Annotated in this window: 50 protein-coding genes (2 of these 50 cut by a window edge); 36 read left to right on the top strand and 14 right to left on the bottom strand. The window is 63.6% G+C overall.

Going from position 1 to position 57671, the window contains the following annotated elements:
• The 8 genes from LNV07_RS20020 to murU all read left to right on the top strand — a co-directional run.
• Positions 1-2174, top strand: the 3' portion of a protein-coding gene (locus LNV07_RS20020) for a CehA/McbA family metallohydrolase domain-containing protein (RefSeq protein ID WP_263572948.1). The gene continues 28 nt to the left of window position 1, outside the view; only the last 2174 of its 2202 coding nucleotides appear in the window; its start codon lies off the left edge, out of view; it ends in the stop codon at positions 2172-2174.
• A gap of 186 nt (positions 2175-2360) precedes the next feature.
• Positions 2361-3224: a peptidylprolyl isomerase gene (locus LNV07_RS20015; RefSeq protein ID WP_263572947.1), complete on the top strand. Its 864-nt coding sequence runs from the start codon at positions 2361-2363 to the stop codon at positions 3222-3224.
• Positions 3221-4171 carry a HupE/UreJ family protein gene (locus tag LNV07_RS20010; protein WP_263572946.1) on the top strand — a complete coding sequence of 317 codons (951 nt, stop codon included), beginning with the start codon at positions 3221-3223 and terminating at the stop codon, positions 4169-4171. Before LNV07_RS20015 ends, LNV07_RS20010 begins: the two co-directional genes overlap by 4 nt.
• A 4-nt stretch (positions 4172-4175) precedes the next feature.
• On the top strand, positions 4176-4805 hold the full coding sequence (locus LNV07_RS20005; RefSeq protein ID WP_263572945.1) for a 2OG-Fe(II) oxygenase family protein: 630 nt from the start codon (positions 4176-4178) through the stop codon (positions 4803-4805).
• The gene (locus tag LNV07_RS20000) at positions 4805-7384 is read left to right on the top strand and encodes a fused MFS/spermidine synthase (RefSeq protein WP_263572944.1); all 2580 of its coding nucleotides are present in this window, start codon (positions 4805-4807) and stop codon (positions 7382-7384) included. The genes LNV07_RS20005 and LNV07_RS20000 overlap by 1 nt, the downstream gene beginning before the upstream one ends.
• Before the next feature lie 109 nt (positions 7385-7493).
• Complete coding sequence (locus LNV07_RS19995; RefSeq protein ID WP_263572943.1) at positions 7494-8657, top strand: porin; 1164 nt, start codon at positions 7494-7496, stop codon at positions 8655-8657.
• A 14-nt stretch (positions 8658-8671) separates the two neighbouring features.
• A complete protein-coding gene (locus LNV07_RS19990) occupies positions 8672-9088 on the top strand; it encodes a type 2 periplasmic-binding domain-containing protein (RefSeq protein WP_263572942.1) in 417 nt (138 codons plus the stop codon).
• Positions 9089-9147: 59 nt separating this feature from the next.
• Complete coding sequence (gene murU / locus LNV07_RS19985; protein ID WP_263572941.1) at positions 9148-9840, top strand: N-acetylmuramate alpha-1-phosphate uridylyltransferase MurU; 693 nt, start codon at positions 9148-9150, stop codon at positions 9838-9840.
• Between the two features lie 36 nt (positions 9841-9876).
• Here murU and LNV07_RS19980 read toward each other — a convergent pair whose 3' ends face one another.
• From LNV07_RS19980 to LNV07_RS19970, 3 genes are all read right to left on the bottom strand, one after another.
• Entirely contained in the window at positions 9877-13137 is a 3261-nt protein-coding gene (locus tag LNV07_RS19980; RefSeq protein ID WP_263572940.1) for a ligand-binding sensor domain-containing diguanylate cyclase, read from the bottom strand.
• Between the two features lie 45 nt (positions 13138-13182).
• Positions 13183-16317, bottom strand: a complete 3135-nt coding sequence (locus LNV07_RS19975) for a ligand-binding sensor domain-containing protein (RefSeq protein WP_263572939.1) — start codon at positions 16315-16317, stop codon at positions 13183-13185.
• Positions 16318-16384: 67 nt separating this feature from the next.
• Entirely contained in the window at positions 16385-17365 is a 981-nt protein-coding gene (locus LNV07_RS19970; protein ID WP_263572938.1) for a potassium channel beta subunit family protein, read from the bottom strand.
• Between the two features lie 112 nt (positions 17366-17477).
• Here LNV07_RS19970 and LNV07_RS19965 point away from each other — a divergent pair, with 112 nt between their 5' ends.
• Positions 17478-18716 carry an FAD-dependent monooxygenase gene (locus LNV07_RS19965; RefSeq protein ID WP_263572937.1) on the top strand — a complete coding sequence of 413 codons (1239 nt, stop codon included), beginning with the start codon at positions 17478-17480 and terminating at the stop codon, positions 18714-18716.
• Here the strand turns inward: LNV07_RS19965 and LNV07_RS19960 are convergent, their stop codons facing one another.
• From LNV07_RS19960 to LNV07_RS19950, 3 genes are read right to left on the bottom strand one after another with little or no spacing between them, the layout of a single operon-like run.
• Positions 18717-19265, bottom strand: coding sequence for a hypothetical protein (locus tag LNV07_RS19960; RefSeq protein WP_263572936.1), 549 nt, complete (start codon positions 19263-19265; stop codon positions 18717-18719).
• A gap of 32 nt (positions 19266-19297) precedes the next feature.
• Positions 19298-20098: a carbon-nitrogen hydrolase family protein gene (locus LNV07_RS19955; RefSeq protein WP_263572935.1), complete on the bottom strand. Its 801-nt coding sequence runs from the start codon at positions 20096-20098 to the stop codon at positions 19298-19300.
• A 12-nt stretch (positions 20099-20110) separates the two neighbouring features.
• Positions 20111-24163, bottom strand: a complete 4053-nt coding sequence (locus tag LNV07_RS19950) for a YhdP family protein (protein WP_263572934.1) — start codon at positions 24161-24163, stop codon at positions 20111-20113.
• A gap of 152 nt (positions 24164-24315) precedes the next feature.
• Between LNV07_RS19950 and glnE the strand changes: the two genes are divergently transcribed.
• From glnE to LNV07_RS19910, 8 genes are all read left to right on the top strand, one after another.
• Complete coding sequence (glnE, locus tag LNV07_RS19945; protein ID WP_263572933.1) at positions 24316-27090, top strand: bifunctional [glutamate--ammonia ligase]-adenylyl-L-tyrosine phosphorylase/[glutamate--ammonia-ligase] adenylyltransferase; 2775 nt, start codon at positions 24316-24318, stop codon at positions 27088-27090.
• A complete protein-coding gene (gene rrtA, locus LNV07_RS19940) occupies positions 27069-27662 on the top strand; it encodes a rhombosortase (protein ID WP_263572932.1) in 594 nt (197 codons plus the stop codon). Before glnE ends, rrtA begins: the two co-directional genes overlap by 22 nt.
• A 7-nt stretch (positions 27663-27669) precedes the next feature.
• Positions 27670-28584 carry a DMT family transporter gene (locus LNV07_RS19935; RefSeq protein WP_263572931.1) on the top strand — a complete coding sequence of 305 codons (915 nt, stop codon included), beginning with the start codon at positions 27670-27672 and terminating at the stop codon, positions 28582-28584.
• 10 nt (positions 28585-28594) lie between these two features.
• Positions 28595-29491 (top strand): hypothetical protein, encoded by an 897-nt coding sequence (locus LNV07_RS19930; RefSeq protein ID WP_263572930.1) that lies wholly within the window; start codon positions 28595-28597, stop codon positions 29489-29491.
• Between the two features lie 96 nt (positions 29492-29587).
• Positions 29588-30253: a glutathione S-transferase family protein gene (locus LNV07_RS19925; RefSeq protein ID WP_263572929.1), complete on the top strand. Its 666-nt coding sequence runs from the start codon at positions 29588-29590 to the stop codon at positions 30251-30253.
• A gap of 131 nt (positions 30254-30384) precedes the next feature.
• Positions 30385-30735 (top strand): GntR family transcriptional regulator, encoded by a 351-nt coding sequence (locus LNV07_RS19920; RefSeq protein WP_263572928.1) that lies wholly within the window; start codon positions 30385-30387, stop codon positions 30733-30735.
• Positions 30732-31619, top strand: a complete 888-nt coding sequence (locus tag LNV07_RS19915) for an ABC transporter ATP-binding protein (protein WP_263572927.1) — start codon at positions 30732-30734, stop codon at positions 31617-31619. Before LNV07_RS19920 ends, LNV07_RS19915 begins: the two co-directional genes overlap by 4 nt.
• Positions 31620-31637: 18 nt before the next feature.
• Entirely contained in the window at positions 31638-32531 is an 894-nt protein-coding gene (locus LNV07_RS19910) for a hypothetical protein (protein ID WP_263572926.1), read from the top strand.
• Positions 32532-32585: 54 nt separating this feature from the next.
• Here LNV07_RS19910 and LNV07_RS19905 read toward each other — a convergent pair whose 3' ends face one another.
• Positions 32586-33572 (bottom strand): MerR family transcriptional regulator, encoded by a 987-nt coding sequence (locus LNV07_RS19905; protein ID WP_263572925.1) that lies wholly within the window; start codon positions 33570-33572, stop codon positions 32586-32588.
• 181 nt (positions 33573-33753) lie between these two features.
• Here LNV07_RS19905 and LNV07_RS19900 point away from each other — a divergent pair, with 181 nt between their 5' ends.
• The 9 genes from LNV07_RS19900 to LNV07_RS19860 all read left to right on the top strand — a co-directional run bounded on the left by LNV07_RS19900 (position 33754) and on the right by LNV07_RS19860 (position 41776).
• Entirely contained in the window at positions 33754-34347 is a 594-nt protein-coding gene (locus LNV07_RS19900) for a glutathione peroxidase (RefSeq protein WP_263572924.1), read from the top strand.
• 420 nt (positions 34348-34767) lie between these two features.
• On the top strand, positions 34768-36099 hold the full coding sequence (locus LNV07_RS19895) for an NAD(P)/FAD-dependent oxidoreductase (protein ID WP_263573123.1): 1332 nt from the start codon (positions 34768-34770) through the stop codon (positions 36097-36099).
• Complete coding sequence (locus LNV07_RS19890) at positions 36096-36908, top strand: DUF1365 domain-containing protein (RefSeq protein WP_263572923.1); 813 nt, start codon at positions 36096-36098, stop codon at positions 36906-36908. The genes LNV07_RS19895 and LNV07_RS19890 overlap by 4 nt, the downstream gene beginning before the upstream one ends.
• A 15-nt stretch (positions 36909-36923) precedes the next feature.
• Complete coding sequence (locus LNV07_RS19885) at positions 36924-38144, top strand: SAM-dependent methyltransferase (protein WP_263572922.1); 1221 nt, start codon at positions 36924-36926, stop codon at positions 38142-38144.
• Between the two features lie 3 nt (positions 38145-38147).
• Positions 38148-38702: a chalcone isomerase family protein gene (locus LNV07_RS19880; RefSeq protein WP_263572921.1), complete on the top strand. Its 555-nt coding sequence runs from the start codon at positions 38148-38150 to the stop codon at positions 38700-38702.
• A complete protein-coding gene (locus tag LNV07_RS19875; RefSeq protein ID WP_263572920.1) occupies positions 38689-39981 on the top strand; it encodes an MFS transporter in 1293 nt (430 codons plus the stop codon). Before LNV07_RS19880 ends, LNV07_RS19875 begins: the two co-directional genes overlap by 14 nt.
• Positions 39978-40523 (top strand): DUF3833 domain-containing protein, encoded by a 546-nt coding sequence (locus LNV07_RS19870; RefSeq protein ID WP_263572919.1) that lies wholly within the window; start codon positions 39978-39980, stop codon positions 40521-40523. The genes LNV07_RS19875 and LNV07_RS19870 overlap by 4 nt, the downstream gene beginning before the upstream one ends.
• 6 nt (positions 40524-40529) lie before the next feature.
• Positions 40530-41315 carry an SDR family NAD(P)-dependent oxidoreductase gene (locus tag LNV07_RS19865; protein WP_263572918.1) on the top strand — a complete coding sequence of 262 codons (786 nt, stop codon included), beginning with the start codon at positions 40530-40532 and terminating at the stop codon, positions 41313-41315.
• A complete protein-coding gene (locus tag LNV07_RS19860) occupies positions 41312-41776 on the top strand; it encodes a nuclear transport factor 2 family protein (RefSeq protein WP_263572917.1) in 465 nt (154 codons plus the stop codon). The genes LNV07_RS19865 and LNV07_RS19860 overlap by 4 nt, the downstream gene beginning before the upstream one ends.
• Here LNV07_RS19860 and corA read toward each other — a convergent pair.
• Positions 41746-42720: a magnesium/cobalt transporter CorA gene (gene corA / locus LNV07_RS19855; protein ID WP_263572916.1), complete on the bottom strand. Its 975-nt coding sequence runs from the start codon at positions 42718-42720 to the stop codon at positions 41746-41748. The two genes, LNV07_RS19860 and corA, sit on opposite strands and share 31 nt — an antisense overlap.
• A 464-nt stretch (positions 42721-43184) precedes the next feature.
• Between corA and hpf the strand changes: the two genes are divergently transcribed.
• From hpf to hprK, 3 genes are all read left to right on the top strand, one after another.
• A complete protein-coding gene (hpf, locus tag LNV07_RS19850; RefSeq protein WP_263572915.1) occupies positions 43185-43538 on the top strand; it encodes a ribosome hibernation-promoting factor, HPF/YfiA family in 354 nt (117 codons plus the stop codon).
• A 262-nt stretch (positions 43539-43800) separates the two neighbouring features.
• On the top strand, positions 43801-44271 hold the full coding sequence (locus tag LNV07_RS19845; RefSeq protein ID WP_263572914.1) for a PTS sugar transporter subunit IIA: 471 nt from the start codon (positions 43801-43803) through the stop codon (positions 44269-44271).
• 27 nt (positions 44272-44298) lie between these two features.
• Complete coding sequence (hprK, locus tag LNV07_RS19840; protein WP_263572913.1) at positions 44299-45261, top strand: HPr(Ser) kinase/phosphatase; 963 nt, start codon at positions 44299-44301, stop codon at positions 45259-45261.
• Between the two features lie 99 nt (positions 45262-45360).
• On the opposite strand, the gene fur is transcribed toward hprK, so the two are convergent.
• Positions 45361-45789 (bottom strand): ferric iron uptake transcriptional regulator, encoded by a 429-nt coding sequence (gene fur / locus LNV07_RS19835; RefSeq protein ID WP_263572912.1) that lies wholly within the window; start codon positions 45787-45789, stop codon positions 45361-45363.
• A gap of 106 nt (positions 45790-45895) precedes the next feature.
• On the opposite strand from fur, the gene LNV07_RS19830 reads away from it, so the two are divergent.
• From LNV07_RS19830 to holA, 7 genes are read left to right on the top strand one after another with little or no spacing between them, the layout of a single operon-like run.
• Positions 45896-46459 carry an outer membrane protein assembly factor BamE gene (locus LNV07_RS19830; protein ID WP_263572911.1) on the top strand — a complete coding sequence of 188 codons (564 nt, stop codon included), beginning with the start codon at positions 45896-45898 and terminating at the stop codon, positions 46457-46459.
• Positions 46456-47262 carry a 4-hydroxy-tetrahydrodipicolinate reductase gene (dapB, locus tag LNV07_RS19825; RefSeq protein ID WP_263572910.1) on the top strand — a complete coding sequence of 269 codons (807 nt, stop codon included), beginning with the start codon at positions 46456-46458 and terminating at the stop codon, positions 47260-47262. Before LNV07_RS19830 ends, dapB begins: the two co-directional genes overlap by 4 nt.
• Positions 47259-47915, top strand: a complete 657-nt coding sequence (locus LNV07_RS19820; RefSeq protein ID WP_263572909.1) for a MotA/TolQ/ExbB proton channel family protein — start codon at positions 47259-47261, stop codon at positions 47913-47915. The genes dapB and LNV07_RS19820 overlap by 4 nt, the downstream gene beginning before the upstream one ends.
• 5 nt (positions 47916-47920) lie before the next feature.
• Positions 47921-48340: an ExbD/TolR family protein gene (locus LNV07_RS19815; RefSeq protein WP_263572908.1), complete on the top strand. Its 420-nt coding sequence runs from the start codon at positions 47921-47923 to the stop codon at positions 48338-48340.
• A gap of 41 nt (positions 48341-48381) precedes the next feature.
• On the top strand, positions 48382-51039 hold the full coding sequence (gene leuS, locus LNV07_RS19810) for a leucine--tRNA ligase (RefSeq protein WP_263572907.1): 2658 nt from the start codon (positions 48382-48384) through the stop codon (positions 51037-51039).
• 8 nt (positions 51040-51047) lie between these two features.
• Entirely contained in the window at positions 51048-51536 is a 489-nt protein-coding gene (locus tag LNV07_RS19805) for an LPS-assembly lipoprotein LptE (protein WP_263572906.1), read from the top strand.
• A gap of 13 nt (positions 51537-51549) precedes the next feature.
• A complete protein-coding gene (gene holA, locus LNV07_RS19800) occupies positions 51550-52620 on the top strand; it encodes a DNA polymerase III subunit delta (protein WP_263572905.1) in 1071 nt (356 codons plus the stop codon).
• Positions 52621-52635: 15 nt separating this feature from the next.
• On the opposite strand, the gene LNV07_RS19795 is transcribed toward holA, so the two are convergent.
• The 5 genes in view from LNV07_RS19795 to thiL are tightly spaced (at most 22 nt apart) and all read right to left on the bottom strand, a layout consistent with a single transcriptional unit that may run on beyond the window.
• Positions 52636-55437, bottom strand: a complete 2802-nt coding sequence (locus tag LNV07_RS19795; RefSeq protein ID WP_263572904.1) for a sensor histidine kinase — start codon at positions 55435-55437, stop codon at positions 52636-52638.
• 22 nt (positions 55438-55459) lie between these two features.
• On the bottom strand, positions 55460-56401 hold the full coding sequence (locus LNV07_RS19790) for a 2-hydroxyacid dehydrogenase (RefSeq protein WP_318013766.1): 942 nt from the start codon (positions 56399-56401) through the stop codon (positions 55460-55462).
• On the bottom strand, positions 56398-56904 hold the full coding sequence (locus LNV07_RS19785) for a CinA family protein (RefSeq protein ID WP_397545588.1): 507 nt from the start codon (positions 56902-56904) through the stop codon (positions 56398-56400). The genes LNV07_RS19790 and LNV07_RS19785 overlap by 4 nt, the downstream gene beginning before the upstream one ends.
• Positions 56904-57449, bottom strand: coding sequence for a phosphatidylglycerophosphatase A family protein (locus LNV07_RS19780; RefSeq protein WP_263572903.1), 546 nt, complete (start codon positions 57447-57449; stop codon positions 56904-56906). The genes LNV07_RS19785 and LNV07_RS19780 overlap by 1 nt, the downstream gene beginning before the upstream one ends.
• A protein-coding gene (thiL, locus tag LNV07_RS19775; RefSeq protein WP_263573121.1) for a thiamine-phosphate kinase crosses the window boundary here: on the bottom strand, positions 57446-57671 show its final stretch. The gene runs 734 nt beyond the window's last position; only the last 226 of its 960 coding nucleotides appear in the window; its start codon lies off the right edge, out of view; its stop codon occupies positions 57446-57448. Before thiL ends, LNV07_RS19780 begins: the two co-directional genes overlap by 4 nt.

The raw sequence follows: 57671 nt of genomic DNA, 5'->3' as shown, positions 1-57671 counted from the left end.
TCGCCCTCGCGGCAGTCGCAGCCATCGGCTGCAGCACCCTCGCCATCGTCCCAACTATGGCCAACGCCGCCGGCAAGACCGCAGGCCAATATGTGGCGGGCGACTTCCACAACCACACCACTTGCTCGGACGGTTCGATCTCGATGCAAAAGCTGGTCAAAAAGGTTACCGACAAGACCGACGGCACTTTCGGTCTGGACTGGTTCGTGCAAGCCGGCCACGGCGGCAGCGGCAATCGCAACTGCACCCTGGCTGAAGACGCTTCGCTGAGCACGCCTGCCTACCCTTATGTGGCCGGCAAGGGCCCGACAACAACCTGGGCCAACAGCATTGGCGCAGCAGCCATCAAGGGTGACGGCGGCGGCGTCGCCGGCAATGGCAATATGTGGCGCTGGCAGTCGCTGCAAGAATTCCAGTACCCACTGGTCGAATACCTGGCGGCAATGAAGAACCAGCCGATGTTCCTGGGCCTGGAGTCGGTCGTGGCCGGCCACGAGCACAGCTCGATGAGCATCATCACCGGCCAGATGCCTGCCGCCCTGGACGGCGCCACGCTGCCCAACACCCCTGGCTACACCGCACTCGGCAACGCCAACGCGCTGGCCCAATGGTCGTATTGTTTTGACCGTGGCGACGGCGACAAGAGCCGCGGCAACACCACCGGCTCCGCCATCGGCAACAACTGGAATTGCTCGGTCAACGGCAGCAACAGCGCCGCCGACCCAAGCTGGAACGTGACGGCTCAGAAGCTGATGCCCGCCAGCGGCGCCGGCGTCGGCACCAAGGGTCACCTGAAGACGGTTGAAGCCATCAAGTGGATGGCCCAAAACCACGCCAATGGCAGCTACTACGTGCCCGCCCACCTGGAGCGCGCCGGCCCCTTCAACCCGGACGGCAATAACGGCTTCAACGTCGAGCATCTGCGCAACTTCAACAATGCCGGCCCGGACATCGCCTTCGGCTTCGAGACTCAGCCTGGCCACGGCGCGTCGTCGGACCGCGGTGAGTACTACCCTGGCCGCAACAATATCGGCGGCGCGATGGTGGACTCGGTCGGCGGCACCACCTGGGGCGGCACCGGCGTCTACGGCGCCCAAGTCGGCGGCGTCTGGGATGCCCTGCTGGGCGAAGGTCGCAACTTCTGGTTCTTTGCTTCGTCCGACTGGCATAACCGTGGCAGTTTCGGCCCGGATGACCGCCGCTCGACACAAGACTTCTACCCCGGCGAATATCAGCGCAACTACACCATGGTGCGTAACGGCGCCGACAAGCTGCGTCCACAAACGATTGTTGACGGTCTGCGCAGCGGCAATAACTTTGCCTCCAGCGGCCAGCTGATCGACCGCCTGGCCTTCGTCGCCTGCGCTTCTTACGCCGGCCCTGCCGCGCGCACGAATGCACAAGTCGAAGCCTTGGCCGTGGCCGCCGCCACCAATAACCGCGCTGTCGAAGCCAGCGGCTGTGCCACCATGGGCGAAAAGCTCGTCGTGCGTCCAGGCGCCGAGATCGTCGTGACCGTGGTGGTGCGCGACCCGGCCGGCGTGAACTACTCGCCCTACACCTTCGCCAACCCCTCGCTGAAGCAAGTCGGCATCACCCAAGCGCTGAACAAGCCTGTGCTGGATCACATCGATCTGGTGCGCGGCATGGTCAGCGGTTACAAGACGCCTGGCGCAGCCGACTATGCGGGTCAGTGGCCCAACAGCTGGTTGGTCAACCCCGATCTGGCCACGGTGCCAGCAGCCGCCAAGAACACCACGGCCGCTGTGATCAAGACCTTCAGCGGCAACGGTGGATCGGCTTGGACGGCAGTGGCTTCCGGCGTTGACAACAGCGAATTCCTGAAGATGACCTACCGCATTCCAGCGGTGCAGGCCTCGCAATATGTGCGTCTGCGCGGCAGCAATCTGCCGGCCGCCGTGCCTTTCGAGACCGACGCCAATGGCAACCCGCTGGCCGACATCCACACCAATGCCCGCACACCATCCAAGCTGATGATTGCCTGCACCACCGTGGGCACGACCGAGTTCAATGGCTGCCCGGCGCATCTGCCGGTCGTGAATGGCCAGAAGATGGTCGCCAACGACGTCGCCGCCTGGTCCGATCTGTGGTTCTACAGCAACCCGATCTACGTTCAGGTGAACGGCTCTACCGTGGTGGCCGGCGTCAAGTAATCCTGCACCGACAAGCCTCGCTTGAAGGGCGCCATGCGGCAACGCGTGGCGCCCTTTTTCATTTTCTCGAGGCGCCAATAGTCCATTCGGCGAACGTCTTCATCCTGACATGCTCGCGTCATAAGATCCTTGGCTTTGCTGCCCATTGGCCCTTTGCACGCGCTCGCTGGGCCGGAACTTGACCCCATGTCCACATCCCCAAACACCCCATCTTTCACTGGGCTCAGCGTCCGCCCCGCCGGTCAGGCTCGCTCGGCCTGGCTGCGCGAACCCCTGCTGCACTTCCTGGTTTTGGGCGCGCTGTTGTTTGCCGCCGACCATGTCCTGGTCGGCCGCTCCGACGACCCGCGCAGCATCGTCGTCGGTGCTGCGGTCGATGCCGAGGCCAAGCAGGTGTTCACCGCCGCGCGCGGACGCGAACCGAATGCCGAGGAGTTGAAGGCGCTGCGCCAGGTCTGGCTCGACAACGAAGTGCTTTACCGCGAAGGCTTGGCGCTGCAGGTCGACCGTGGCGATACGGCCATCCGCGAGCGGGTGATCTTCAAGGCGCTCAGCGTCGTCGATGCCAACACCAAGCTGCCCGCCGTCGACGACAAGGTCTTGCGCGACTGGTTCGAGAAGAACCGCGCCAAATACGATGAGCCGGCCCGCTTCGACTTTCAAGAGGCCGCGCTGTCGGGCGACAACAGTGAGGCCGCCGCGCGCGCCTTTGTCACCGAGCTGAATGCCGGCACGCCGGGCGATGCCAAGGCCGGCCTGCGGGTCTTCAAAGGCCGGCCGCACGGCAATATCGTGCAGAGCTACGGGGCCGAATTTGCCCAGGCGCTGGAAGCCTTGCCGCCGGGCGAATGGCGCGCATTGCCAACCCGCGAGGGCTGGCGCGCGATGCGCCTGGAAGCCATCAGCCCGGCCAAGCCGGCGAATTTTGAGACGCTGCGCGGCGTGCTGCTGCCGGACTGGACCGACGCCACCATGGCCGAGCAGCGCAGTGCCGCGGTGCGCGCTCTGACGCAGAAGTACAAGGTCAAGTACGAGGCCAGCAAGCCATGATGTTGCGTTTGTTCAAGGCCCTGCTGGCCGGCCTGGCGCTGCTGAGCAGCCTGGCTAGCGCGCATGAAATGAGCATGGCCGAGATGCAGCTGCGCGAGATGGCGCGCGGCGAATTCTTCTGGCAATGGACGGCCAGCGAAAAGCGTGCGCCTGCCGAAGTGCTCAAGCCGATCTGGCCCGAAAGCTGCCAGGTCGAAGGCAATGTATTGCACTGCGGCGCGGCAGGCCTGAGCGGCCGCATGGCGATGGACGGTGTGGGTCAGGCCTATTCGGCGGTGATGGTCAAGGTCTTCTGGCTCGACGGCCAGACCCGCGTCTACACCCTGACCGGCGGCCAGCCGAGCGTGCAACTCTACGGTGCAGCGGATGACAGCCGCGGCATGGGTGAGATCGCCCGCGCCTACACGTTGCTGGGCGTCGAGCACATCCTGGCCGGCATCGATCACCTCTTGTTCGTGATCGCGATGCTGATGCTGGTGGGCTTCAATAGCCGACTGATCTGGACCATCAGCGCCTTCACGCTGGCCCACAGTCTGACCTTGGCCAGCAGCGCTTTGGGCTGGTTAATCTTGCGCCCGCCGCCGGTCGAGGCGGCGATCGCCTTGTCCATCGTGCTAGTCGCAGCCGAGGCCTTGCACCAACGCCAGACGATTGCGCGGCGCTGGCCGGCGCTGGTCGCCTTCTTGTTCGGTCTGGTCCATGGCCTGGGCTTTGCCGGCGCACTGAAAGAGATCGGTCTGCCGGATCAGCATTTGCTGGTCGCGCTGCTGACCTTCAATCTCGGCGTCGAAATCGGCCAGTTGCTGACCGTCGCGGCGGCCTTCGCCTTGTGGCGCCTGAGCTCGCGCTGGCCCTGGGCCGCCAAGGCTCGCAGCGCCTTGCTCTATGCGATTGGCGCGATGGCCGCTTATTGGTCCTTGCTGCGCATTGTCAGCATATTTGCCTGAAATCATGTCGAACACCGAAGTCATCAGCCTCTTCCCCACGCCCTTCTTGCGCGCGCCCAGCGCATTACCAGCGGCCCTGGTGGACGCCTTGGTCGCCCATTTCAGCCAGCAGGCCTTGCAAGAAAACAATGCCTCCGCGCAGCTCTCCCACACCCGCATGCTGAAGCCGAGCGAGAGCCCCTTGCTGGTCGAGGCGGCCGCGCTGATAACGCCGAAACTGAGCGAGTTCGGCGCGCTGATGTTTGGCGAGCAGATGGGTTGGTCACTGAAAGAAATGTGGGTCAATGTGCTGGACCTGGGTGGTCGACAGGCGATGCACAACCATGCCAACAGCTTTATCTCGGGCGTGGTGTATCTGACGCCCACGCATCAGTCCTCGCGCACCGTCTTCATGAAGTCGCCCGGCGGGACCGACTTCTCGTTCAAGAACGACCATGCCGGTGTCGCCACCGGCCCCTTCAATGCCGAGAAGTGGGTCAGCCCGCAACCCGCAGCTGGCGATCTGGTGCTCTTCCCCAGCTACCTGATGCATGCGGTGCCGCCTAACGAGGGTGATAGACGCATCACCCTGGCCTTCAACGCAATCCCGGTCAAGCTCGACTCCTGGGGCTACCAAATCGGCTTCAGCGGTTGATGGCAAAGATCAAACGGGGCGAAGGCGTCGCGCTGGCCCTGATGCTGGCCTCCGGCTTTGCCGGCCTGGGCTATCAGGTCGTCTGGACCCAGCAAGCCGGGCTCTGGCTGGGCCATGAATCGGCCGCCGTGCTGGCGGTGGTGGCGGCGTTTTTCGGCGGCCTGTCGCTCGGCGCCTTGGGGCTGGGCCCGCGCATCGAGCGCTCGACAAGTCCGCTGCGCTGGTATGCGGGCTTGGAACTCGTCATTGCCTGTTGGGGCCTCGCGCTGATCTTGCTGATGGCGCCGGCCAGCGCCACCATGCTCGCCCTGACCGGCGCGCGGCCCTCGCCGGCCTGGCAATGGACGGTCGCGTTCTTGGGCTGCTTATTGCTGCTGCTGCCGGCCACCGTAGCGATGGGCGCCACCTTGCCGGCGCTGGAGCGCGTGTTGGCGCAATGGCGCCGTACCGACCGCAGCGGCAGGTCGATTGCGACGCTTTACGCCAGCAACACCGCCGGCGCGGTGCTGGGCGTGCTGGTCAGCGCCTTCTGGCTCATTCCCAGCCTCGGTCTGACAAAGACGGCCGCGCTATGCGTGGCGCTGAATCTGCTCTGCGCGGGCGGCGCGATGCTGGTGCTGCGCGGCTCAAGCCCCGAATGCATCACCGTTATCGCAGCAGGCGCCGGCCGGCGCGCGATGCTGAGTCGTTTGACGCTGACCGGCCTGCTCGGCATCGGCTACGAGGTCTTGGTGGTGCGCGTGCTCAGCCAGGTGACCGAAGACACGGTCTACACCTTCGCCATGCTGCTGACGGTTTACTTGATCGGCACCGCCACCGGCGCCGCCGCTTGGCAGCGCTGGCTGAGCCACAAGCGCGACAGCCACAAGCTCAGTCATCAACTGCTCGCCGCCCTCACCCTCGCCTGCCTCTTGGGCTGCAGCAGTCTGTGGGCGGCGGAAACCTTGCGCGCCCAATTGTTGAGCGGCTTCGGACCCGGCATGGCGGCGGCCATCGGCGTCGAGGCCGCGCTGGCACTGGCCGCCTTTGCCCTGCCTACCTTGGTGATGGGCGCCTTGTTCAGCCAGCTGTGCGCGCAGGCGGCCCAAGCGGGCATCAGCTTCGGCCGCGCGATCGGCTTCAACACCTTGGGCGCGGCCTTCGCCCCGCTCTTGTTCGGCGTGCTGCTGACGCCGCTGCTCGGAGCGAAATGGACGCTGCTGCTGATTCCGCTTGGCTATCTCGCCTTGATGCCGCTGGGCTCCTGGCGCTGGGTGCTGCTGCCCGCCGGCGCCACGCTGGCGCTGGCGCTGCTGACGCCGCCGCTGGCCTTTGTCGAACTGCCCGAGGGTGGGCGGATTGTGAGTTACCACGAAGGCGCGATGGCCGCCGTCAGCGTGGTCGAAGACGCCGAGGGCGTGGCCCGCCTGCGCATCAACAACCGCCAGCAAGAAGGCAGCAGTTCCAGCCTCTGGTTCGACGCCCGCCAGGCGCTGTTGCCGCTGCTGCTGCACCCGGCGCCGAAGCAAGCGCTGTTCCTGGGTCTGGGCACCGGCATGACGGCAGCCTCGGCCGCCGAAGATCCTTCGCTGCGGGTCGATGCGGTGGAGTTGTTGCCCGAGGTGATCCAGGCCTCCGCTCATTTCACGCAAAGCCTCAATGAGGGCCGGGCGCATCCGAATCTGCAGCTCATCGCCGCCGATGCACGCCGTTATGTCAGGGCCGCCTCGACGGCCTATGACGTGATCATCTCGGACAACTTCCACCCGGCTCGCAGCGGCTCGGGCGCGCTCTACACGGTCGAGCATTTTCAAGCGGCGCGCGCAAGGCTGGCCGAGGGCGGCCTGTTCTGCCAATGGCTGCCGCTGCACCAGCTGGATTTGCAGAGCTTGCGCAGCATCGTGCGCTCGTTCTTGATCGCCTACCCCGGCGCCACCGCCATCCTGGCCAATAACAGCCTGGAGACGCCGGTGCTCGGCCTGATCGGGCGCGAAAACAAGGGCGCTTTCACCAGCCTGGAGGCGGCGCGAGCACGCCTGGCCGGCGCGGCGTTTGCCACACCGGCGCCGCGTTTCGGCATCGAAGACGCCTACGCGCTCTTGGGCAGCTTTGTAGCCGGCCCCGCCGCCTTGGACCAATTTGCCGGCGCGGCGCCGGCCAATACCGATGACCATCCGGTCGTTGCGCACCTGGCGCCGCGCATCACCTATGCCCCCGACACGACGCCGCGCGACCGGCTGCTGGCCTTGCTGCCGGCGCTGCAGATCACATCGGCAGAACTGCTGAACGAGGCTGACCCCGAGAATCGCTTGAGCGCTTATTGGGCGGCAAGACGGCGCTTCATAGAGGCCGGCCGTCAGGTCAAGCCCTCGGCCGACCTGCGCGCGATGCTGGCCCAGGTCCAAGGGCCGCTGCTTGATGTGTTGGGCCAGAGCCCCGACTTCCGCCCGGCCTACGACCCGCTCTTGCGCATGGCCGGCGCGCTCGCGGCGACCGAACCCGCAGCCGCTCGCGCGCTGCTGCAGCGCTTGCAGCAAGGGCAGCCCGCACGCCCCGAGGCGGGCAAGTTGTTGAGCCTGCTTGCCCATGAATCCGAATAAACCCTGAAAGAAAGCTTGCCGGCCGTTAAAGAACTCACGGTCAGCTGCCGATAGCCCCAGCTAAGCACCATTGCTGGGATGGCGCTGCCTGTTTCTGGAAGGACGGAAGATGAGAAAACTCCACGCTGTCAAGCTGCCAAAAATTGGGTCGGCGATCGCCTTGCTGATCGCTGCCGGCTCTGCATCCGCCATCGATTACAGCTATTCTGGCTTCGCCAATTTGACGGCAGGCAAGGTCATCAGCGGCGGCGGCCTGGATATCGGCTACCCCACGCCGCAAACTTGGTCCAAATGCCCGTCCTGCTATGTGGCCGACTTTTCACATGGCTCGGTGTACGAGACCAAGTGGTCGCTGGAGCCCGAATCGCGCGCCGGCTTGCAAGGCACCGTCAACTTCAGCTCCGACTTCTCCTTCACAGGCCAAGTGATGGCGCGGCATGCCGCCAAAGAGGCCAAAGTGGAGATCGAATGGGCTTTTCTGAGCTACAACCTGAGCCCGAAATTCACTTTGCAGGCCGGCCGCAAGCGCCTGCCTCTGTTTTATTTTTCGGATTTCCAGGACGTCAGCTTTGCCTACAACTGGGTGCGCGTGCCGCCGGATGTCTACGGCTGGGCGGTCGTCAACTACAACGGCGCCAACATCACCTATCGCGATGACATCGCCGGCTGGGCGGTCAAGTCCAACGCCTACGCGGGCCAGGAGCATTCCAAGGACAACCCGATCGGCAAGCTGGAGCGCCCGGAGCGCCAGGACATCAGCTGGGACAATATGTTGGGCATTGATTTGGAGCTCAATCGCGACTGGTTCACCGCACGTTTTTCCTACAACAAGTCCAAACAGCGCTCGGTCGCCTGGTTGCCCGAGGGTCAGGTGCAGACCTCGCCCGACCCCGATCTTTACGGCAAGTCATCGCCGCAGACCTTCAGCTCGGCGGCCTTCAATATCGACCTCGACAACTGGGTTGGCCGCAGCGAAATTTCGCGTGTCACCCGCACCCCGGCGCGCGGCAGCTACAAAGGCTTCATGCTCGGCGGCGGTTATCGGATCGGCAAATTCCTGCCGATGCTGACCGTCAGCCAATTGAAGGCCTATGGCTCCGGCGACGACTCCCGCCATGTCGAAACCGACAGCAATATCGGCGTCACCCTACGCTATCAAATGAGCGACAGCAGCAGCCTGAAATTGCAGGTGGATCGAAGCCGTTGGGACTTTCTTGACGGCACCGACAGCAAGCGCAAGCTCGTGACTTTGTCCTACGACCTGATCTTCTGAAGGGGAGCAGGATCATGTCACTCCACTGCAAAACTTTTTGTCTTGCCCTGCTGATCGGCAATGCGCAAGTCGCGAATGCCGATGTTGCGGTCATCGTTCATCCAGGCAACTCGGCCAGCATCGACGAGGAACAAATCACCAAGATCTTCCTCGGCCAAACCAAAACCTTCTCCGGCGGGGCCGAAGCCACCCCGGTCGACATCAAGGAGAGTCCGTTGCGGGAAGATTTTGGCAACAAGATCTTGAAGAAAACGCCCGCGCAATTGAAGGCCTTGTGGGCGCGGCAAATCTTCACCGGGGGTGCCAAGCCGCCGCGAGAGTTGGCCAGTGACGACGAGGTCGTCAAGTTTGTCGCCAGCACGCCCGGGGCGATCGGCTATGTTGATGCGGGCAAGGCGAATGCGACGGTCAAGGTGGTCGCCAAACATTGAGCGACTGAGACCTGGCCTCGATCTTTGGCTGTACCGGGCATGACCTAGACTGCATGCCCATGCGAGCCATCATTCTCGCGGCCGGGCGCGGTGAGCGCATGCGGCCGCTCACCGACAACTGCCCCAAGCCCTTGCTGTGCGTGCGCGGCAAGCCCTTGATCGAATTCCACATCGAGGCGCTGGCCGCCGCCGGGGTGCGCGACATCGTCATCAACACGGCCTGGCTGAGCGAGCAGTTCCCGGCCACGCTGGGCGACGGTTCCCGCTTCGGCCTGCGCCTGCATTTCAGCGATGAGTCGGGCGAGCCGGTCGGTGCCTTGGAAACTGCCGGCGGCATTGCCCGTGCATTACCGCTGTTAGGTGCGGACGGGGGCGAGGCGTTCTGGGTCGTTGCCGGCGATGTGTTTTTGCCGGACTTCCGCTTCCCCCAAATGGCCGCCGAACGCTTTTTGCACAGCGACCTGGATGCACATCTCTGGCTGACCCACAACAGCCCGCACCATCCCAAAGGCGATTTCGGCATCAGCGCCGAAGGCCTGGCGCTCGCAGACACAGCATCGCCGCGCTACACCTGGGCCAGCGTCGGACTATTCCGCCGCCGCCTGTTCGAGGCCATTGCCCCCGGCACCAAGGCGGCGCTACGCCCTGTTCTTGAGGATGCGATCCGGCGCCACAAACTCAGTGCCGAGCTGCTGAACGGCCGCTGGCTTGATGTCGGCACCGCCGAGCGACTGGCCTCGCTGCAAGACTGAGCCGCTATCAGCTCGGCCGAGCGTCAAGGCAAGGACTCAAGCTGATTTGGCCGCTGCCAGGACGGCGCCAACGTCGTGCGATGAGCCTGCCATCTGCAACTCACCGCTGGCCAACCAGTCGGCCAAGGGTCGATGCGCCGCTTGGCGCAAGGCCTCGGGCGAGGCGGCTTGAGCCGACAAAACGCCCATACAAGCATTGCGACCGGCCCGTTTGACCGCGTAAAGCGCGGCGTCGGCGATGTCGACCACGGCGGTCCAACCCAGCGCATCCAGGTGCTGCGGCGCCAAGGGGAAGGCCGCAAAACCGACCGAGCAAGTGCGCTGCAAGAGTTGCCCCCCGTCCAGCACAAAAGGATGATCGGCAACCATCGCTCGGGCTCGCTCGGCCAACTCGGCCGCATGAGCGCGCGAGGTGCCGCGCGCCACGATCAAGAACTCTTCGCCACCCCAGCGCACCAGATAATCACCGGCGCGGAATACGCTTTGCAGCCGTTCACGCATCTGCATCAGCACAGCATCGCCGGCCGCGTGACCATACATATCGTTGATTTGCTTGAAATGGTCGATATCGAGCAAGAAGAAGATCAGGTCGGCATCGTCTGCCGGCGGCTGCAGCCTGCCAAGCGGCAAAGGATCCGAGAGTTGCCCCGCATGGGCGCGCAGCGCCAAAGCCACGTCGCCCTCGATCTGTTGAGCCAGAAAACGTCGATTACGCAAGCCGGTCAACGGGTCGGTCAGGCTGGCCTCTTCAAGCGCTTGCGACTTTTGCTGCAAGGCCAGCGACAGCGCGTGCAACTCGGCGGTGCGCTCGTCAACCCTTTTTTCCAGCGCCAATTGTTGGCGCAACAGCAAGCCGGTGCGCAATCGCACCACCGCGTAAATCAAGGCCAGCATCAGCGCGGCGGCCAGCGCACGCGCCCACCAGGTTTGCCACCAAGCCGGCAGCACCTCGACGCCCAAGCTCAGTTCATGCGGGCTCCAATCACCGACCCGGTTGCTGCCACGCACACGCAGCAGGTAGTGGCCGGGATCAAGATTGCTGTAGCTGGCGACGCGCAAGTCGGCGCCCGTCTCTATCCAGTCCGCATCGAAACCCTCAAGTCGATAGCGATACTGGTTGCGAGCCGGCTTGCTGTAGTCAAGCGCGGCGAACTCGACACTGAAGCTGCGCTGCGCAGGCGTCAGCCGCAAGCCATTTGCGCCTAAGCCCGGCGCTTTCCGCTGCCCACCGATGCGCAGCTCCGACATCACCAGCGGCGGCGCAAAGTCCCAGCGCTCAAAGGCACCGGGGTTTGCCAGCAACAAGCCCTTGCTGGCCCCAAAAAGCATGCGACCGTCGCTCAGCTGCACATAGGAGCGAAACCAGCCGGTACCAAACTCGGCTCCATCGGCCGGGGTGAGCTCGTCAAGCCGCTGCTTGTGCGGGTCGTAAATATGCTGATGCGTCCAGATGCGCCCGCGCTCATCTTCAAGCAGGTTCGCACCGAAGGCCCGGCCGACCATGCCGAATCGTTCGCTGATGTTCTCGAACTCGGCCTGATGACCGTCCCATTGACTCAGCCGATGCAGCCCGGCCGAAGAGGTATCGACCCACAGCGTCTTTTGCTGCTGATGTCGCCCCAACAACAACCCGATCACCGCCGAATGGGCGCGCTGGGGATCGCTGTGCATGGCCACCGCGAGCAGCTCGGCGCTGCCAGAGGCGACATAGAAAAGACCTTTTTCGGCCCCGACCCAAACGCCTCCATCGGCCGCCCCCACGATGGCATTGATACTGCCGCTCAGATCGCCCCCACCCACTCGCCTTACCCGCTGCGGGGCGGCCTCTCCAGGCCTCATGACAAACAGGCCGTCCGTCGTGCCCAACCACAAGCTGCCGTCAGGGGCAGCCCAGAGTCGACGCACATAGCCGCTGATTGGCGGCAGCTGCCGCAATTGCCGGCGGGCTCGGTCGAATTGATACAAACCGGCATCGTCGCTGAGCCAGACCGTGCCGTCGGGGCCCTGCGCCAGCGCCCCCACACGGCTACTCGGCCGCAGCTTGCCGTCCAATGCAGGCCGCAGCGATGCGGTCACCTGCAAATGCTGATCCAGCACCAAGACCCCGGTCGAGTCGGTGCCCGCCCACACCTCACCGTTGTCCAACTGCAGCAAACTGCGCACATTGGCCTCTTCAAAACGGTGCCCGGACAAATGGTCCCCGGCCCTGAGCTCAAAGCTGCGATTACCCAAATTGTGACGCTGCAGCCCCAAGCCATAGCCGCCCAGCCAAACCCAGCCTTGCTTGTCAAGCAGGATCGCCCGCACATCGTTACCGACCAGGCCGCTGGACTGGCGAATGTCGTGGCGCAGGCGCCTCAAGGCTCGGCCATCACGGGCGTCGTAAATCTCCAGCCCGGCCACCGTACCCACCCACATCTGACCCGAGGGCGTCGCCACCAGACTCAATACTTCACCTCGGGCTACGCCGGTCTTTCCCTCTAACTCGGCGGCAGGCTGGACGCGCAAGCCCTTTTTTGTGAGTGGATCAATGATGAGCAGATCCCCCTCCCGGGTGCCAACCCAGATGCGACCATCTGCCGCCTCGTACAAGCCGGTAACGTTCTTGTTGAGCAGACCGCCCACATCGGAGGGGTCCGAAAACACCGTCTCGAAGTGATCCTGCCCACGCGAACGCCGGCTCAGGCCGGCCCAAGAACCGACCCACAGATCGCCGTTCGAGGCGAGCAACAAGGCTTGCACCCGGTCATCGGGCAGGCTGCCGGCCGCCGCGCTATGACGAAAGCGCGTGAAGACGCCTTTGGCGGGATCGAAACGCTCCAAGCCACCACCGACACTGCCGACCCAAATGGCGCCGTCGCGATCTTCAGCCAGCGCCCTGATCGTCGGCGCCGAGCCTCGCTTGCCGGCCGGCTGCGAATCGGCATCGCTGCGGTGAAAACTGAGCTGCTCGGTCTGGGTGTCCAGCACGGCCAAGCCCGCGGACTCGGTGCCGATCCACAAGCGCCCATCGCGGCCAGCCAAAAGCGCGCGCGCGAAACCGAGTTTGTCTTGCCCGATGGTGCGGAACTGATAGCCGTCGTAGCGAAAAAGTCCGGTTGGTGTGCCTATCCACAAGAACTGCTGACGGTCTTGCACCAAGGTTGCAACAACGCCATGAGAAATCGCCTCTGCGCCCACCGACTCGAAGCGCGGCTCGACCAGCGAGCCTTGCACAGCAGCAACGGGCATGGCCAGGCAGACCAGCAAAAACAGATGAAGCAAGCGCAGCAGCATGGTGCCGATATTAGCGGGCATGAGCCGGCTTGATCGAGCAAAAAACCCGCGGGGATCTTGATATGGTCAGGCGGCCGAGCGAGCCAGCTCCAGCTCGCCGCTGGCCAGCCAGTCGGCCATCGGTTGGTGCAGCCGCTCGCTCAAGGCCTGCGCCGAGTCGACTTTTGCATTCAATACACCGAGCCAGCCCTTGCGTCCGGCTCGTTTGACGGCCAACAGCGCCGCATCGGCGAGATTGACCGTGGCGTTCCAGTCGATCGCCCTTTGGGCATTGGGCGCGAGCGGGAAGCAGGCAAAGCCGAGCGAACAGGTTTTGCTCAAATGGCTGCCGTCATCCAACTCAAACGGCAGCTCGGCGATGGCACGACAGGCGCGCTCGGCCAACTCGGCGGCATGCAGGCGCGAGGTCTCGCGCGCAACGATCAAGAACTCCTCGCCACCCCAGCGCACCAGGTAGTCGCTGTCGCGGAACACCGATTGCAGGCGCACGCGAATCTGCCGCAGCACCGCGTCGCCCGCTGCGTGGCCGAGCAGATCGTTGATCTGCTTGAAATGGTCGATATCGAGCAAGAAGAAGATCAGGTCGATATCGTCTGACGCGTCGCCTTGCTTGGGCGACTCGTGCCTGCGCAGCGTCAAGGCCACATCGGCCTCAATCTGCTGGGCCAGAAACCGCCGGTTGCGCAGCCCCGTCAAGGGGTCGGTCAGACTGGAGACCTCCAACTCGGCCGTGCGCTCGCGCACCTTGTTCTCCAACCAGGTCTGGCGCCGGCGCAAGAGCCCTGTACGCCAACGCACCAAGGCTGCGATGGCTGCGGCCACCAGCGCCAGCAGCGCCGCGTGAAACCACCATTGCTGCCACCAAGCCGGCAAAACCTTCACCTTGATCGCCAGTTGCTGCTCGCTGGCGACACCGCTGCGGTTGTGCGCACGCACCCGCAACACATAGTCGCCGGGGCTCAGATTGCTGTAACTGGCGACGCGCAGATCGGCACTGGTTTCGATCCAGCCGGGATCAAAGCCCTGCAAGCGATAGGCATAGCGGCTGCGGCCCGGATTGCTGTAATCCAGCGCGGCGAACTCCAGGCTGAAGCTGCGCTGCTGCGGGCTCAGGCGCAAACCATCCTGCAATTGCCCCACTTGCTGACGCTCACCATTGATGCGCAGCTCCGACACCACCAGCGGCGGCGCATAGGTCGAGCGATCAAAAAGCTCCGGCACCACCACCGCCACACCCTTGCTGCCGCCGAACAAAAAACGGCCATCCGCCGTCTTGGTGTACGAGAAGAACCAGGGCGTGCCAATGTCCAGACCATCGGTCGCGCTCAACTCGTCCAACCTGTCGGTGGCCGGGTCATAGACATTCATCTGCGTCCAGATGCGCCCACGCCCGTCCTCCAGCAGATTGGCACCAAAGGGCTTGTTGACGATGCCGTGGCGCTCGCTGATGCGCTCGAAGCTGGCCAGCGCGCCGTCCCAGCTCTTCATCCGGTGCAGGCCGCTGACGCCGGTGTCGACCCACAGCCTGTTCTTGCTATCGAACAAGAGGCCGATCACGCTGGGTTTGCCCAGGCCCGCATCGGCCGGCGAGGCGACCGGGCGCAACACCGTCTCGCCCGACGCCAGACGAAACAGACCGCTCATCGCGCCGACCCAGAGCGCATGGTCGGGCGCCTCGGCCAGGCTGTGGACCTCGCCAGCAAATACCTCGCCAGCCGGCAAAGCAATTCGCTGCAGGCCCGCCGCGCTCGGCCGCAAGACATGCAGGCCATCGCTGGTGCCCAGCCAGAGTGAACCGTCGCTGCCTGCCAGCAGCCGACGCGCCTCGCCGCCGGCGTGGGCCAGCTTGCGCAAAGGGCGCAACCGGCCGTCGAGTTGCGACATCTCGGCGTTGGTGGCCAGCCAGACCTTGCCGTCCGCCATTTGCGCCATCGCACCGATGCGCCCCTGGCTCGGCAAGCTCCGCATCCCCTGCAGGCCGGCGTCCAGCTGCGTCAAGCCTTTGACCCGGCCGGCGGCCAAGATGTCGCCGCTTCGCAGTTGCAAAAGCGCGCCCACATTGGCCTGCTGAAACAACCTGCGGTCCGCCCCGGGCTCGGCGGGGCCGTCGGCAGACCGGACCCAGATGCTCTGGTTGGCCGGGTTGTGGCGCTGCAGACCCAGGCCCAGCCCGCCGACCCAGATCCAACCCGCGCGGTCTATCAACAGCTTGATGACCGTCTCCCCGGCCAGCCCGCCGCGCTTGAGTGGGTCATGGCGGAGTTGCTGCAGCAATAGCGTTGACTTCGCCTCGTGCACATCGATGCCGGCCGCATGCCCCAGCCAGACGCGCCCGTCCGAGCTCTCGACGATGCTGTTGATGGCACCGCGGTCTTTGCCACCGATGGGCAGCCTGCGCCCCTTGCCATCGGCCGCGTCGAGCACATCAAGCACGGCCACCTCGCCCCGCCCGGTACCCACCCAGAGCCTGCCGTCGGCGGCCTGGAACAAGCTCTGCACCAGCTGTCCCACCAGCATTGCGTCCGGCCCCTTGATCGATTCGAATCGATCAGAGCCCTTGAGCCGCCGGCTCAGGCCCGTCCAGCCGCCGACCCAAAGCGTGCCTTGCCCGTCCACCAGCAAGGACTGCACCCGGTCGTCGGGCAGGCCCGTGGCTTGGCGGAAATGGCGAAAGCTTTTGGCGACGGGGTCAAACCTGTGCAGGCCAGCGCCCAGGGTCGCGACCCAAATCGCGCCATCAGCGTCCTCGGCCAGCGCCGTGATGGTCGCCAAGGCCGTCTTGGCCTGATCGCTGGCCCGGCCTTTGTTCGGTTCGAAACAATAACTGCTGATTTGCCCGGTCAGCGGGTCGAAAACGGCCAAGCCATCGGACTCGGTGCCTATCCACAGACGCCCATCACGGGCCGGCAGCAAGGCGCGCAACCAGCCCAGATTGCGCTCCGCTGCAATTTCGCTGCTGCGCTCCTGCGGTCGAAAACGGTAGCCATCGTGGCGCACCAGGCCATCGCCGGTGCCGACCCAGATGAAACCGGCACTGTCTTGCGCCAGCGATGCCACCACGCCGCGCGGGATGGCGTCGGCACCGACCGATTCAAAGCGGGGTTCGGCCAAGACGGCGGCGACAGGCTCGGGCAGCGCGAACGACGGCAGGGCGGTAGCTGTCAGCAGAAGTAAGGCGCTAAACCGACGAATCCAATTCATCGAGCACTATGGCATGTGCAGATGACGGCTCCGCCCCCAAGAAACCCGAGCATTGATTCAGGTCAATCTATTTGGCCAAAGGCAAGGTGATCGCGTCGATGCGCGCCAACAACTCGGGCGTCAACTTTGGCGTCAATGCCAGCGCGCCGAGATTGTCTTGCAGCTGAGCCAACTTGCTGGCGCCCAGAATCACGGTCGAGACGCGCGGATTGTGATTGGCCCAGGCGATCGCCAGTTGCGCGACATTGCCGCCCAGATCGGCCGCCACCGCCGCCAACTGCGCCACCGCCGCGTTCTTGGCCTTGTCGGTCAAGCCCTCGACCATCCAGCTCATATTGTCGAGCGCACCGCGGCTGCCCGCTGGCACGCCATCCTTGTACTTGCCGGTCAACAGGCCCGAGGCCAAAGGACTCCAAGTCGTCAGGCCCAGGCCGAGGTCCTCGTACAGCCGCGCATATTCCTGCTCGACCTTGCTGCGGTGGAAGAGGTTGTACTGCGGCTGCTCCATCACCGGCTTGTGCAGGTGGTGGCGCTCGGCAATCTCCCAGGCGGCGCGGATATCGCTGGCCGACCATTCGCTGGTGCCCCAGTAAAGCGCCTTGCCTTGAGTGATCATGTCGCTCATCGCGCGCACGGTCTCCTCGATCGGCGTGTGCGGATCGGGGCGGTGGCAATAGACCAGATCGATGAAGTCCAGCTGCAGGCGCTTCAAGGACCCGTCGATCGCCTGCATCAGGTATTTGCGGTTCAGCGTGTCCTTGCGGTTGACCGGATTGCCCTCGCCCCCCAAGCCCCAGAAGAACTTGGTCGAGACGATGTAGTTCAGCCGCGGCCACTTCAAGGCCTTGAAGGCCTCGCCCATCACGATCTCGCTCTGCCCCAGGGCATAGACCTCGGCGTTGTCGAAGAAGTTGACGCCGGCATCAAAGGCGGCGGCCAACATTTCCGAGGCCGCCTTGATATCGACCTGCTTGTGGTAGGTGACCCAGGAGCCCAAGGAGAGTTCGGAAACTTGCAGGCCGCTGCGGCCCAGACGACGGTATTGCATGGGGATTCTTTCGGAGGTGGACGAAGACAGGGCGACAGCGTAGCGCAGCTCGGCCGCTATAGTCTGGGCCAGCCCCAATTGCCCGCAGCAGCGGAGACGAGATCAACACGCTATGCGCACAATTCACCCGCCCGATGCCGCCTCGGCAGCCTCCGCCGACCGCTTGCGACTGGCCGTGGTCGGTGCCGGCCCGGCCGGCCTGACCTTGGCACTGCTTGCGGCGCAACTCTTGCCGGACGCTCAAGTCACCCTTTTCGACGCAAGGCCGCTGGAACGCGATATTTCGGGCGACCCTCGCACCTTGGCGCTGGCGCTGGGCAGCGTGCAATTGCTGCAGCGCATGCAGGCCTGGGACGCGAGCGTGGCGCAAGCGATTCTGACGGTCAGCGTCAGCCAGGCGCCACCAACGCTGAGCCACCCCTTCTTCGGTGCGACCCATGAGCCGGCCGTCGCGCTGAGTGCGGTCGAACAGGGCGTTAGCCAATTGGGCGCCGTGCTCGGCTACGGCCAATTGGTCGCGCCACTGCAGGCGCGCTGGCTGGCACGCGCTGCACAGGAGCCGGACCGTTTGAGCAGCCGCTTCGGCACGCCGGTCCAAGGGCTCAAGGCCTTGGCGGATGGGGTGGAAATCGATGCCGAGATTGCCGAGCAATTCGATCTGGCCGTGGTGGCTGAAGGTGGCGTGTTTGCCGAACAGGCGCGTAAAACCATCGCGCATGACTATCAGCAAAACGCCTGGGTCGGCACGCTGACCTTGGCCGCCGACAGCCCGCTCGGCGCGGCCTATGAACGCTTCACCCGCCACGGCCCGCTGGCCTTATTGCCCTTGCAGCCCAAGGACGGCCTGCGCCGAGCAGCGCTGGTCTGGTGCGTGCCGCAGGCCGAGGACGAGGTCGCCGGCTTGAGCGACGAACAGCGCCTGATCGTGCTGCAAAGCATGCTGCCCGACAGCGTCGGGCGCTTGCAAGCGATCAGCCCGCTGAAATGCTTTGCGCTGGGCTTGAATGCCGAGCGCAGCCTGGTGGCGGGCCGCATCGTGCGCATCGGCAATGCCGCGCAGACGCTGCACCCGGTCGCCGGCCAGGGGCTGAACTTGGGGCTGCGCGATGCCTATGCGCTGGTCGATGCCTTGCGCGCCGGCGGCAATATCGAGGCGGCGCTGCGTCGGGTCGAATGGCAGCGTGCACCGGATCGCTGGAGCATGATCGCCACCACCGATTTTCTGGCCCGCAGCTTCGCTTGGACGTGGCCGGGGCTGCCGATGGCACGCGGTCTGGCGCTGGCAGCCTTGCAGATGGCGACGCCGCTGAAGAAGGCGCTGGCCCGGCAGATGATGTTTGGCAGAAGGTGATCAGTTCAACGCCAGCGCAATCAGATCACGCAGCATCAAATTGACATTGCTGCGCACCGCGCCCTCGGTGGCCAGGCGCAGGCGCTCGTTCGGGTCCACCATGGCCTCGGTGAATTCGGTCGCATAGAGGCTGCGCAGGCGGCGCTGGTAGACCACCGTGCCGCTGCGCTTTTCCACCACCGTGTAAGCCAGGGTGAGGGCTACCTTGGTGTTCAAGCCCAGCATCGGTTGCTCCAACTCGATCAGTTGGGTGTCCATTTGGTAAGCGCCCGCGCCGGGCCGTAGCGCCAACATGCCGGTGGCGCGCAGTGACTCCTCGATCGCCTCTTGCAGCGCCGCATTGCTGATTTTGCTGCCCCACATAAAGCCGGTCGGCTGCCCACCGGTGACCGGCGACAACAAGATCTGACCCTTCAAACGATCGGGTACCCAGCCGCGCATCTGCAGGCTGGTCTGCGGGCTCAAAGCGAGGTTGGGCGCATCGGTGGCCGTGCCGCAGGCGGCCAAGCCGATCAACAAGATCAGCCCAAGCAGGAATCGACTTGTCATTGCGTCCTCACTCCAAACTCTTCAACTCAGGCCTACAGCCTGCGGTGCTGCAGCGCCGGCAATTGCCGCCTGACCTCGCCCAAGCGCTTGGCGTCCACATCGGCAAGCACCAAGCCTTCGCCCTCGGGCAAACAGCCAAGCACTACACCCCAGGGATCGATGATCATCGTGTGGCCCCAGGTTCTGCGGCCATTTTGATGCAGTCCGCCCTGGGCCGGTGCGATGACATAGGCCTGATTTTCGACCGCTCGTGCGCGCAGCAGCAATTCCCAATGAGCCTGGCCGGTCACATAGGTGAACGCAGCGGGCACGCTGATCAAATCGACCGGCGCCAGCGAGCGGTACAGCTCGGGGAAGCGCAGGTCGTAGCAAACGCTCAAGGCCACACGCAGCGGCCCCGCCTGCACCGCCACCGGCTCATTGCCGGCCTCCAGCACGCGGCCTTCGTCATAGCTTTCGCTACCATTGTCGAAACGGAACAGATGAATCTTGTCGTAGCGCGCCACTTGGCTGCCGTCCGGCGCATAGACACAGCAGGCATTGCGGACCCGCTCGGCCGAGGGCGTGCGCAAGGGCAGCGTGCCACCAATCAGCCACAAACCCAGGTCGGCAGCGGCCTGGCTCAGCATGCGCTGGATTGGCGCATTAGCATCGCCGGGCGTCTCGGCCAGCGCCAGCTTATCGCCGTCGGCCTGGCCCATCAAACAAAAATACTCGGGCAGCGCCACCAGCTCGGCACCTTGGCGCCCGGCCTGCTCCAGCCAATGGCGGGCGCGCGCCAGATTGACGACCGGATCGGGGCCGGAAACCATTTGAACGGCGGCAATCTTCATAGCGGCAACTCCTCAATGGGCACTGGCGGCTGGCGCCGCCGACGATGCCGCCGACGCCGGCTGCGCCGCGTCAAATAGAGCACTCTGATGTTCGACCCGCTCGACCTTGGGGTCCACCCAACTGCCGGTGATGCGGAACTCACGCGTGTTGGCGGCCGCGATCGGCTTGCTCAAGATCAGCTGCGCCAAAAATGTGCCCAGCCCGATCGCCGGGTTGATGGCGATATAGGCCAGCGAAGCGCCGCCGGTATTGAATTCGGGCACCACCAGCACGCGCAGATTCTGCGTTTCGGCCGCCAAGTCGGCTTGGCCCTCGACCAAGACGGAAGCCTGCACACCGCGCGTGCGCAAATTGCTGCTGCGGGCCACGCCTTGCTCGATCTTCACATCGCCGGTGACGCCGTCAAAGGTGAACCCTTCGGAAAACACATCACGGAAGTCAAACAAGAAACGGCGAGGCAAGGATTGCAAACTCAGCACCCCCATCAAGCGCCCGACACCGGGCTCAACATTGAGGAACTGCCCCGACTCCAGCGTCACCTTGAACTGCCCGTTCATGCTGGCAAAGTCCGGCGACAAGGGCTCACCCTGCCAGCCTAGTTGACCCACCATTTGGCCACGCCCGCCGCGCAAAACCCGCCCCTGGCCGAGGCGTTCCAACATGTCCCCGGCGTCCAGCAAGTCAAGCTTCCAATCCAGTTGGGTGCGCCGCTGCGCACGCCCGGCCTCATTCAGCCATTTGCCGGTCGCATTCAGCACCGCATCGGGCGCCTTCAGTTGCAACTTGCTCAAACGCCAGTCATGCGCCGGCCCACTGGCACTGGCCTCGATCTCGAGCCGGCCCAGGCGCTTGTCGCGCAGCTCGAAATCGTCGATCACGATATCCAGATCGGGCACGCTACCGGGCTGGCTGTCCAGGACCTGCCCCACACCGTCGGCCTCATGCTGCGGCAACGACAAGCGGCTCAGCCGTGCATAGACACGCCCAGCCTGCCCGCCCGGCCCGGGCTGAGCCGCTTGCAACTCTACAAAACCCGCCATCTGCGACGCGTCCATCGTGAAACGCCAGGTGCCAAGCGCGGGCGCCGGTGCCTGTGTCACGCCGGCCACCACCTTGGTCAGCGTACGGCCCGCCATACGCAACTCGTTGGCCCGCAGCGCGATCTGGGTCGGTGCATAGGCATTGACCAAGCCATTGGCTGGGGCGCTGCCCGGGGCGGCGGGCTGGTCAAAGAGCCGCTTCAGCAGACTGTGCCAAGCGTCCAAATTGACCCTATCCAGATTGGCCTGCAGTTGCACGCCGGCGATGGGTAGGCCGGGCAAGCTGTCTTGCACTGCCAAGGCGCCGCGCAGAACCCGTCCCGGCGTGACCGACATATCGCGCTGGTAATGCGCTTGCAGCAGATTGCCCAACTCGAAGCGCAGCTCATCGCGATTGCCCTCACGACCCAGATCCGGCTTGAGCTGCAGGCGCAACGGCAAGGCCGTGGCGGCATCCTTGTGCAGCGGCGCCGGCAAGTCCAACCCCAAACCGAGCAGACTGCTGGTCAGTGAAAAGTCGGCCTGCCCTTGCAGCATCCCGATTTGCAGTCGATAGCTCGCCTGGCCGCTGGCCACTTGCGCCAGCTTCGCGACGCTGCCCAACTCGGGCATGCGCCGCAGGGCTTCGGCGGTGGCCACGCCGGTCACGGTAAAGCGCAGGCCTCCATCCGCTTGAGTGCCGCCCTCAACCGCCAACTCACCACCCAAGGCACGCGCTTGTACGCCCTGCAACTTGACACCCTGACGGTCAAACTCGACGCTGCCTCGCGTCTGGGTCTGCAAGGGCAAGTCGGGCCGCAACCGTAAGTCGCCACCCAGCAACTGCACCGCACCTTTGACGACCGACTTGTCCAAATCATTCAGCGGCAGGTTCAGACTCAGCCGCAGATTCGCCGTGCCGCCGGCCGTCGCGGCCGCCAACAAACCACCGCTGGCCTCATTGACCGGCGACTGCCGCACAAACTGCAAGAGATCGGCGCCCGGCCCGCTGCCCTGTCCTTCAATCTCAAGCCTGTGTTTCAGCAACAAGTCCTTGATGCCGCCCTTGATGCCCGTTAGCTCGTAGGCGAATATCTTGGCCCGACCATTTTTGATCTGCATGCTGCCGCGATCGAACACCAACTCGGCATTGACATGCTCCAGCGCCGGCCAATTGGAGGGCCGCCCCTCGGCGCCGGGCACATAGAGCAGATCGACGTCGCGCGCCTGCGTCGTGATGCGGAACTGCCCGTCACGCTCTTTGTCTCCATCAAACGGAAATTTTGCCAACTCCCCGCGCAAGCGCACATTGATCGCCCGAGCCTCGCCGCCCCTGATGGCATCGCGCAGATAGTCGAGGGTATGGTCGCCGACCGCCAGCGGCAAATAATTCCGAATCTTGACGGCATCGATCTTGTCGAATTGCCCGGTCAGCTCCAACCAGCCCGGCAAACGGTTTTGCCCCGCCCGGTTGCCACTGCGCCAGACCGCATCAAACTCGCCGCGCAGGTCCTGGTTGGCCAACTCCAGGCGGCTGACACGCAACTCGATTTGCGCCGGCAGCTTCGGGCGGGCTTCAATCCGCCAGTCCAGTTTGGCGCTCATGCGCTGAATCGGCGGCAACGCTTGGCGGAACACGCCGGGCAGTTCGAGCGCGCCATCGGCCATGTTCAGTTGCGCCTGCCCACCTCGCTCATTGGCATCGAGTTGCAGCGTCAACCCGCTCAGACCCAGGCGCTCGGGCCCCGGTTCCGCGCCTTCCTTGCGCCCGCCCAGGCGCAGGCCTTCCAGCCGCCCTTTGACTTGGTAGCGCCGCGGCTCAATCACCGACCCATCCCAACTCGCGCTGAGCCGGCTCAAGACCCCCTGCGGCGCCATCTCGGCCAACCAGGCATGGGTCTCGGCCTCGAAGGGCAAGCGCTGGGCGAGTTGGTTCATCAAAGCCAAGTCCAGCCGCTCGGCCGACAACTCACCGCCAATGGGCAAACCGGGTTCGCTCTGCCCGGGTGCAACTTTGGGCAGGCGCAGCGCCAGCTTCCAGTCCGAACGCGGCCAGACCACGCCGTCGCCACTGACAAAACCCAGCTTGCTCGCCTGCAGGCTGAGCGTTTGCGCTTCATGCAGGAACTGCAAACGCCCCTCAATTTTTTCGAGATCCAGCATCTCGGCTTGCGGTGTCAGGCGCAGCTTGACGGTGCGCAAGGCCATGTCCGCCGTCACCCCATGCGGGCTGCCATGTTTGAATTCAATCCAGGCGCGCAAGGCGCCGTCGCCCTCGCTCAGTTCGAACGGCAAGTCGATATGGCGGCGCAACTCGCGCAGATCGGCGCGCGGCAAATCGGCAAAGAGCTGCCCGGTCCAGCCCTGGAAGTCACTGGGCCGCCCCAACAGTGCCTGAGTGAAGCGCCCTTGCAGGCCAAAACGCTGGCCCCATTCGGGTGGCGGTGTCGCGTCCAGGCGCAACTCATGGCGACGCACGCCATTGCGCAAGACCAAATTCAGTTCCGATAACTCCAGTGCCTGCGTGGCCCGGCGTTCATCGATCCAGCGCACCCGCCCATTCAGGATCACGAACTCATGTTGCGCGAGCAGCCAGTCGGCCCATTCCTCGGCCAAACCGGTGGACTCGGTCTGCACCGCTTCGTCGACACTCAAACCCGCCACAAAGAAGCGGCCCTTGGCGTCGCGCCTGACCTCGACCTGCGGCGCGTCGATCAGCAATTGCTCGAATCGCAGATTCAAGCTCAGCAAAGAGCGCGCCGACAAGGCCGCAGCCACCTTGGGCAAGCGCAGCGCTTCGCGCCCACTGGGGTCGAGCAAGCGCACCTCGCGCATCTCGATCGCCGGGATCCAGCCCCCGGACGTGACCTTGATGCTGCCGATGCGTACCGGAGCCCCTAAAGCATGTGAGGCGTGGCGCTCCAGTGCCGGACGCCATTCGTCGATGTGCGGCAGAATTGCCCAGTGCAAAACCAGCCAAGCCACCACCACCAAGCCCCACGCCAGCAAGAGCAAGGCCAAGGCCCATCCGATCAGACTGCGCAATAGGCGGCCGGGTCGTTTGAGCCAAAACAGGCGCGTGGACAGTGGGGATGGCTTTACTGACATTAAAAGGGGAGCAAGCCGTGAAGCAGAGTTCAAGTAGTTGGAAGCCGGCCACCATGGCCCTGAGTGCTGCCACCCTAGCATAGCGAGCCATGACAGCCATTGATTCCCCCATTGTCCCCGAGACTGCACCCGCCGCTTTGGCCGAACACAGCCGATTTGTGCAGCGAGTTCGGCGCCGTTATGCGGCCGAACTGAGTTTGCTGCCGGCGAGCCTGCCGGACCGGAGCGCCATCGAACAATTGGTTGCCAAATTGCAAGCCGCCGGCCGCCCGCTGGCCGCCGCGCTGCGGGTGGCTCGCCACCTGGTGTTGGAGCGCCTGGCGGTGCTGGACATCGAAGCCGGCGCCGCGATGGACGAAATCACCGAGGCGATGACCAGCTTGGCCGAGGTGACGCTGTGCCTGGCTTTGCAACAGGCCCGCGCCGAGCAAGACCTGCTCAGCGGCGCGGCCCGCAACGAGGCCGGCGAGGTAATCGAATTCTGGGTGCTCGGCATGGGCAAGCTGGGCGCGCGCGAGTTGAATGTGTCGTCCGACATCGATCTGATCTATGTCTACGACGACGATGGGCAAACCGAGGGCAATGCCGCTGGAAAGGGCTCGATTTCGGCGCATGAATATTTCGCGTTGGTCGCCAAACGGCTTTATGCGCTGATCGGCGAGGTCACCGATGACGGCCAGGTCTTCCGGGTCGATCTGGCGCTGCGACCAAACGGCAACTCCGGCCCGGCCGCCGTCAGCATGGCGATGCTGGAGGAGTATTTCCTGGTACAGGGCCGCGAGTGGGAGCGCTTTGCCTGGCTCAAGAGCCGCGTCGTCGCGCCGCTGGAGTCGGTGCAGATGGGCCGCGCGCTGGGCCTGCGCTCCTTGGTGACACCTTTTGTTTACCGCCGCTACCTGGATTACGGCGTCTTTGAGGGCTTGCGGCAATTGCACCGCAAGATCCGTGACGAAGCACGCTCACGCGCCGTCGGCCGACCCGAGCGAGCCAATGATGTCAAGCTCTCGCGCGGCGGCATTCGCGAGATCGAGTTCACCGTGCAACTGCTGCAAGTGGTGCGCGGCGGCCAGTTCCCCGAGATCCGCACCCGCTCGACCGTCAAGGCGCTGGCTCGGTTGGCCGAGCGCGGCCTGATGACGGCCGACGCGGCCGAAAAGCTCAGCGCCGCCTATGTCTTCTTGCGCCGGGTCGAGCACCGCATTCAGTTCCTCGATGATCAGCAGACGCATTGCCTGCCGAGCAGCGATGAGGACTTGAAATGGATCGCCCGCAGCATGGGTCTGACCTGCCAAAAAGAAGCCTGTGAACTGCTCGACCGGCTCGGCGAGGTGCGCGAAATCGTCGCCAATGAGTTCGACGCGCTATTGCACGACGGCCATGCGCCGGCCCATAGCAGCAATGGCTGCCGCAGTTGCAATGGGCCGGCCTTGCCGGTGGACGCGGAAGAGTTCTTGGCCAAATTGCCGGCCGAGTTGGCCACGGCGGTCAGGCGCTGGGCCGAACAGCCGCGCGTGCAAAGCCTGCGCGAGGAGTCGCGCCTACGCCTAGCCAAGCTGGTCGGGCGGGCCGCGGTTGCCGTGCGTGACGAAGCTTGCAGCATGGCGGCGGCGCTGCGCTTTGTCGACTGGATCGAGCCCCTGCTGCGGCGCGAAAGCTATCTGGCCTTGCTGGTCGAGCGGCCGGCGGTGCAGACAAGGCTGCTGCGCTTGCTGGGCCTGGCGCGCTGGCCGATGCGCTATTTGATGCTGCACCCCGGCGTGATCGACGAGCTGGCCGATAGCCGCCTGCAGCATGAGCGCTTTGACGGCGCCGGCTTCTTGAAAGATCTGCAAGATCGCCACGCGGCCTGGGAGCGCGGTGGCGAGGCGCATGAAGAGGCGCTGCTCGACACCCTCCGGCGCGCCCACCAGGCCGAAGTGTTCCGCACGCTGGTGCGCGACATCGAGGGCGAGATCACGGTCGAGCAGGCCGGCGATGAGTTGTCGGCGCTGGCCGATGCGATTTTGCAATGCACGATTGATTGGACCTGGGCGCGGCTCAAGCAGGCGCACCGGCCGACGCCGCGCTTTGCGGTGATCGCCTATGGCAAGCTCGGCGGCAAGGAGCTGGGCTATGGCGGCGACCTCGATGTGGTGTTCCTGTTTGACGACGCGGACGAAGCCGACAAAGACCTGGTGCCCGAGATCTACGGCGCCTTTGTGCGCAAGCTGATCACCTGGCTGACCGTGCGCACCTCGGCCGGCGAGTTGTTCGACATCGACACCGCGCTGCGCCCCAACGGCAACTCCGGCATGCTGGTGACCTCACTCGCCTCGTTCGAGAAATACCAGACCGGACGCGGCAGCAACACCGCCTGGACCTGGGAGCATCAAGCGATCACAAGGGCGCGCTTTTGCGCCGGTGACCCGGCCTTGGCCGAGCGCTTCGAGGCCGTGCGCCGCCATGTCTTGACCGCGCCGCGCGACCATGCGGCACTGCGCGTGGAGATACAGGCGATGCGCGACAAGGTGCGTGCCGCCCATCCCATCAAGGCCGGCAAATTCGACGTCAAGCACAGCCCCGGCGGCATGATGGACGCCGAGTTCGCGCTCCAATACCTGATCTTGGCCCATGCCGGCGCGCACCCGGAGTTGATCGCCAACGCCGGGGCGATTGCGCTGCTGCAGCGCGCTGAAGCAGCCGGCCTGTTACCGGCCGGCGTCGGCGCCCGGGCCGCCAATGCTTACCGCGAGCTGCGCCGCGCTCAGCACAAGGCAAGACTGGATGAGCAACCCACCGCAGTCGAGGCGGCGGACTTGGCGGCACTCGGCCTGGACTTGCACCGCAACGCCGTGCTGGCCCTGTGGCAGGCGGTCTTCGTCTGAGCCAGGCGAGCCATGCCTGGGGGGCCTTCGGGGCCTTCTTGGGCGTGGCCGCCTTGCTGGCATGGAGTTGGCCAAGCATAGGCCTGGACTGGCAGCCGCAGTTGGCGGCCACCGAACCCTGGCGCGCCTGGAGCGCTGCTTTTGTGCATTGGAGCCGCCAGCATTTATGGGCCAATCTATTGGCCTGCGCCGTTGTCACCTGGTTCGGCTGGGGCGCGCGCGTACCCAGTCGCTGTGCCTGGGCCTGGTTCATCGCCTGGCCCTTGACGCAACTGGCGCTGCTGCTGCAACCCACGCTGCTGCACTTTGGCGGTCTCTCGGGTGTGCTGCATGCCGGCGTGGCGGTGGTGCTGGTGGAGTTGCTGGCTAGGCAGGGGCGCGAGCGCCTGATCGGCGCCGGCGTCACGCTGGGCTTGCTCGTCAAGCTCTGGCAAGAGCAGCCGCTGGGCCCGCCCATGCGCCAAATGGCCGAATGGGACATCGCCGTGGTGCCGTTTTCACATTTGACCGGCGCGCTGGCCGGTGCGCTCAGCGCCCTCGGCTTGCTATGTCTGGCGCGGCGCCGGGCATAGTCCGGCCATGAGTGATTTGCGCAAAACACATCTCGACCGCGTCGCGGTCATCAGCCTCTTGCTGTGCTGCCTCTTGTGGGGCCTGAATCAGGTTGCGGCCAAAGCGGCCCTGAGCGAGATCGGCCCGCTCTGGCAGGCCGGCCTGCGCTCCCTGGTCGCGGCGCTCTTGGTTTGGGCCTGGGCGCAGGCGCGCGGCATCAAGTTGTTCGAGCGCGACGGTAGTCTGCGTGGTGGCCTGTTGGCCGGGCTGTTGTTCGGTCTGGAGTTCGCCTGCGTTTTTGTCGGCCTGCAATACACCAGCGCCTCGCGGATGGTGGTGTTCATCTATCTCAGCCCCTTTGTGGTGGCGCTGGGCATGCCTTTCATTGCGGCGTCGGAACGCTTGAATGCGCGTCAAGTGAGCGGCCTACTGCTGGCTTTTGTGGCGGTGGCCTGGGCGTTCTCGGAGGGCTTCGGCCAAGCCAACGGCAACCCAAGGCAATGGATGGGTGACGCGCTGGGCGTGTTGGCGGCGCTGTTCTGGGGTGGCACCACACTGACCATCCGTGCCAGCGCCTTGAGCCGAAGCTGCGCCGAAAAGACGCTGTTCTACCAGTTGGGCGTATCGGGTTTGGGCCTATGCCTGGCGGCGGCCCTGAGTGGCGAGGCTTGGCCGGCCGTTTGGACCTTGCGCCTGAGCGGCTTGATCCTATTTCAAACCGTCATCGTCAGCTTCGCCAGCTATTTGCTGTGGTTTTGGATGGTGCGGCATTACCCGGCCACCAGACTGGCAAGCTTCACCTTGGCGACACCGATGTTTGGCCTGCTCGCCGGCGCCTTGCTGTTGAATGAGGTCATCACGCTGCGGCTGATATTGGCGCTGATTGCGCTGGGAATCGGGCTTGTTCTGGTCAATCAGCGGCCGAAGCGGCAGGCAAAATAGAACCCATCACATGTCACCCCAAGTACTCACCTCCCCATTGAACCGCCGCCAATGCCTGCGCCGGGCGCTGGCTGCGCTGCCCACGGCGGGCTGGCTCGCCGGCGCAGACGCGCTCGCGACAGCGCCCGCCCTGGTGGCCGGGCCGGCCGATGTGATGGCCGATTACCAGCGTTTCTTGAACAAACGCGACGTCCTGCAACTCAGCGACTTCAGTGGCCCCTATTCGCGCCGCGACGTGGTGGAAGTGGCGCTCTTTCATCAAGCGCTGCACCGGGGCGGTTGGCAGGCCCCACTCGAGTTTCAGGACATGCCCTCGGTGGAGCGCTTGTTGCGGGAACTGGGTACAGGACATGTCGTGTCCAGCAGCACCAGTTATTGGAGCGAAGACATCAGCGGCGCCGAAACCCATGTCCAACTGAGTCAGGCGGTGATAGGCAATGGCGAGTTCGAGGCCGGCTTCTACACGGTGGAGAGCAACACGCGGGCGATGAAGGCCGGCAACTTGAAAGACCTGCAGGCCTTGAGCGGGCTGTCCAATCAGACTTGGCTGGTTGACTGGCGCAACTTGGGCCGCTTGGGGCTACGCGCACAACATGTCACCAACTGGGAGTTGATGCCCAAGATGGTGGCGGCCGGCCGGGCCGATTTTTTGCTGGCGCCGTTTCAGGCTACGTCCGATCTGAGTTTGCAGGTCGGCGCTGTGCGCTTGACTCCCATACCCGGCATCAAGATCGGCATGCAAGGGACCCGGCATTACCTGATTTCGAAAGCCCACCCGGACGGACAGCGCTTGCAGGCCGCCCTCAACATCGGCTTGCAGCAACTGCGCCAGCAAGGCGTGATCCGCAAGGCTTATGTGCAATCGGGCTTTTTCAACCCGCGCGTCAGCGATTGGCTGAAGCTCTGATCGCTGCGGGCAAGACCTGGCGCCATGGCGACAAAAGGGCCGGCGTCCTCACCGTAGACTGAGCCTCCTTTTCATAAGCCTTCAGGACGTCAAGCCATGATTCAACTTTGCGGATTTTCGCTTTCCAATTACTACAACAAGGTCAAATTCTTCATGCTGGAGAAGGGCATCGCCTTCGAGGAGCAGTTGGTGATGACGCACTCGCACGACGAGGCCGTGTTGGCTTGCAGCCCGCTCGGCAAGGTGCCTTTCATCCGCACCGCGCAAGGCTCGCTGTGCGAGAGCCAGATCATCCTTGACTATCTTGAAGCCGCCCACCCAAGCCCGGCGCTGTTGCCGGCCGACCCCTTCGAGGCGGCCAAGCAGCGCGAGCTGATCGCCTTTATCGAGCTGCATCTGGAACTGGTCGCCCGCGAACTGTACGGGCAAGCATTCTTCGGCGGCACGGTCAGCGAGGGCACAAAAGCGCGCGTCCACAAACTGCTGGTCGGCCATATCGCAGGCTTCAAACGCCTGGCTCGCTTTGCCCCCTATGTCGGCGGCGAGCAGTTCACCATGGCCGACTGCGCCGCTTGGGTCAGCCTGCCCTTGATCGCGATGGCCAGCAAGGCGGTGCTGGGCGAAGACCTGCTGGCGGCGGGCGGCATCGATTGGAAACCCTATGCCAAGCTGATCGGCGAGCGCCCGGCGGCGCTGAAGGTGGCGGCGGATCGCAAGGCCGATCAGGACCGCATCGCGCTGCTCAAAGCGCAGGGCGGCTAAGCCCGTTTTCTGCCTACTGCTCCGTTTCATCCCTCGTTTTCTGCGGACTGTCGCCTGAGCCTAGGGCAGCGGTGGGGCCTTTGTTATGGTGTCATACATCAGCAACACACAGGCCTCAGGTCATCGTTGATATGCACAACTGGAACGACACCGCCCCCATCTACCAGCAGCTGGCCGACCGCTTGGCCGTACAACTGCTGGACGGAGAACCGCCCGAAGGCGACGCCATGCCTTCGGTACGAAAACTGGCCAGCCAGTATTTGATCAATCCACTGACAGTCAGTCGCGCGCTGCAAAGCCTGGTCGACAACGGCCTGGTGGAAAGCCGCCGCGGCATCGGCATGTATGTGCGCGGCGGTGCCAGGGCACGCCTGCGGCAAAGCGAGCGCGAACAGTTTTTGCAGACCGAATGGCCGCTGCTGCGCGAGAAGCTGCAGCGCCTGGGCCTGAGCGCATCCGACTTGACTTGGGAGACGAAATGAGCAATTTGATCGAAGCCCGCGACTTCAGCATTCGCTACGGCATGGGCAGCAAAGCCAAGACCGCCGTTGACAACATCACGTTCAACATTCCCAAGGGCCGCGTGATCGGCTTGCTGGGCCACAACGGCGCCGGCAAGACCTCGCTGATGAAAGCCATGGTCGGACTGATCGCCGGCAGCGGCGAGCTGAAGGTGCTGGGCCTGGACCCGCGCAACCAGCGCAACGAGTTGCTGCAGTCCATGTCCTATATCCCCGACGTGGCGGTGTTGCCGCGCTGGGCAAGAGTGGATGAACTGATCACCTTGATGAGCGGCCTGCAGCCGCGCTTTTCGGCCGAACGCGCTCGGGTGCTCTTGCAGCGCACCAGCGTCGGCCCGCGTGACAAGGTCAAGAGCCTGTCCAAGGGCATGGTGACGCAGTTGCATCTGGCGCTGATCGCCGCCATCGACACCAAGTTGATGATTCTGGACGAGCCGACGCTGGGCCTGGACGTGATGTCGCGCAAGAGTTTTTACGAGATGCTGATCGACGAATGGTGCGACGGCGAGCGCACGGTATTGATCTCGACCCACCAGGTCGAGGAGATCGAAACCCTGCTCAGCGACGTGATGATGTTGGACGAGGGCAAGTTGGTGCTGAACATCAGTCTGGAGGAAATGGACACGCGCTTCGTGGCCCTCTCGCATGACTCGGCGGCTGCCGACGCGGTGGCTGACGCCCACCCGCTGCTGCGCTACCGCCAGCAAGGCCGCGCCGCCGCGCTGTTTGACGGCGCGCCGCCCGCCCATGTGGCGGAACTCGGCCAACGTTTTCGCCCGAGTTTGGTTGATTTGTTCATGGCGCTGACTCGCAAGCCCGAGCTGCAATCCCGTTCAACCATTTGAGTCGCCAGGAGAGAAACCATGTTTTCGACAAGATTTAAGACGCTGTTGCAGCGTGAATGGATGCAACACCACTTCGGTTGGCTGGTCGTGATGCTAGCCTTCCCTTTGATCATCTTGATTGCCATGCCATTTGGGCCGCTCCACTTGGATGATCATGTGCCACCGCCGACGATGCTGGCGGCGGCGGTGATCGGCATTTCGACCATTGCCGTCTTCGGCATCACGTTTTTGGTCACTTCGTTCCAACTTTCAGGCTTGGCCCGCCGTGACACCCAAGACCGCACCATCGAGTTCTGGATGTCTCTGCCGGGCAGCCACAGCGAGAGCATCTTGGCAACGCTCTTGATGCATACGGTCTTTGTGCTGGTGCTGGCCCTCGGTATCGGCGCTGCCATGGGCGTGCTGCTGTCCATTGGCGTGGTGATCAAGGCAATGGGCTTCGGCGCGCTGATGGATGTGTCCTGGTGGGCTTTGTTGGTGGCCGGCGCGGCCGGCTTGGCCCGAATGGCTTTCGGCACGCTGCTGTTCACCCTGTGGCTCGCGCCGCTGTTCATGGTCTTGATGGCGGCAAACGCTTGGCTGAAGCGTTGGGGCACCCCGGCTGTAATTGCTGCGGTCGTGATCGGCGGCAATGTGCTGGACAAGCTTTATGGCAATCCGATCGTCTGGAACTTGCTGCATGCCCAGTTCGACGGGGCGGGTCGCGCCTTGATGGATGCCAGCAACCAGATGCGCGGCGGTTCGATTGCGCCGGAATCGATGCCGCAATTCATCAGCCAGTTTGCCGGCTGGGCCTTGAATGATGCCGGAGCGGCCTTGGCGCAAACCGCCTCGCTGCACTTCGTCGGTGGTTTGGTGATTGCTGCAGCCTGCTTCGGTTTGGTGATTCTGTATCGCCGTCAAAACCACTGAAGCCGTTTCACCGCCTAGCCCAGAGAGCCCGCGCAATGCGGGCTCTTTTTTTCTTCATCCAGCCTTCAGCCGCGCCGCTCGCCATTGCGCTACCGCCCGTGGCAGCTCAGCCAGATCGGTGATGACGCGAGCGCCGCTCATCGTCAACGGGCGCTTCATCAGCGTGGCGCTACCGCCCGCCCAGAGCTCGATCTGCGCCGGCAAGACCGCCCGCGCATCGCTCAAGCCACGCCTCACCACGCTGGCCGCCATCAAGCCGCTGAAACTCAGGGCCACGATGTCACTGCCATGCGCGGCCGCAGCCCGTGGCAACTCATCGACAGGGGTCTGCACGCCCAAGGACAGGCATTGACAGGCTTCGACCGCCAGCAAGGCCTCTACCATCAGCAAGCCCAAACCATGAGGCTCGCCGGGCAAGGTAGTCAACAGCACGCGCGGCCGCCCACCCGTCAGCTGGGCAGACACGGTCTGCATCGCCTGGCGCAACAACTGCTTCACCGTCTCGGTATAGATATGCTCCTCAAACACCTCCAACTCGCCGCGCATCCAACTTTCCCCCACAAGCCGGGTCAGCGGCGCGACCACAGATTTCACAAAACCACTCAGGCCTTGACGCATCAGGCTCTGCGCCAGATGCCGGCGGAATTCGTCGACCTGATGTTCGCGTAGCAAGCGCAGGCAAACCTTCATTTCTTCAACTTGCGAGGCGCCCGCCGAAACGGCTGCCGATGCGCTGTCTTGGCGGCGCGGGGCGAGCACATGAGGCCGTTCTTGCAATAGCAGCTCCAGCGCTTCCAGGCTGGCCGGCACGACGCGCCCGGGCCTATGGCCGGCGTCCAGCAAGCGCCTCAACAGCCGCAAGCGCTGCACTTGCTCATTTGAATAGACCCGATCACCGCTGCCGTCTCGCTGCGGCAGAGGGAAGCCATAACGGCGCTCCCACACGCGCAGCGTGTCCTTGCTCAAGCCGGTGTCGCGCTCAACTGCGGCGATGCCTATCGAGCCCGCGTCTTTGTCCGCTGAGGGGGTGGCCTCGCTCATCGCAGGCTTTCGGCAGACTGCTCATTTGCGCTCGTGAACTTGAACCCAAGAACGGCGGCAGATCCCGTCACATCAAACATGGAAAGCCCTTGAAATATTTGCCTTGTCCTAGACAAACAGAGACAAAATTGAAATTTTCACATAATATAAGCGCAAGCTCTTGATTTGACCAGGACAAATAATGAACAACACCCATGCAATCGCCAAGCTCTGCAAGGTCTTTCTGCCCGCCCTGATGGCCTGTTCGGCGGTGGCCAGCCACGCTGCACCCACCTCACCTGCGGCTTGCCCCGCGCTGCTGCAGCGCGAGATGCCGCGTTTGCAGGATGAAAAACCACAAGCCTTGTGCCAATACGCCGGCAAGGTCGTGCTGGTGGTCAACACGGCCAGCTTTTGCGGTTTCACTTCTCAGTACAAGGCGCTTGAAGCCCTGGCCGAGCGCTATGCCGATCGTGGCTTGGTGGTCTTGGGCTTCCCGTCCAATGATTTCGGCAGCCAAGAACCCGGCAGCAATAAAGAGATCGCCGAATTCTGCGAAAACACCTTCAATGTGAAGTTCCCGATGTTTGCAAAATCGGTGGTCAAGGCGGGCAAGCCCGACACCAATCCGCTCTTTGCCGACCTGATCAAACGCAGCGGCAGCGCGCCGAAATGGAATTTTCACAAATACCTGATTTCGCGCGACGGGCAGCAAGTCATCAGCTTCTGGTCGACCACAGATCCCCTGAGCAGCAGCGTCACCACCGAGGTAGAACGACTGCTGGCCAAGCCCTGATTACAAGCCGAGTTCGTCATGACCGCGCAAAACGTTCTGCCATCCTTCGGGCTCAGCAAGGAAACCATGCTTTGTGCCGCTAATGCCGAATTCGAACGCAAAAATTTGCCATTAACAAATCAATTCAACGGCCTTTGTAAACAATTGCAAACGCAAGAAAATCTTCGCAATTCTTTCGAAAATTCGATAGCATTGCCACACTTACAGTCGCAAAGTCACTCCCTCAACGGAGCAGCAATCTCGAAGCCGTTTTCCTCCTCCTCCCTCCCTCCCTCGTTGGCTTCGAGGCACTTTGCGACTACTTTTATTCCAGGGGCTTGCGCCGTTAGCGCAAGCCCCTTTTCATTTTCCGCATCATTGCGCGAAACGCTCGCCAGCGGCGCCGGCCATGCCGCCGGCTTGCTGCCCTTTTTAAGTGAAATAGCGCAAGCGCCCGCCGGCCCGCAAAAATCGCCGCGCCGCGTCGCCGTCATCGGCTCGGGCATTGCCGGCCTGTCAACGGCCTGGGCGCTCAGCAATCAGGCCCAAGTCAGCTTGTTCGAGGCGAATGACTACTTCGGCGGCCACACGCATACCGTGGACATCGAACTGGAAGGCCAGCGTCACGGCGTGGACACCGGCTTTCTGGTCTTCAACGAGCGCACCTACCCGCTGCTGATCGAGCTGTTCAAACAGCTGGATGTCACGGTTGCGCCGAGCGAGATGTCTTTTTCGGTGCAAGTGGCCGATCAGCAGCTGGAATGGAGTGGCAGCAATTTGAACGGCGTGTTCGCGCAGCGCGCCAACCTGTTTCGCCCCGCCTTCTGGGGCATGCTGGCCGACCTGCAAAAATTCAACCGCCTCTGCACCGATCTGGCCACGCGTGGGCAAGAGGCGGCCTTGGCCCAACCGATCGGCGACTTCCTCAGACAACATGGCTTCAAGCCGGCCTTCCGGGATTGGTATCTGCTACCGATGGTCGCTTGCATCTGGTCCTGCCCGACCCGGCAGATGCTGGAGTTCCCGATCTCGACGCTGATCCGCTTCTGCCATAACCATGGTTTGCTGCAGGTCACCAATCGGCCGCAGTGGTACACGGTGCGCGGGGGCGCCAAGCGTTATGTCGACAAGCTGTTGAGCCGGATCTCCGACGCGCGGCTGAGTTGCCCGGTGCAGAGCGTGCGCCGTTTGGCCGGGGCCGGCGTGGAGATACAAACTGCCCGCGGCGTAGAAACCTTCGATGAAGTGGTGATGGCTGGCCACAGCGATCAGTCGCTGGGCCTGCTGGCCGAGCCCAGCAAAGAGGAGCGGCAAATCCTGGGGGCCATTCCCTACCATCGCAACCGAGCGGTGCTGCATACCGACAGCGAGCTGATGCCGCGCCGCCAACGCGCCTGGGCCGCATGGAACTACGAACATGGGGACAAGCAGTCGGGCGGTGAGCAGCGCGCCGTTTGCCTGCATTACTGGCTGAATCGACTGCAACCCTTGCCCTGGCAGCAGGCGGTCTTGGTTTCCTTGAACCCGGTGCGAGAGCCGGCGGCGAACAAAGTCCTGGCCGAATTCGACTACGCCCATCCGGTGTTTGACCGCGCGGCGGTGGCGGCGCAAGCGCGCCTGCCCTTGATTCAGGGCGAGGGTCATGTCTGGTACTGCGGCGCCTGGACGCGTTATGGCTTCCATGAGGACGGCCTGCTGTCCGGGCTGACGGTCGCCAAGCAATTGCTCGAACGCTGGGCACAAGAAACGCCCGGTCACAAGAGGCCGGCATGAACGCAATCGCCACCGGCACCGCATCTTGGCCCGAACAAGCGCTGATCGGCCGCGGCCAGGTGCGCCATCGCCGCCTGCGCCCGGCCCAGCATGCCTTTGCCTACCGCAGCTATTTCCTGATGCTGCCGCTGCGAGCCTTGCGGCGCACACCCTGCCCGGCCCTGCATCGCAACGGCCGCTTTTCAGGCCTGCGCTGCTTGAGCTTCTCGGATGCCGACCATGGTGAAGGCGGCCCCGATTGCCTGGCTTGGCTGGATGACTTGCTAGCCCGCGAAGGCGTGCCTGATGCCGACGGCGAGGTCTGGCTGCATTGCTACCCACGCGTACTCGGCCATGCCTTCAAGCCGGTCAGTTTTTGGTATTGCCAGCGCGCCGATGGCGGCCTGGCGGCCATCGTTGTCGAGGTCAACAACACCTTCGGCGAGCGCCATTGCTACTTGCTGCAAGGCCCCGATTTGGCGCTCGGACGGGAGCTGCTGGCCAGCAAGGTCTTCCATGTATCGCCGTTTTGTCGCGTCGCCGGCCGCTACCGCTTTCGCTTCATGCACAGCAGCGGGCCGGCCGGGCAATGGCGCACCGTCGCCCGCGTCGACCATGAGGACGAGTTTGGCGAACTGCTGCTGCAGACCAGCATCAGCGGCCAGTTGCAGCCGCTGACCGAGGCAAGCGCCCGCGCCGCATTTTTTGCCATGCCGGCCTTGAGCCTGATGGTGCTGGCTCGCATCCATTGGCAGGCCATGCGCCTATGGCTCAAACGCGTGCCATTTTTTGGCAAACCCAGCCCTCCCGAGTCTCTTTTGTCCCGCTGATAGCGCAGGTCCAGCATGAACTCCACCACCTTCAAACACCGCCTCGCCTTGCCCGACGACGCACCCCGAGCCGCACGCAACGTGTTTGCGCTGCTCGCTCACCTCCGCCATGGCAGCCTGAATGTGCAAATGCCCGATGGCGCGACCGCCCATTTCGGCGATGCCGACGGGCCGCGCGCCGCCTTCCGCATCCGCGACTGGGCGGTCTGCTCGGCAAGCCTGCGTTCGGGTGACATCGGCTTTGCCGAAAGCTATGTGGCCGGGCACTGGAGCACGCCCGATCTGCGCGCGCTGCTGGAGCTTTTCATCCGCAATCGCGACAGCCTGGACCAAGCGATCTTCGGCTCCTGGTGGGGGGCCGCGCTGCACCGGCTGCGCCATCTGTTCAGGCGCAATAGCCGCGCCGGCAGCCGCAAGAATATTCACGCGCATTACGACATCGGCAATGACTTCTACAAGCTCTGGCTGGACCCGAGCATGAACTACTCCAGCGCCTGGTTCGAGGCCGGTGCGCAGCAATCGCTGAGCGAAGCGCAGACGGCCAAGATGCAGCGCGCGCTGCGTGAATGCGGCGTGAAGCCCGGTGGCCGCGTGCTGGAAATTGGCTGCGGCTGGGGCGCCGTCGCCGAGACCGCCGCGCGCGACTTTGGCGCCGCGCTGACCGGCGTCACCTTGTCCAGCGAACAACTGGCCTGGGCGCTCAATCGCTTGGCTGCGGCCGGCCTGAGCGAGCAGGCGGATCTGCGCCTGCAGGATTACCGCGACATCCAGGACCCGGCCTTTGACGCCTTGATCTCGATCGAGATGTTCGAGGCGGTCGGCCAGGAATATTGGGACGGCTACTTCAAGACCGTCCACGCCAAACTGAAACCGGGTGGCCGCGCCTGCATACAGACCATCACCATCCGCGATGATTTGTTCGAGCGCTACAGCCGCAGCAGTGACTTCATCCAGCAATACATCTTCCCCGGTGGCATGCTGCCCAGCCCGAGCAAGTTCCGCGCCCATGCGGCCAAAGCGGGGCTGCGTGTCGTCAACGAGCTGGCCTTCGGGCAAGACTACGCGCGCACGCTGCAACTCTGGCGCGATGCCTTTCTGCGCCACGAGGGTGCTGTGCGCGAGCAGGGTTTTGACACCCGCTTCTTGCGCCTGTGGGAGTTCTACCTCGCCTATTGCGAAGCGGCTTTTGCGGCCGGCAATACCGATGTGATGCAGTTCACCTTGCTCAGAGACTAGGCCATGCGCAGGCGCAGCGTTTGCCATCTTGGCGCGGCCACCACCCTGGCTGCGCTAGTCGGAACGCCCGGGTGGGCGCGGGCACAGACTCAGCCCCCCGAATTGCTCAACTTGCGCCAACTGGCGCAGGCGCAGATGCGCTTCTTCGGTCTGCTTATTTATGACATCAGGCTCTGGGCACAGAGCCAGGTGGATGCGCAAAACTGGCATCAGCAAGTGCTGGCCCTGGAGCTGGAATATGCGCGAAGTCTGAGTGGCCGCGAAATTGCCAAACGCTCGCTGGCCGAGATGCGCCGCCAAACCGACATCGGTGCCGAGCAGGCGCAGCGCTGGCTGAGCGAAATGGAGGCCGCCTTTCCCGACGTCAAGGCCGGCGATCGCATCAGCGGATTGAATGAACCCGGCGAGGCCATCGTCTTCTTCGTCAACGGCCGCTTGCAAAAGCGCATCACCGACCCGCTCTTCGGCCGGCTCTTCCTGGGCATCTGGCTGGCGCCGCAAAGCTCCGAGCCCGGCCTGCGCAGCCAGTTGTTGGGGGGAGCCGGTGGAGGCCGCTGAAGCCGGCAGCGGTTTGCGGCTGAGCCGCGCGGCCGGCGCTCGCTATGGCGCGCTGGGCTTTGCGCTGGCCTTCGTCGCGCTGCCGCTCTACATCAGCCTGCCGGCCCATTACGCGCAAGAGTTCGGCATGCCCCTGGCGCTGCTGGGGGCGCTGCTGCTCGCTGCGCGCCTGGCCGACGCCTTGATCGACCCCTGGATTGGCCGCTTGTGCGATAGCTGCCTGAACCACCACAGCGCCCGCGTGCTGCCGCTGATGGCCGCCGCAGCGCTGCTTTTGCTGCTGGGCTTTATCGGCTTGTTCTTCCCGCCCTGGCGTGAACCAGGCGCCTTGCTGGCCTGGTGCGCAGGCTTCTTGCTGCTGACCTATTTCGGCTACAGCCTGCTCAGTGTGATGCACCAAGCCTGGGGCGCGCGCCTGGGCGGTGCCGCGCTGGAACAAACCAGGGTGGTGGCGTGGCGCGAGGGCTGGGCGCTGGCCGGCGTGATCTGCGCCAGCCTCTTGCCGACCTTGATTGGCCTCGCGGCCACCGCCGCCGCGCTCGGCTTGGCCTTGTGCATAGGCCTCTTGCTGCTGAGCCGGGCACCGCGCGCGCCGGCCTCGCCGGCAGAAGCAGGCAAGGCCGGCGGCAGCGCAAGCGCGCAGGTCTGGCGCTCGCGTGCGTTTAGGCGCCTGCTGGCGGTATTTTTGTTGAATGGCATCGCGGCGGCGATCCCCGCCAGCCTGCTCTTGTTTTTTGTCCGTGACCGCCTGCAAGCGCCGCAATGGGAGGGGGCTTTCCTGGGCCTTTACTTTGTTGCGGCAGCCCTCTCCTTGCCGCTGTGGCTGCGAGGGGTGGCGCGCATCGGGCAGGCGCGCAGCTGGGGCATCGGCATGCTCTTGGCGCTGGCGGCCTTTGCCTGGGCCGCGGCGCTGGGTGCCGGCGACAGCCTCGCGTTCGCGCTGATCTGCTTGGTCAGCGGCGTCGCGGTCGGCGCCGACCTGGCCATACCCGGCGCCATGCTGGCCCGCGTGGTGCAAGACGCGGGCCTGGGCGGCCGGTCCGAAGGTGCGTTTTTTGGCTGGTGGAATGCGGCCAACAAGCTCAACCTGGCCTTGGCCGCCGGCCTCAGCCTGCCGCTGCTGCAAATGCTGGCCTATGCGCCCGGCCGCCGTGACGCCGACGCCTTGCGGGCCCTCACGCTCGCCTACTGCCTGCTGCCCTGTGTGCTGAAACTATTGGCCGCCGGCCTGCTTTATCTGTTCTGGATTCGCCCCGAAGGGGCCGAGGAGTCACCATGAATCTGCTATTTTTCAAGCTCCGCTTGGCGCTCAAAGTGGGCGCATTGGCGCTCTTGCTGGCCGGCTGTGCCGCGCCGAGCCCGGCCGACTATGCGCAAGAGCGCCCCAAGCTGGAACTTCGCCAATACTTCGACGGCCCGCTGCTGGCGCACGGCATCTTTACCGACCGCAGCGGCCAGGTGAAGCGCCGCTTCACCGTCCAGCTGAACGGCAAATGGCAAGGCGACACCGGCGTGCTGGAGGAAGACTTCGATTACAGCGACGGCAGCAAAGAGCGCCGCGTCTGGACCATCAAAGACCTCGGCAATGGACGCTACAGCGGCACGGCGGCGGATGTACTGGGCGCGGCCCAGGGCGAGGCCGCCGGCAACGCGCTGCGCTGGAGCTACACGCTCAAACTGCCGGTCGACGGCAAGGTCTACGAGGTCGATTTTGACGATTGGATGTACCTGATCGACGACAAGGTGATGCTCAACAAGGCGCGCATGAGCAAATTCGGCATCGAGCTTGGCAATGTCACGCTGTCTTTTCAAAAGCTCTGAGCCCGCATGTCCTTGAATCCCAAAATCACCCATTGGCAGGGTCGCATCGTCTGGCTGATTGGCGCGTCCAGCGGCATCGGCCAGGCCTTGGCCCATAGCCTGCATCTGGCAGGCGCGCGCGTGCTCGTTTCGGCCCGCCAAGTGGAGCTGTTGCAGACCTTTGTCGCCGAACATCCCGGCAGCTTGGCCCTGCCGCTCGATGTATTGGACGCGCCGGCCTTGAAGCAGGCCACCCAGTCCATTGTCGGCAGCCATGGCCGCATCGACCTAACGATCTATTGCGCCGGCTACTACCAGGCGATGCAGGCCCAAAATTTCTCGCTCGCCGAGGCAAAGCGGCATATCGAGGTCAACTATGTCGGCGCCTTGAACCTGCTCGACGCGCTGCTGCCGCAACTGCTTTTGCAAGCGCATCAAGGTTGCGCCGGCCATCTCAGCCTGGTGTCCAGCGTGGCGGGCTTTCGCGGCCTGCCCAAGTCACTCGCTTACGGCCCGTCGAAAGCGGCCTTGAGCCATTTGGCCGAGGCGCTCTACCTCGACCTATCCGGCAAGGGCATCGGCGTCTCGGTGATCCACCCCGGCTTTGTCGAAACGCCGCTGACCGCGCAAAATGACTTCAAGATGCCGGCGCTGATCAGCCCGGACGCGGCGGCCCAAGCCATCATCAAGGGCTGGCGCCAAGGCAAATTCGAGATTCACTTCCCCAAACGATTCACGTTCTGGCTGAAGGCGCTGCGCCTGCTCGGCCATGGCAGCTACTTCGCCTTGATCCGGAAACTCACTCAAACATGAGCACTCACGCCGACCCGCGCGCCGCTGCGGCGATCCATTTCTTCGAGCAACTGAGGGCCGAAGATGTGCAATGGATGGGCAAGCTTTACACCGAGCAAGCCTTTTTCAAGGACCCCTTCAATGAGGTCCATGAGTTGGTCGGTGCGCAGCGGATCTTCGCCCATATGTTCGAGTCACTGGATGCGCCGCGCTTTGTGGTGCTGGACGGCCTGGTACAAAACGATCAGTGCTTTTTGACCTGGGATTTCAACTTTCGACTCAAAGGGCAGACCCAACAGCGGCGCATCCACGGCAGCAGCCATCTGCGCTTTGCCGCCGATGGGCGCATTGCCTATCACCGCGATTATTGGGACGCGGCCGAGGAGTTTTACGAAAAACTGCCCTTGTTGGGCGGGCTGCTGCGCCTGATCAAACGGCGGCTGACGGTCGATCAGCGCAACCAGCCCTTGCGGCGGAAGTAGATAAACGGCGCGGCCACCGAGGCGGCCATCAAGCCCAGCGCAAAGGGGTAGCCCCAGCTGTAGTCCAACTCGGGCATGTACTTGAAATTCATGCCATAGATGCTGGCGATCAGCGTCGGCGGCAGCAACGCGACGCTGGCCACCGAGAAGATCTTGATGATCTTGTTCTGGTTGATATTGATGAAACCGACCGTCGCGTCCATCAAGAAGTTGATCTTGTCGAACAAGAAGGCGGTGTGCGAGTCGAGCGAATCGATGTCGCGCAGAATCTGCCGCGACTCCTCGAACTGCTCGGCATTGAGCATGCGGCTGCGCATCATGAAGCTCAAAGCGCGCCGTGTATCCATCACGTTACGACGGATGCGCCCGTTCATGTCTTCCTCGCGTGCGATTGCCGACAGCACCTCGCCGGCCTCGGCGTCATTGACATCCTTCTTCAACACGCGGGCGCTGACGGTTTCGAGCTTGTCGTAGATGCCCTCCAGGATGTCGGCCGAATATTCGGCATCGGCGTCGTACAACTTCAGCAACACATCCTTGGCATCTTCGATCAGTGCCGGGATACGCCTTGCGCGCAGGCGCAGGAGGCGAAACACCGGCAAGTCTTCGTTATGAATCGAAAACAGCACATTGTTGTAGAGGATGAAAGCGACGCGCACATTGCGGGTGTTGGCGTCGTCATCGATCAAGAAGTCGGAGCGGATGTGCAGTTCGCCGTTGTCTTCTTCGTAAAAGCGCGCCGACTCTTCCAGGTCTTCGTCGACGATGTCCTCGGGAATGGTCAGACCGAAGCGGTCCTTGATCCAGCCCTTTTCCTCGGCACTGGGCAGCTCCAAGTCCACCCAAACCGGACGCGACTGGGCCAAATCCTCGGCGGACTCAATTTCTTCTTGGAAAAGCCCGCCCTTCAGGCGTCCGTTGTCGAGCGTGAAAACATTCAGCATGCAGATCTCCAGCGCCATTGCGCCGCATTGAGTCTGGACGGGCTCGCCGTCCGGGAGTGGGGGTGGGGTGTAACCGTCTCACTCCGGACAATCGGCTGATTGAGTCAATCAAGGCCGATAGGCGATGGTGTGGACGGTCACCTAGGGTGATCGCTATCCAAGAATTGGCTCCGAGGCTGTAGGGCCACAATTATCACCGAGCCCAAGCCAACTTCGGCCGAAACCAATCATTTAGCCGCTCCAAAACGGACTCGGCACCAGCCGCAGACCGAGCACAAATGAAGTAGAACGGACTATGCCCACTCCAAATCCCGTAAAGCACTTGTCACGAAAGCCTATCCGGTGCAAACTGGATTTGCCGACTCACTACTCAAGCCGAATACGCGACCCAGCAAAAAATCAACTCGTTCTTTGTATTTTTTCTTCTCTCTGTCTTCTCGATTTCCCTTGTGAAAGGAGGCTTTATGAACCTGACAATCAGTGGCCACCATTTGGAAGTAACGCCGTCTCTGCGTGAGTATGTACTCACAAAGCTTGACCGAGTGACCCGCCATTTTGACCAAGTCGTTGACATCAACGTCTTGCTCACCGTGGAGAAGCAAAAGGAAAAGGAACGTCGGCAAAAGGCCGAGGTCACCGTGCATGTAAAGGGCCGCGACATCTTCGTTGAGCATTCCGCCGAAGATCTCTATGCCGCCATTGATCAATTGATGGACAAGTTGGACCGGCAGGTCTGCCGCCATAAGGATCGTCTGCAAGATCATCATCACGTATCTGCCAAGCGCATGGCAACATCAGCGCCCGGCGCCGATTCTTGAGTAAATGGAAATAGCCGAGCAACACGCTTGGCTCCTCAGCAAGGCGATCCACGGATCGCCTTTTTGCTGTGCGAAAGCGCTATACCCTATGAACTTTCGCTATTTACAAAAAAATGTTGCTGTGCAACAGCGATATGTGCGATTGTTCACCCAGCCTTGCGCAGGACACCCCCACAAGTCGGCCAGCTTTCTATAATTCACCGCTTAAATATTGAATAAGCGTCCTGCCCAAGGCATTAGCCCGATTCAGCGCTTTGACACCATGAACCGTCTCGCCGCCATCCTCCCGTCCAGCAATGTGCTGGTGAATGTGGACGCCTCCAGCAAGAAACGTGTTTTCGAGCAGGCCGGCCTATTGTTCGAGAACCATCACGCGATCTCGCGTGCCTTGGTGGCCGACAATCTGTTTGCGCGCGAACGACTGGGGTCTACGGGCCTTGGACATGGGGTTGCCATTCCGCATGGCCGCATCAAGGGCCTGAAGAATCCTCTCGCCGCGGTGCTGCGCATACAGCAGGCCATAGGTTTCGACGCGCCGGATGACGAGCCGGTCAATTTACTGATTTTTTTGCTCGTACCCGAGGCGGCAACCCAGCGGCATTTGGAGATACTGTCTGAAATCGCCGAAATGCTCTCCGATCGTGACCTGCGCGAACGGCTCAAATCCGAAACCGACGCCGTCGCACTGCATGGCCTGATTGCAGGCTGGCAGCCGCTCAAGTCGGTAGCCTGATCAAACCAAGCCCAAGACCAAAACTCAGTGAAACCCACCTCCATCAGCGCCGACCGCCTCTTTGAAGAACATCGGGAGGCGCTGAGGTGGGAATGGATCGCCGGCCACGCGCACCCCGAACGCCGCTTTGATGAGGCGGCAGTACGCGACGCTCACTCTGCCGCCGATCTGGTCGGTTACCTCAACTACATCCACCCCTACCGCGTCCAACTCGTGGGTCGCCGAGAGGTTGCCTATTTGAGCGAAGCCACGGGAGAAGTGCTGGATAGGCGCATCTCCCGCATCGTCACGCTGGAGCCCCCCGTCATCATCGTGGCCGATGACCAGATTCCGCCCGACCGTTTGGTGGCGATGTGCGACCGGGCCGAGATTCCGATGTTCGTCACCGCCGAGCCTGCGGGCCATGTGATCGATGTGGTGCGCGCCTACTTGGCCCATCTGTTCGCCAATCGCACCACCCGCCACGGTGTCTTCATGGATATCCTGGGTCTGGGCGTGCTGTTGACCGGCGAGTCCGGCCTGGGCAAGAGCGAGTTGGGGCTGGAGCTGATCTCGCGTGGTCACGGACTGGTCGCCGACGACGCGGTCGATCTGTTTCGCATCTCACAAACCGCCATCGAGGGCCGCTGCCCGGAACTGCTTTTGAACCTGCTCGAGGTGCGCGGCATCGGCCTGCTCGACATCAAGGCGATCTTTGGCGAAACCGCGGTGCGACGGAAGATGCGCCTGAAGCTGATCGTCCATCTGGTGCGCAAAGAAACGATGGAGCGCGACTTTGAGCGCCTGCCCTACGAGCCGCTCTACGAAGATGTCATGAACACGCCGGTGCGCAAGGTCATCATCGCGGTGGATGCCGGGCGAAATCTGGCGGTGCTGGTCGAGGCGGCGGTGCGTAATACCGTGCTGCAACTACGCGGCATCGACACCTACCGAGAATTTGTCGAGCGCCACCAGCGCGCGATTGAAAAAGGTCAACTCGACGAGAGTTGACCTTTTCGCGGTACTCCGCAAAAGGGCCAGAGAGTTAAACCTTTCGCGGCAATCCGCGAAAAGGCCAGCGCGAGCTGGATTGAGCGAGAACTGCCCGGCCTAACTATTGCGATGCGGGCAATCCGTCTTGATGCATGCCGCGTAGAGCGCCAATGAATGCTCTTGCAAATCGAAACCACGGGAGCGCGCAATCGCATGCTGGCGCTCCTCGATCTCCGCATCAAAAAACTCCTCGACTCGGCCGCAAGTCAGGCAGACCAAATGGTCGTGGTGATTGCCCTGATTGAGCTCAAACACCGATTTGCCCGACTCAAAATGGTTGCGCGAAAGCAGGCCGGCCTGCTCAAACTGAGTCAACACACGGTAGACGGTGGCCAGACCAATGTCGGCATCTTCGACCAACAAGGCCTTGTACACATCTTCGGCCGTCATGTGGCGCTGAGCAGTCTTTTGGAATATCTCCAAAATCTTGATGCGCGGCAGCGTTGCTTTGAGGCCGCTGTTCTTGATTTCTTCGGTCCGGTTCATGGCTTGATAGGGTGGGCGTCGCCCCCTGTGGGCCTGCCGCTAGAATGAGGCGATCATAGCCAGCTCCGGCTTTTTACTACAGCCCAAGCCCCTACAGAATCACGCCATGCGCTCGAATTTTAGAAATGCTTCGCCAATTCGCCTGGGTCTGCTTGCGCTGACCGCAGCCTTGACCTCCCTGTTAGGCGCTTGCAATGGCATACCGTCGGTAGCTGGAGACAAGGTTTTCGGCCTGGTGCGCCCCTACCGCATGGATATCGTGCAGGGCAATGTGCTGACCAAGGAGCAAGTGACCAAGGTCAAACCAGGCATGAGCCGCGCACAGGTGCGCGACATGCTGGGCACGCCCTTGCTGACCGACATCTTCCATGAAGATCGCTGGGACTATGTGTTCACGATCCGGCGCCAAGGCATCGAGCCGCAAAAGCGTCTCGTGGTGGCTTGGTTTGAAGGCGACCTGTTGAAGCAGCTCGACCTGCCGCCGGACTTGCCCTCCGAAAACGAGTTCGTGACCGCCATCAATAGCCGCGAGTTGCGCGGCGACGCGCCCAAACTGGCCTTGACCGAAGAGGAGCGCAAAGCGCTGCCCGTGCCGGCCAAGCCGCCAGCTCCTGCGGCTGAAACCATCGGCGCGCTGCGCAGCTTCCCTCCGCTGGAGGGCCCAAAATGAGTTTGCGCGTCGCCATTTCAGGATGTTCCGGTCGAATGGGCCGGATGCTGATTGAAGCGGTCGTTGGCAGTGCTGATTGCCAGTTGCACGGCGCCTTGGCCCGCCCGGATAGCCCTACCCTGGGTCAAGACGCCAGCGCCTTTTTGGGCAAAAATAGCGGCGTCTTGGTGACTGCCGACCTGCACCAGGCCCTCAGCGGTGCCGATGTACTGATCGACTTCACCCGCCCTGAAGGCACGCTGGCGCATTTGACCGTTTGCCGCGAATTGGGCGTCAACGCCGTCATCGGTACGACCGGATTCGATGCGCAGCAAAAGGCCCTGATCGGCGCGCATGCCGGCCACATCGGCATCATGATGGCCCCGAATATGAGTGTCGGCGTCAACGTCGTGCTGCGCCTGCTCAATCTGGCGGCCCGCTCGCTCAACGAAGGCTACGACATCGAAATCATCGAGGCCCATCACCGCCACAAGGTCGATGCGCCGAGCGGCACCGCGCTGCAAATGGGCGAGGTGGTCGCCAAAGCGCTGGGTCGCGACCTGAAGGCTTGCGCCGTCTATGGCCGCGAAGGTGTCACCGGCGAACGTGATCCGTCCACGATTGGCTTCGCCACCGTGCGCGGCGGCGATATCGTCGGCGACCACACGGTGCTGTTTGCCGGCACCGGCGAGCGCATCGAGATCAGCCACAAGTCCAGCAGCCGCGTCACCTATGCGCAGGGCAGCCTACGCGCCGCGCGCTTCCTGGCCAGCCACCCGGCCGGCCTCTACGATATGAACGACGTTTTGGGGCTGAACGCATGAGCGGTTTCGCGGAGTTCTGGAGCCAGAGCGACGGCGTCGGCCGCGCGGTGGCCTTGCTGCTGCTGACGATGTCGGTCAGCGCCTGGGTGGTGATCTTCTGGAAGAGCTGGACGCTGCGCCGCACCCGCAACAGCGTGACGAGGGCAGTGCCGGCCTTCTGGGCCGCCGCCGACATTGGCGCCGGCCGTGCCGCCTTGGAGGCCTTTGACTCCGAAGCGGTGCTGCTGCCGCTGCTCGACGCCGCCACCGCCGCCGCTCAAACCGGCACGCTCGAAGGCGCCGGCAAACGCGAGTCGCGCCTGACCCGCCGCCTGCGCGACGCCTTGCACCGGGTGCTAGGGCGCTTGCAGTTCGGCCAAGTGCTGCTGGCCTCTATCGGCAGCGTCTCGCCCTTTGTGGGCCTGTTCGGCACCGTCTGGGGCATCTATCACGCCTTGGTCAGCATCTCGGCCGGCGGCAATATCACGATCGAGAAGATTTCCGGCCCGGTCGGTGAGGCCTTGATCATGACGGCGGCCGGTTTGGCGGTAGCGATTCCGGCCGTCCTGGCCTACAACATCTTCGGCAAACAGGTCGGCGACTGCGAGGCCGAGCTGGAAGGCTTCGCCCATGACTTGCGCGAGATGTTGGATCAGGACCGGCTCGCGGAGTAGCGGCAATGGCATTCGGCAGGCTTGAGCGCAACGAGCGCCCTAAACCGATGGGCGAGATCAATATGACGCCGCTGATCGACGTGATGCTGGTGTTGCTGGTGATCTTCATGATCGCCGCACCGTTGATGAGCTCGTCGCTGCGGCTGGATTTGCCCAAGAGCGAGGCCGCCACGCAGTCCGACGCGCCCAAATTCATCGCCGTTTCCTTGGCGCCGGATGGCGGTCTCTATCTGGGCGAAGAAAAACTGTCCACGCAGACCTTCCAGCAGCGCATCGGCGAGCTGGGCCGGGCTAACGCCGAGCTTGAAGTGCAGCTGCGCGCCGACAAACTGGTGCCTTACGGCCAGGTGGCAGAGTTGATCGGCTGGGTGCAAGCCGCCGGTTTGAGCCGCATCGCCTTCGTCACCGAAGCGCCGCAGCCGTAGGCTCAGGCGGGAGGCGCCAAGCCTGCCCCTACAATTTGCGTATGAACGAAAAGTACGCACCTAATGAGATCGAAGCCGCCGCGCGGCAATATTGGAATTCCCGTGACGCTTACCGCGTGACCGAGGACCAAAGCAAGCCCAAGTTTTATGCCTGCTCGATGCTGCCCTACCCTAGCGGCAAGCTGCATATGGGCCATGTGCGCAACTACACGATCAACGACATGCTGGCGCGCCAACTCCGCATGAAGGGCTACAACGTGCTGATGCCGATGGGCTGGGACGCCTTCGGCCTGCCGGCCGAAAACGCCGCGATCAAGAACGCGGTGCCGCCGGCCAAATGGACCTACGACAACATCGCCTACATGAAGTCGCAGATGCAGGCGATGGGTCTGGCCATCGACTGGTCGCGCGAAATCGCCACCTGCTCGCCCGAATACTACAAATGGAACCAATGGCTGTTCCTGAAGATGCTGGCCGCCGGCATCGCCGAGCGCCGCACGCAGGTCGTCAACTGGGATCCGATCGATCAGACCGTCTTGGCCAATGAGCAGGTGATTGATGGCAAGGGCTGGCGCTCCGGCGCGACGGTCGAAAAGCGCGAGATCCCGGGCTATTACCTGAACATCGTCAACTATGCCGAAGAGTTGCTCGGCGCCGTGGCCGACCCGACGCACAAAAGCTATCTGAGCGGCTGGCCCGAGCGCGTGCGCCTGATGCAGGAAAACTGGATCGGCAAGAGCGAGGGCGTGCGTTTCGCCTTCCCGCACCAGATCAAGGGCGCCGACGGCGCGCTGATCCAGGACGGCCGCATGTATGTGTTCACGACGCGCGCCGACACCATCATGGGCGTGACCTTCTGCGCCGTGGCTCCTGAGCATCCGCTGGCCACGCATGCGGCCGCCGGCAATGCCGACCTTCGCGACTTCATCGCTGAGTGCAAGAGTGGTGGCACGACCGAAGCCGAACTTGCCACGCAAGAGAAAAAGGGCAAGCCTACCGGCTTGTTCGTCACGCACCCGCTGACCGGCGCTCAGGTCGAGGTCTGGATCGGCAACTATGTGTTGATCGGCTATGGCGACGGCGCCGTGATGGGCGTGCCCGCGCATGACGAACGTGACTTCGAATTCGCACAGAAGTACGGCCTGCCCATCAAGCAAGTCGTTGGCGTTGAAGGTGAGAGTTATGACCTGGCCAAGTGGGCCGATTGGTACGGCGACAAGCAGCGCGCCGTCTGCATCAACTCCGGCGAGCTGGACGGCCTGACGCACAAGGTGGCCGTAGCCAAGGTCGCCGAGCTGGTCGGCGCCAAGGGCCTGGGCGAGCTGAAAACCACCTGGCGCCTGCGCGACTGGGGCATCAGCCGCCAGCGCTACTGGGGCACACCGATCCCGATCATCCATTGCGCCGACTGTGGCGCGGTGCCGGTGCCCGAGAAGGATCTGCCGGTCGTCTTGCCCGAGGAATGCATCCCCGACGGCAGCGGCAACCCGCTCAAAAAGCACACTGGCTTCCTGAACGTCGCCTGCCCCAATTGCGGCAAACCGGCGCAGCGCGAAACCGACACGATGGACACTTTTGTCGATTCGTCCTGGTATTTCATGCGTTATTGCGACGCGCAGAACAAAGACGCGATGGTCGGCGCCGGCACCGACTACTGGATGGGCGGCGCCGGCAATGGCAGCCCCGGCATGGACCAGTACATCGGTGGCATCGAGCATGCGATCCTGCACCTGCTGTATGCGCGCTTCTGGACCAAGGTGATGCGCGATCTGGGCCTGGTCAAGATCGACGAACCGTTCACCAAGCTGCTGACGCAAGGCATGGTGCTGAAGGGCGCCTTCTCGCGCAAGCCGGCCGACGCGGGCAAGAACTATTACTGGGAAGATGAGGTCGAGGTCGAACTCAACGCGCATGGCCAGATCATCGGCGGCAAGCTCAAGGCCGATGGTCTGCCGCTGGAGTACGAGCTGACGACGATGTCCAAGTCCAAGAACAACGGCGTCGACCCGCAGGCCTTGATCGACCAATACGGCGCCGACACCGCCCGCCTATTCGTGATGTTCGCCGCCCCGCCGGAGCAAACGCTGGAATGGAACGATGCCGGCGTCGAGGGCGCGCATCGCTTCCTCAAGCGGGTCTGGGCCTTTGGCGTCAAGCAAGAGGCCGCCATCAAGACCGGTGGCCGCGACTTTGCCGCCTTGAATGGCGAGGGCAAGGCGCTGCGCCGCGAGGTGCATCTGGTGCTCAAGCAGGTCAGCTATGACTACGAGCGCATGCAGTACAACACCGTGGTGTCGGGCGCGATGAAGCTGCTCAATGCCTTGGAAGCATTCAAGTCGCAAGGCCAGGACGCGGCCGTGCGCGAGGGCTTCTCGGTGCTCTTGCGCCTGCTCTACCCGGCCTGCCCGCATATCGCGCACACCTTGTGGCAAGACCTCGGCTTTAGCGACGCTTTGGGCGATCTGCTCGACACCGCCTGGCCGCAAGTCGATGAAGCCGCGCTGGTGCAAGACGAGATCGAGCTGATGCTGCAGGTCAACGGCAAGCTGCGCGGCGCGATCCGCGTGGCGGCCGGCGCCGACAAGGCGACGATCGAGGCAGCGGCCCTGGCGAGCGAGGACTTCATCAAGTTCTCCGAAGGCAAGCCGGCCAAGAAGGTCATCGTCGTGCCGGGCCGTTTGGTCAATCTGGTCGTCTGAAGCGGCTCATGCAGCGTCGACATCTTTTGACTGCCCTGAGCGCAGGCCTCGCTGGCTGCGGCTTCGAGTTGCGGCGCGAGCCCGAGCTGCTGTTTCACAGCCTGGCGATCAGCGGCATCAAGCCCGATTCGGCGATGGCGGCCGAGCTGCGCCGCCAGCTCTCGCGCACCTCGGTCCTGCTGATGGAAGACGCCAACAAGGCGCAGCTGGTACTGGTGGTGCTCAAGGATGTGCGCGAGCGCTCGGCGGTTGTGTCGACCACCGCCGGCCAGGTGCGTGAATGGCAGCTCAGGCTGAACTTCGACTTCATGCTGCGCACGCCGAATGAGGAGTTGCTGCTACCCCGCACCGAGCTGCGCATGGTGCGCGAAATGAACTTTCGCGAAACCGATGCGCTGGGCAAGGAGCAAGAAGAAGCGCAGCTTTACCGCGCCATGCAGTCCGACGCGGTCGCGCAGGTGATGCGCCGCCTGGCCGCCGTGCGCGTGCCTTCCTGAGCCCCGCCACATCATGCAACTGCGCGCCGACGCCCTCGCCCCCCAGCTCGCCAAAGGCCTGCGGCCCATCTACACCGTCTATGGCGATGAGCCGCTCTTGATTCAAGAAGCGGCCGATGCAATCCGCGCGGCGGCGCGCGCGCAAGGCTATGGCGAGCGCAAGGTTTTCACCGTCGCCGGCGCCCATTTCGACTGGGCGCAGGTGCTCGGTGCGGCGCAGTCGCAGAGCCTGTTTGCCGAGCGCCAGTTGATCGAGATCCGCATTCCGTCAGGCAAGCCCGGCAAGGAAGGCTCCGAGGCGCTGCAGCGTTACTGCGCACGCCTGCCCGAGGATGTGGTGACGCTGGTCAGCCTGCCCAAGCTGGACAAGACGCAGACCGGCAGCGCCTGGTTCACCGCGCTGGACGGCGCCGGTGCCTCGGTGCGGGTCGACCCGGTCGAGCGGCGCGCGCTGCCACAGTGGATCGCCCAGCGCCTGGTGGCGCAGGGCCAACGCGTTGCCGACGGCGAGATGGGTCAGCGCACGCTGGCCTTTTTTGCCGACCGGGTCGAGGGCAATCTGCTCGCCGCACATCAGGAGCTGCAAAAGCTCGCGCTCTTGCACCCCAAGGGCGAGCTGAGTTTCGAGCAGATCGAATCGGCCGTTTTGAACGTGGCGCGCTACGACGTCTTCAAACTCAGCGAGGCGGTCTTGGGCGGCCAGGTCGCGCGCGTGCTGCGCATGTTGGAAGGCCTGGAAGCCGAGGGCGAGGCCGCCGTGCTGGTGCACTGGAGCCTCTCAGAAGACATTCGCGCGCTCAAGCGCGTGCGCGATGCGGTCGATGCCGGCAAGCCGCTGCCAATGGCGATGCGCGAGTCACGCGTGTGGGGGCCCAAAGAGCGCCTGTTCGAGCGCATCGTGCCGGGCCTGCAGGCGGCAGATTTGACCCGCTTGGTCGCCGCGGCCCAGGTCTGCGATGGCCTCGTCAAGGGCTTGCGCCACCCCGACTGGCCGCAAGACGCCTGGATGGGCCTGCGCCGGCTGGCCTTGATGCTGGTGGAAACGACCGCAGCGCGCGGGCCAAAACTGGCGCTGCAAAGTTAGGGCGAGCCTCGCCCTTCAGGGTGCCGCTCGCGGCAGCCCAAGCCTGAAACAGCTGCCTACGCCTTCTTGGCTGCTCACGCCCAAGCTGCCGCCCAGCACATGGGTCACCAGGTTATGCCCAATACTGAGCCCCAGCCCGGAGCCACCTTGGCCAAACTTGGTGGTGAAAAAGGGGTCGAAAACACGCTCCAGCATGGCCGGACTCATGCCCACACCGTCGTCCCGCACCCACAAGTCAAAGCGCCCATCTTCGGCGGCCTCGGCTCCAAGCTCGATCCGGCCACCAACGCGGCCTTCAAACGCATGCAGCAGGGCATTGCTGATCAAGATGATCAAGACCTGACTCAATGCGCCAGGATAACTGTCTAGCTGCATGCCCGCCGGCACATTCAATTGCAGTTGCCGCCCGGCACGGCTGATTTGCATCGCCATGGTCTGCCCGCATTGCTCGCACAGCTCAGCCAAATCGAAGCGCCGCCGCTGCTCCGAGCTGCGATCCACCGCCACCTGCTTGAAGCTGCGCACCAGCGCAGCGGCGCTTTCCATGCTTCGATTGATGACAGCAAGACCATCGACGGCACGGCTGGCGTATTGCTGCCATTCCGAGCGTTTGAGTGCTTGCTGCTCGACCTGGCGCGAAAAGTCCTGCGTCGCATCAAGCAAGGTGCTGGCAATCAGCAGGCTATTGCCGATCGGCGTGTTCAGCTCATGCGCCACGCCGGCCACCATCGAACCCAGGGCGGCAAGCTTCTCCTGGGCCATCAACTGCTTCTGCAAATCGCTCAGGCGCTGATAGGCTGCGGCGTTATCCAGCGCGATCGCAATATAGGAGCAGAGGCTGCGGAAAATGATTTGCTGGCGCTCACCAAAGGCACCGACGCGCGGCGACTGTATGGTCATCACACCAGTCACCCGCTCACCCACCTGCAGCGGCACGAAGATGACGCTTTGCTGGGACGAGGTGCCCGGCACCTGTTCACCCAGGCCGGCACTGCTGGCATCGCCAAAAAGAAACTCCTTGCGTTCATTCACGCAGCGCACCGTCAGCGAACGCGGCGAACTCATCGGGATCGGCGGATCAACAAAGCCAACTCCATCCTCCATCCCGAAGGCGCAGTTGAGTTGTTGGCCCTTCGCATCGAGCAAATAGATCGCCATGCAGGGCGCGTCCAGCAGCGCGTGTATATGGCGCTCCATGACCTCAAAGATGCGCTCGGCCACCAACTCATTGGTGATCTCCTGACCTATCTGGCCGAGATGGAGCAGCACTTCATGCGAATCATGCAGCAACTGAAAACGCGCCGCCTCTGACTCGGCCAAGCGGCGCAGATGCTCGCTCTCGGCACGGGCACGCTCGATTTGATGATGCGCCTGCAAAGCGCTGGAGCGCTTTGCAGCCTCCTCATTGAAGCTGCGCTGGCGCCCCTCGCTGGCCCGCAATGAATGGAGATAGGCCCGCTCGAAGTCGCCCACCCGCGCGTAAGCCTTCGCAGCCGCATCCAAGAGCTTGGGCGGCGGGGTAAAGCCTTCCATGGTCGAGGCCCTCTGCAGGGCCAATTCGTACCAAGCCAGCGTCTTGCGATGCGGCTCCAACTCGGCGATCGAGGCACCCTCGTCGCGTTGGATGTCGGCCAAGACCCACAGCAGGTCCAGCTCCGCACTCGGTTCATGCTGCGCGCGCGCCAGCTGCAAACCAAGTTCGGCCTGCTCGCACGCAAGCGCAAACTGCGCTTGCATCAGCGCCGCGCGGGCCAAGCCCAGACGGGCGTTGATCTGCAAGTCCAGCGAGCACACGGCGATGCCCGCCTGCATCAAGGCCGTAAACGCCTGCTGCGCAGCAGCCGCTTGGCCCGAATCAAGCTCGGTGTGGCCCAGATAGCTCAAGGCCAGCGCATGGGTGCGACTGCTGGGCTGCGCCCCAGTCAAGGCCAAGCATTCCACCAGCAGATCACGGGCGTCGTTCAATTGCTCCAGGTGCCGCAGCGCTTCGCCGGTATGCGCCAGACACAGACTGATCATGCTGGGCCAGCGTGCCGAACGCGACAAATCCAGCCCCCGTTTGAGCCACTCCATCGCGGTCTGGAAGTCGCTCATCTTTGTATAGGTGTGGCCCAGATTGGTGGCCAGCGTGATGGCGCGGCGGATTTGGCCGGTCTGCATGGCCAACTCGAACGCCTCCGACCATGCCTTGATGGAGTGCAATAGCTGGCCCGTCATGGCCGCCAGCAAGCCCCGAAAATCCGCCAGCGCAGCCTCCGCCATGGCGGACTGCGCTTGGCCCTCAGCGGGCAAGTATTTCAGCCAATGGCTCTCGGCCGCTGCTTGATCGACAAATATTTCTGCTCGCGCCAGATTCGCTTGAAACAACAGGCTGCGCTGACCATCTCCGCCACGCTCGGCCCAGTCTATGGCCAAGCTCAACTCGGCCCGCAGGCCGGTGGAGTCGCCCAGGTCTGCGGCCAAGTAATGGGCCAGCCAATGCAGGTCGGCCAAGCCCAGGCTGTCAGACAAAGACTCGAACAAGCCCCGCGCCTGCGCCAGCTGAGTCGCCGCCTGATCCATTTGACCCAAGAGCAGATGCGCCTCTGCTCGCAGCAGGCTCAGCCTTGCACGGGTGCGGGAGATCTCGGCAGCGGGCCAGTCGGTGGAGTCCAGCAAGCCCTCCACATCCATCGCATAGGCCAGCGCGCGACGCGTGTCGCGCTGACGCAAGCTCCAGGCCAGCAGCAGGCGCTCTTGCGTCGTCTCGACGGCGCCGCCTGCGGCGAGCATCGATTCCCAATGCACAAGGCTTGAATCCGCCGAACAGAACTCCATTCCTAGCCTCCCGGGCGGCCCTTCAGTAACCCTGCTGCCGCTGGACCAAATGTTGCAGGGTCGCCCCCGCGCGCAAGGCAAGAATATTGCGCTTCACCACGGCAACCGCGCTGCGCGGGTCGGTCTGCGCGGCGCAATGCGGCAGCACAGTCACCTTAGCATGCTGCCAAAAAGGATGCTCGCTGGGCAGCGGCTCCTGCGCGAACACATCAAGCACGGCGCGACGCAAATGCCCCCGGTCCAGCGCGGCCAGCAAATCAGCCTCGACCACATGGGCGCCACGCGCCAGGTTGACCAGACTCGCGCCCGGCTTCATCGCCGCGAAGCGCGCAGCGTCAAAGAAACTGCGGGTCTGCTCGGTCAGGGGCAGCAGGTTGATCATCACATCGGCCTGCGCCAAGCCCAGGCTCAGGCCTGCCTCGCCCTGCAAGGACTGCACGCCGTCAAGCCGGGCGGGACGCCGGCTCCAGGCGCTGACCTTATAACCCTGCAACGCCAAGCCTGTCGCCACTCGCCCCCCTAACTCGCCGGCCCCCAACACCAAGACCCGCCATTCGGCCGCCCTCGGCTGAGCCGGTTGCCGCCATTCGCGACGGGCTTGCTGCGCCAGCACATCGAAGAAGCCACGCTGCAAGGACAGCACGGCCCACAGCGCCGTGTGCACCATCGCCTCGTTCATCGCCGGGTCCACCATGCGGGCCAGGGGCACATCGGGAGGCAGGGTCAGGTCTTGCATCAGGCGCTCAACCCCCGCCCACAGCGACTGGATCAAGCGCAGATTCGGCAGCCCGCCGAGGCTGCCCGGCTCGGGGTTGGCGACGATGGCGACTTCAACTTCGGCGGCCTCGGCAGGATTGCTCGGCGGGGCCAGCAGCCATTGCTCATCGGGCATGGCGGCTTGCAGCAAGGCCAAACAGCCATCCCGCTCGGCGGCGCTCCAACGCCCCAGCAACAGCAGACTCATTCGTCTTTGTCTTCCACCGCCTCGCACAGCGCCAGCAAGCCGGCTCGAAGGGTGGCGGTGCGCACCGCATGGCGATCACCGGGGAACAACTCCTGCCAGACCTTGGGAGGCGAACCGGCATGCACCAGCGCCAGCCAGACGGTGCCGATCGGCTTGTCGGCACTACCGCCGGTCGGCCCTGCGATGCCGGTGACCGACAAGGCCCAGTCAATCGGCGCATGCGCCAGCAGACCGCGCGCCATATGCAGCGCCACTTCGCCGCTGACCGAGCCGTGCAAGCCGATCAGCGCGGCGGGAACGCCCAGCAACTCGGTCTTGGACTCATTGCTATAGCTAACCACGCCTCGCTCGAACCATTGGCTGGAGCCCGACAAGCTGGTGCAGGCCGCCGCGATCAGGCCACCGGTACAGGACTCGGCCGTGCCCATTTTTTCGCGCCGCTGCGTCAAAGCGACGCCGATGCGATCGATCAACTCTTGCTCTTCGGGAAACAGCATGCTCATCACCCCCAGATAAAGCGCCACAGCGCGATGACCATAAGCGTACATCCTGCGGCAACAAAGTCGTCGAACAAAATGCCCCAACCTTGCGCCCAGCCAACCGGCCGGCCGCGCTCGCCCTTGAACAACTGATCGGCCCAGCCGACCGGGCCAGGTTTGGCCGCATCGAAGTAGCGGAACAGCGCAAACGCAATCAACTGCACCCAGAAGCCGACCGGCGAGATCAGCCACAGGATGAGCCAAAAGGCGACGATCTCGTCCCAGACGATGGCCCCGGGGTCGGGTATTGCCATGTGGCGCGCCGTCATCGTGCAGGCCCACCAACCGACCAGCGTGCTGGCCACGATCAACGCCGCCCATTGGCCATCATGTAGCCAAGGGTTGATGATCACAAAACTCAGCCAGGCCCAGAGCGTGCCGACGGTGCCGGGCGCCTTGGGCGACAGGCCGCTGCCGAAGCCCAAGGCGATCCAGCGCGCCGGATGGCCCAGCATGAAACGCGCGGTGGCACGGCGCGGCGCGGCGGACTCTGTTGCAAATTCGCTCATGATTTGAAATGGTCAAAACTGCTGAATTGGTGCGGCAAGACCTGACCCTGGGCATCCAGGAGCCGCAGACCCAGCTCGGCCTCGATGCGCCCGATCAAGGTCACCGGCGTGCCGCTTGGCTCGGCGGCGCGCAGCACCGCAGCGCGCTGCTCGGGCGCAGCGGTGAATACCAGCTCATAGTCATCGCCCCCGGCCAAGCCGCATTCGCGCCGTATGGCCTGC

The sequence above is a fragment of the Roseateles oligotrophus genome (assembly GCF_025717515.1).
Lineage (GTDB): Bacteria > Pseudomonadota > Gammaproteobacteria > Burkholderiales > Burkholderiaceae_C > Paucibacter_A > Paucibacter_A oligotrophus.
This window is presented reverse-complemented; position numbering and strand designations above follow the sequence as displayed.

Excerpts from the sequence above, each read along its gene's own strand:
- LNV07_RS20015 (WP_263572947.1), top strand. The coding sequence starts at position 2,361 with ATGTCCACATCCCCAAACACCCCATCTTTCACTGGGCTCAGCGTCCGC.
- LNV07_RS20010 (WP_263572946.1), top strand. The coding sequence starts at position 3,221 with ATGATGTTGCGTTTGTTCAAGGCCCTGCTGGCCGGCCTGGCGCTGCTG.
- LNV07_RS20005 (WP_263572945.1), top strand. The coding sequence starts at position 4,176 with ATGTCGAACACCGAAGTCATCAGCCTCTTCCCCACGCCCTTCTTGCGC.
- LNV07_RS20000 (WP_263572944.1), top strand. The coding sequence starts at position 4,805 with ATGGCAAAGATCAAACGGGGCGAAGGCGTCGCGCTGGCCCTGATGCTG.
- LNV07_RS19995 (WP_263572943.1), top strand. The coding sequence starts at position 7,494 with ATGAGAAAACTCCACGCTGTCAAGCTGCCAAAAATTGGGTCGGCGATC.
- LNV07_RS19990 (WP_263572942.1), top strand. The coding sequence starts at position 8,672 with ATGTCACTCCACTGCAAAACTTTTTGTCTTGCCCTGCTGATCGGCAAT.
- murU (WP_263572941.1), top strand. The coding sequence starts at position 9,148 with ATGCGAGCCATCATTCTCGCGGCCGGGCGCGGTGAGCGCATGCGGCCG.
- LNV07_RS19980 (WP_263572940.1), bottom strand. The coding sequence starts at position 13,137 with ATGCCCGCTAATATCGGCACCATGCTGCTGCGCTTGCTTCATCTGTTT.
- LNV07_RS19975 (WP_263572939.1), bottom strand. The coding sequence starts at position 16,317 with ATGAATTGGATTCGTCGGTTTAGCGCCTTACTTCTGCTGACAGCTACC.
- LNV07_RS19970 (WP_263572938.1), bottom strand. The coding sequence starts at position 17,365 with ATGCAATACCGTCGTCTGGGCCGCAGCGGCCTGCAAGTTTCCGAACTC.
- LNV07_RS19965 (WP_263572937.1), top strand. The coding sequence starts at position 17,478 with ATGCGCACAATTCACCCGCCCGATGCCGCCTCGGCAGCCTCCGCCGAC.
- LNV07_RS19960 (WP_263572936.1), bottom strand. The coding sequence starts at position 19,265 with ATGACAAGTCGATTCCTGCTTGGGCTGATCTTGTTGATCGGCTTGGCC.
- LNV07_RS19955 (WP_263572935.1), bottom strand. The coding sequence starts at position 20,098 with ATGAAGATTGCCGCCGTTCAAATGGTTTCCGGCCCCGATCCGGTCGTC.
- glnE (WP_263572933.1), top strand. The coding sequence starts at position 24,316 with ATGACAGCCATTGATTCCCCCATTGTCCCCGAGACTGCACCCGCCGCT.
- LNV07_RS19935 (WP_263572931.1), top strand. The coding sequence starts at position 27,670 with ATGAGTGATTTGCGCAAAACACATCTCGACCGCGTCGCGGTCATCAGC.
- LNV07_RS19930 (WP_263572930.1), top strand. The coding sequence starts at position 28,595 with ATGTCACCCCAAGTACTCACCTCCCCATTGAACCGCCGCCAATGCCTG.
- LNV07_RS19925 (WP_263572929.1), top strand. The coding sequence starts at position 29,588 with ATGATTCAACTTTGCGGATTTTCGCTTTCCAATTACTACAACAAGGTC.
- LNV07_RS19920 (WP_263572928.1), top strand. The coding sequence starts at position 30,385 with ATGCACAACTGGAACGACACCGCCCCCATCTACCAGCAGCTGGCCGAC.
- LNV07_RS19915 (WP_263572927.1), top strand. The coding sequence starts at position 30,732 with ATGAGCAATTTGATCGAAGCCCGCGACTTCAGCATTCGCTACGGCATG.
- LNV07_RS19910 (WP_263572926.1), top strand. The coding sequence starts at position 31,638 with ATGTTTTCGACAAGATTTAAGACGCTGTTGCAGCGTGAATGGATGCAA.
- LNV07_RS19905 (WP_263572925.1), bottom strand. The coding sequence starts at position 33,572 with ATGAGCGAGGCCACCCCCTCAGCGGACAAAGACGCGGGCTCGATAGGC.
- LNV07_RS19900 (WP_263572924.1), top strand. The coding sequence starts at position 33,754 with ATGAACAACACCCATGCAATCGCCAAGCTCTGCAAGGTCTTTCTGCCC.
- LNV07_RS19890 (WP_263572923.1), top strand. The coding sequence starts at position 36,096 with ATGAACGCAATCGCCACCGGCACCGCATCTTGGCCCGAACAAGCGCTG.
- LNV07_RS19885 (WP_263572922.1), top strand. The coding sequence starts at position 36,924 with ATGAACTCCACCACCTTCAAACACCGCCTCGCCTTGCCCGACGACGCA.
- LNV07_RS19880 (WP_263572921.1), top strand. The coding sequence starts at position 38,148 with ATGCGCAGGCGCAGCGTTTGCCATCTTGGCGCGGCCACCACCCTGGCT.
- LNV07_RS19870 (WP_263572919.1), top strand. The coding sequence starts at position 39,978 with ATGAATCTGCTATTTTTCAAGCTCCGCTTGGCGCTCAAAGTGGGCGCA.
- LNV07_RS19865 (WP_263572918.1), top strand. The coding sequence starts at position 40,530 with ATGTCCTTGAATCCCAAAATCACCCATTGGCAGGGTCGCATCGTCTGG.
- LNV07_RS19860 (WP_263572917.1), top strand. The coding sequence starts at position 41,312 with ATGAGCACTCACGCCGACCCGCGCGCCGCTGCGGCGATCCATTTCTTC.
- corA (WP_263572916.1), bottom strand. The coding sequence starts at position 42,720 with ATGCTGAATGTTTTCACGCTCGACAACGGACGCCTGAAGGGCGGGCTT.
- hpf (WP_263572915.1), top strand. The coding sequence starts at position 43,185 with ATGAACCTGACAATCAGTGGCCACCATTTGGAAGTAACGCCGTCTCTG.
- LNV07_RS19845 (WP_263572914.1), top strand. The coding sequence starts at position 43,801 with ATGAACCGTCTCGCCGCCATCCTCCCGTCCAGCAATGTGCTGGTGAAT.
- fur (WP_263572912.1), bottom strand. The coding sequence starts at position 45,789 with ATGAACCGGACCGAAGAAATCAAGAACAGCGGCCTCAAAGCAACGCTG.
- LNV07_RS19830 (WP_263572911.1), top strand. The coding sequence starts at position 45,896 with ATGCGCTCGAATTTTAGAAATGCTTCGCCAATTCGCCTGGGTCTGCTT.
- dapB (WP_263572910.1), top strand. The coding sequence starts at position 46,456 with ATGAGTTTGCGCGTCGCCATTTCAGGATGTTCCGGTCGAATGGGCCGG.
- LNV07_RS19820 (WP_263572909.1), top strand. The coding sequence starts at position 47,259 with ATGAGCGGTTTCGCGGAGTTCTGGAGCCAGAGCGACGGCGTCGGCCGC.
- LNV07_RS19815 (WP_263572908.1), top strand. The coding sequence starts at position 47,921 with ATGGCATTCGGCAGGCTTGAGCGCAACGAGCGCCCTAAACCGATGGGC.
- leuS (WP_263572907.1), top strand. The coding sequence starts at position 48,382 with ATGAACGAAAAGTACGCACCTAATGAGATCGAAGCCGCCGCGCGGCAA.
- LNV07_RS19805 (WP_263572906.1), top strand. The coding sequence starts at position 51,048 with ATGCAGCGTCGACATCTTTTGACTGCCCTGAGCGCAGGCCTCGCTGGC.
- holA (WP_263572905.1), top strand. The coding sequence starts at position 51,550 with ATGCAACTGCGCGCCGACGCCCTCGCCCCCCAGCTCGCCAAAGGCCTG.
- LNV07_RS19795 (WP_263572904.1), bottom strand. The coding sequence starts at position 55,437 with ATGGAGTTCTGTTCGGCGGATTCAAGCCTTGTGCATTGGGAATCGATG.
- LNV07_RS19790 (WP_318013766.1), bottom strand. The coding sequence starts at position 56,401 with ATGAGTCTGCTGTTGCTGGGGCGTTGGAGCGCCGCCGAGCGGGATGGC.
- LNV07_RS19785 (WP_397545588.1), bottom strand. The coding sequence starts at position 56,904 with ATGAGCATGCTGTTTCCCGAAGAGCAAGAGTTGATCGATCGCATCGGC.
- LNV07_RS19780 (WP_263572903.1), bottom strand. The coding sequence starts at position 57,449 with ATGAGCGAATTTGCAACAGAGTCCGCCGCGCCGCGCCGTGCCACCGCG.